Origin of the sequence: Pseudomonas sp. Q1, assembly GCF_009935975.1 — a bacterium.
GTDB classification, from domain to species: Bacteria; Pseudomonadota; Gammaproteobacteria; order Pseudomonadales; family Pseudomonadaceae; genus Aquipseudomonas; species Aquipseudomonas palleroniana.
In genome coordinates, this window is sequence record NZ_QODI01000002.1 from 392,725 (window position 1) to 450,395 (window position 57,671).

Below are 57,671 nucleotides of genomic sequence, written 5' to 3' on the forward strand. Positions count from 1 at the left end.
CGCGGGTCAGGGCGCAGGCTGCTCGCTACAGCGATACCACGGCCCTCTTCCAGGCGCTGGGAGGCGGCTGGTGGAACCGCACCGATGTCGACCCCGCCACCCGAGGCCAGCCGGACCGCTTCGGCCTGCCGTCATGGCGGGAGCTGATGCCGGCCGACAATGCGCACGCGACGCCCGCCACAGCGGCGGGCTGGACTGAACCGAATCATTGAACCCGTGAGACTCTCCATGGCCGACGTCCAGACTGCCTCTCCCCCGCCCTCCGAGCCCGGCGTACCGCGCAAGCGTCGACTGTGGCGGCCGATGTTGATCATGATCGCGGTGGTATTGCTGATTGTCGCGATCATCGCCGGGGTGAAATTCGTGCAGATTTCCGCGCTGATCGCCCAGTCAAAACTGCCGCTACCCGCCGCCGTGGTGACCGCGATGCCCGTGCCGTATGCCGACTGGCAACCCAGCGTGTCCGCCGTGGGTTCGATGAAGGCGGTGCGCGGCGTGGACGTGACCACCGAAGTCGGCGGCATCGTGCGCACCCTCGGTTTCACGCCCGGACAGCAGGTGGCGGCCCAGACGCTGCTGGTGCAGTTGAATGCCGACGCCGACGTCGCGCAGCTTCACTCCCTGGAGGCGACTGCCGACCTGGCGGGCATCGTGCTCAAGCGTAACAAGGCTCAATTGGCGGTCAATGCGGTGTCCCAGGCCCAGGTCGACACCGACACGGCAGACTTGAAGGCCAAACTTGCCGCCGCCGAACAACAACGCGCGCTGGTGGCGAAAAAGACCATTCGCGCACCGTTTGCCGGGCGTATCGGGATCACCGGCGTCAACCCCGGCCAATACCTCAACCCAGGCGACAAAATTGCCACGCTGCAGACCTTCGACCCCATCTATATCGACTTCAATGTCCCACAGAACCAGCTCGGGTCCCTTGCCATCGGCCAACAGGTCCTGGTGACCGCCGACGGCCTTTCCGAACAAACCTTCACGGGGCGGATCAGCACGGTCGACACCCAATTCGATCCGACCACGCGCAACGTCACCGTCGAAGCCACCGTCGAGAACCCCAGGCAAAGCCTGGTGCCCGGTATGTTTGCCCGCGCCGTGGTCAATTCCGGCGCTTCCCAACGCTACCTCACCGTTCCACAGACCTCGGTGACCTACAACCCCTACGGCACCACCGTGTTCATCGCCACCTCGGGTAAAAACGACAAGGGTGAGGAAGTGCTCAGCGCGCAACAAACCTTTATCAAGACCGGCCCGACCCGGGGCGACCAGGTGGCGATTGTGTCCGGAGTGAAAGAAGGCGATCTGTTGATCACCAGCGGCCAGATGAAACTCAAGAATGGCTCGCCGGTGAAGGTCGACAACCGCGCCGCGCCGTTGAACGACCCGGCTCCGACTCCCCAAGAACATTAAAGGTGTCCCATGAAACTGACCGATACCTTTATCCACCGACCGGTCTGGGCCGTAGTGGTCTCGCTGTTCATCCTGATCCTGGGGCTGCGCTCGATCTTCGAACTGCCGGTGAACCAATGGCCGCGCACCGAAAACACGGTGGTCACCATCACCACCGCCTACTACGGTGCGGACGCCTCCACCGTCGCAGGCTTTATCACCCAGCCCCTGGAAGCGGCTATTGCTCAAGCCCAAGGCATTGACTATCTGTCCTCAACCAGCATCACCGGCGTCTCGACCATCACCGCCACCCTGCGGCTGAACTACGACGCGAGCAAGGCCCTCACCGAGATCAATACCCAAGTCAATTCGGTGAAGAACCAACTGCCCGCCCAGGCCCAGGAACCGGTACTGACGGTGGCCGTCGGGCAGACCACCGACGCCATGTACCTGGGGTTCTACAGTGACACGCTGCCCACCAACAACATCACGGACTACCTGGTGCGGGTGGTCAAACCCAAGCTCGACTCGATCCAGGGCGTGCAAACCGCAGAGATTCTCGGCGGCCGCCAGTTCGCCCTGCGCGCCTGGCTCGACCCGGACAAACTGGCGGCACACAACGTCACCGCGCAGGACGTCTCCACCGCCCTGGCCAACAACAACTACTTGTCCGCCGTGGGCTCGACCCGTGGGCAGTCGGTGACGATCGACCTGACGGCCGGCACTGATTTGCACACGGTGGATGAGTTCAAGCGCCTGGTCATCAAGCACAAAGGCGATGCGCTGGTGTACCTGGAGGATGTGGCGACCGTCACCCTTGGCGCCGAAAGCTATGACAGCAGCGTGGCGTTCTCCGGCAAGCGCTCGGTGTTCATCGGCATCAAGGCGGCTCCCACGGCGAACATCCTGACGGTCGCCAGCAGCGTGCGCGAGGCGTTCCCCGAGCTGCAATCGCAATTGCCCAGCGGGGTGCGCGGCGAGATCGTGTATGACTCGACCGAGTTCATCAACACGTCGATTTACGAGGTGGTCAAGACCCTGGTCGAAGCCATGATCATCGTCTCGGTGGTCATCTACCTGTTCCTCGGCTCGTTCCGTGCGGTAATTGTGCCGCTGGTGGCGATTCCGCTGTCACTGGTGGGAACGTTCTTTGTCATGTACCTGTTGGGGTACTCCATCAACCTGCTGACGCTGCTCGCCCTGGTACTGGCGATAGGGCTGGTGGTGGACGACGCGATTATTGTGGTGGAAAACGTCGACCGGCATATCAAGGAGGAAGGTAAAGGCGTACTGGACGCCGCGCTGATCGCGGCGCGCGAACTGGGCGGCCCGATCATTGCGATGACCGTGGTGCTGGTGGCCGCCTACGTGCCGATCGGGCTGCGCAGCGGCCTCACGGGTGCCCTGTTCAAGGAGTTCTGTTTCTCGCTGGCAGGCGCCGTGACCGTGTCGGCCGTGGTGGCGTTGACACTCTCACCGATGATGACGTCGCGGCTGTTCAAGCCTGGGCAGGAAGAAGGCCGTTTCGCCCGGCGGCTCGACCAGTATTTCGACTGGTTGCGCAAACGCTATCACCGCGTGCTGGCCGGCGGACTGGACGTCTGGCCGGTGCTGGTGACCTTTGGTTTCGCCCTGTTCCTGCTGGTCGCGGCCAGCGGCATGACGGCCAAGAGCGAACTGTCGCCCACCGAAGACCAGGGGTTGGTGTTCATGCAGATCAAGGGCCCGCCGACGGCGTCACCGCAGCAGATGGAGCGCATTGCCGACCAGGCGTTCCAGATCGCCAACAAAGAACCCGAATACGCGCAGATGTTCCAACTGACCGGCCTGCCGGCACTCAACCAGGGCCTGGGCGGCGTGCTGCTCAAATCCTGGGGCGACCGCACCCGCTCCCAGGCCCAACTGATTCTGGACCTCCAGCAAAAATGGAATCAGGTGCCGGGGGCCAGCATCGCGGCCTTCCCGCTGCCCTCGCTGCCGGGGGCCCAAGGGTTGCCGGTGCAATTTGTGATCACCACCACCGACTCGGTGGAGAACCTCAACGAAGTCGCGCAGGCGGTCATGGCCGAGGCCCTGAAACAACAGCTGTTCTGGTTCGCCGATATGGATTTGAAGCTGGACAAACCCCAGGCACGCTTGGTGGTCGACCGGGAAAAAATTGCCGCATTGGGCATGACCCAGGCCGATGTGGGCGCCGCGTTGTCAGCCGCTCTGGGTGGCAATTACGTGAACTATTTCTCCACCGCCGGGCGCTCGTACAAAGTCATTCCCCAGGTGTTGCAGGTCAACCGCCTCAACCCCGAGCAGATCCTCGATTACTACATCCGCACACCTGCCGGCAACATGATACCGGCGCGTACGGTGGCGCATATCGAGACCTCGACCCAGCCGGAATCGATCAACCACTTCCAGCAACTCAACTCGGCGACGCTGGGCGGCGTCAGCGGTGTGGCCCAGGGCGAGTTGCTGGCGAAGCTGAACACGATCCTCAACCACGTTGCCCCTTCGGGCTATACCTCGGACTTCGCCGGCGAGTCGCGGCAGTTCATGCAGGAGTCTGGTGGGTTCGTCGGCCTGCTGCTGTTCTCGATCCTGATCGTCTACCTGGCGCTGGCCTTCCAGTTCGAGAGCTTTCGCGACCCCGTGGCGATCCTGTTCTCCGTGCCGCCCGCGTTGTTCGGCGCGTTGGCGTTTATCACCATGGGCTACGCGTCGATCAATGTGTACACCCAGGTGGGCCTGGTGACGCTGCTGGGGTTGATCACCAAGCACGGGATTCTGATCGTGCAGTTTGCCAACCAATTGCAACGCGCCGGCCACAGCAAGCGTGAGGCGATTGAAGAAGCGGCCGCCGTGCGCCTGCGCCCTATCCTGATGACCACGGCGGCGATGGTGCTGGGCGTGGTGCCGCTGGTGTGGGCGTCCGGGGCCGGTGCGGCTGGGCGCCATGACATGGGCTTGGTGATCTTCGCCGGCTTGTCGATCGGGACGCTGTTGACGCTGTTCATGGTACCGGCGATGTACCTGTTCATGGGAGCCACGCACGCTCACGAAACCGGGCAATCGCGGCTCGATTCAGAGCCGGCGCGAGCGCCCTGATCCGCCCCAAATAGGTGCACCATGTGCAGGGCGCCTACCCCATGCTCAAACGTCATAATCCCCGGCTCGCCTGCGTGGTAACCTCGCGCCACCATGAATAGACAGTGATCGTCACTGAAGACGACAGAGCCAGGAAAGAACATGCCAAAAATCTCTCACTCAGCGTTGCGCCGCAACTTCCGTGAATTGCTTGCCAAGAAAATGTGCGTTGAAACCGCCTCGGTGTTCGACCCCATGTCCGCGCGTATCGCGGCCGACCTGGGGTTCGAGGTCGGTATCCTGGGTGGCTCGGTCGCTTCGTTGCAGGTACTTGCAGCTCCCGATTTTGCGCTGATCACCCTGAGTGAGTTCGTTGAACAGGCCACCCGCATCGGGCGCGTGGCCCAGTTGCCCTTTATCGCCGACGCCGACCACGGTTATGGCAACGCCCTGAACGTGATGCGCACCGTCGAGGAGCTTGAGCGTGCCGGCGTGGCGGCGCTGACGATTGAGGACACCTTGCTGCCGGCGCAGTTCGGGCGTAAATCCACCGACCTGATTTCCATCGAAGAAGGCATCGGCAAGGTCAAGGCGGCGCTGGAGGCGCGTGTCGATCCAGAACTCTCGATCATCGCCCGCACCAACGCCGGTGTGTTGCCGACCGCCGACGTCATCGAGCGCACCAAGGCCTATGAAAAAGCCGGCGCCGATGGCATCTGCATGGTCGGCGTCAAAGACTTCGAGCACCTTGAGCAGATCGCGGCGAACCTCACGGTGCCGTTGATGCTGGTGACCTACGGCAATCCCCTGCTCCATGACAGCGAGCGCCTGGCCAGCCTGGGCGTACGCATCGTGGTGGCCGGGCATGGCGCCTACTTTGCCTCGATCAAGGCCACCTATGACAGCCTGCGCGCCCAGCGCAAGCTGACCCACAGCACCTCGAACCTGAGTGCCACCGAGTTGACGCATACCTACACGTTGCCGGAGAGCTACGTGGCCTGGGCTGAAGAATTCATGGATGTGAAAGAGTAATAGGCACCCGGTAGTTGGCACTGGAATATCCAGCCACTACTTCCAGTCGATATAAAAAAGCCGCCGCAGAACCTGCGGCGGCAAACCAAAGGGTAGTGTCGAAGCAGAGCGGCTAAGACCCTGACCACGCTACACCCCCAACCGATTAAATAATGTGAAGTTTAATTAATCGAGTTTAATCCCGTCCCCCGCTGCGCACCGCGAAAAATCCGTTAATAATCAGGACTCGACAAACACGTCGAGCACAATAAAAACGGCACTGCGCTCACCTGGAATCCCTGCCCATTAAACCTATGCGTCTTTCAATAAAGTGCGGTGTAACTGTGCGCGCTCATTATTTCGGGGAAATAAGAACATGATCAGAAAGTGCAGCCTGTTGACGCTGGCGATAGGCGTCGGCATCAGCCAACTCAGCTTTGCCGATTCGGTGACCGACCAGGCAGAGTCCAAGGGCTTTATAGAAGGCAGCAGCCTTACGGGGCTGCTGCGCAACTATTACTTTGACCGCGACCGCCAGAGCGGCAAGGCTGACAACCGCGACTGGACCCAAGGCGCGATGCTCAACTACGCCTCAGGCTTTACCCAGGGCACTATCGGTTTTGGCGTGGATGCCTATGCCTACGGCGCGATGAAGCTCGACGCCACGCACGCCGATGCGGGCACCGGCGAATTGCCGACCGACCGGCATGGCGACCCTGAAAATGGCTACGGTTCAGTGGGCGCAGACGTGAAGATCAAGGTCTCCAAGACCCAGTTGAAATTCGGTGACATGCAGCCCACCGCCCCGGTCTTCGCCACCGGCGGCACACGTATTTTGCCGCAGACCGCGACCGGGTTTGACCTGACCAGCAGCGAGATCGCCGGGCTGGACCTGGAGGCCGGGCACTTCACCAGCACCAACAGCGGCATGACCAGCAACCATGACCACGATATCTACGCCACTTACGCCAACGTGGCGGCCAACAGCGCAAGCTTCGTCGGTGGCAAGTACACCTTCACGCCGTCGTTGAGCGCCACGCTGTATGCCGGTGAACTGGAAGATATCTGGCGCCAGTACTACACCAACCTCAACTATGTGATCCCGTTGAGCCACGACCAGTCGCTGGCACTGGATGGCAACCTGTATCGCACCCTCGACACCGGCAGTGCCAAGGCCGGGGCGATCAACAACACGACGTACTCGGTCGCTGCGGCCTACTCGTTCCTGGCGGCGCATACCCTGACGTTGTCGTACCAGAAAGTACATGGCGACACGCCGTTCGACTACATCGGCACGGGCAACAACGGCGCGGGTGAAGGTGGCGATTCGGTGCTGCTGGCCAACTCGATCCAGTGGGGCGATTTCAACGGTCCGGGCGAGCAGTCCTGGGGCATCCGCTATGACCTGAACATGGCCAGTTTCGGCGTCCCCGGCCTGAGTTTCATGACCCGCTACGTCAACGGTTCGGACATCAATGGCACGCACACACCGGCCAACAGTGCCTATGCCGGCGACTACGGTGCCGAGGGAGACCACCACGAGACCGATGTGGAGGCCAAGTACGTGCTACAGAGCGGCCCGGCGAAAAACCTGTCGTTTCGCCTGCGTGACGCGATGGTGTCATCCAACGCCGATCAGGGCGATGGCAAGTTGAATGAACTGCGGGTGATCGTCGACTACCCGTTCACCCTGCTGTAACCAGGCCCTGCACCGGCCACCCCAGCGGGCGGCCGGTGCACGCACACTACCCTACCCAGCCGACGGCGGTTTTAGGGATCACCTCGGACTCGTCCAGTTTCGAGGCAAACATGCTCACCGCACGGACCGCGTCACCGGTACTGGTGCGTATCTGCAAAATCACCGAACCGGCCTGGTCGGCCAGGTTGACGCCACGCTGCGCGCCTTCCTGGGTCGCATTCATGCTGGACACCGCATCGCGGGTTTCCGAGAGGATCATGCCGATCATCTCGGCAATTTCCGCGGTGGAGCGGCTGGTGCGCCCGGCCAATTGCCTGACCTCGTCGGCCACCACGGCAAAGCCGCGCCCCTGATCGCCTGCGCGTGCCGCCTCGATGGCGGCGTTAAGCGCCAACAGGTTGGTCTGGTCGGCAATACCGCGGATGGTATTGACGATCGCGGTGATTTGCTCGGAACGATCGCCCAACTGCCCGACCAGCCGTGCCGAAGCGCCGATGTTATCGGCGATGCGGCGCATTTCAGCGGCAGTCTCTTGAATCACATCGGTGCCATGCTCGGCAAAACGCTCGGTCTCGGATGAAATATGGTAGGCCCGGGATGCCCCGCGAGAGTCTTCCTCGAACTTCTCCACGCGCTCGGTGATGTCACTGGCGAACTTGACGATTTTGATCAACTTGCCGTCGCCGTCGTACACCGGGTTGTAGCTGGCTTCCAACCACACCACACGCCCACCTCGACCGATGCGCTTGAACTGCCCGGTGAAGAATTCGCCGTTGTTAAGACGGCGCCAAAAGTCGCTGTATTCACCGCTGTTGACCAGTGCCGGTTCGCAGAACATACGGTGGTGCTTGCCTTTGAGTTCCGGCAGTGAGTAACCCATGACCTGTTGGAAGTTGTCATTGGCGTCGAGCACCACACCATTCAAATCAAACTCGATCACCGCCATTGCACGGTCCAGGGCCGCCGTTTTGCTGCGGGTGGCGGCTTCCTGCTCGACTTTTTGCGTCACGTTCAGCGCGTACTTGACCACTTTCAACACTTGCCCCTGTGCATCCGGCACCGGGTTGTAACTGGCCTCCAGCCACACGGTTTTACCGTGGGAATCCAAACGTTTGAAGGTGCCCGATACAAACTTGCCGGCCTTGAGCTCATTCCAGAACGCCGCGTAGGCGGGACTGCCGGTCAATTCAGACGGGCAAAAGTCACGGTGGGACTTGCCGACCAACTGATCGGCGGTGTACCCCATGGTCTTCTGGAAGTTCTCATTGCTGCGCAACACCTTTCCGGTCAGGTCGAATTCGACCACCGCCATTGAACGGTCGAGTGCGGCGAACAATCCCTTGTATTGCGTAATTTCGGCCGTCCTGGCCGCCAGTTCTGCTTTAAGCGCTTTATTGAACATGACGTACCCTCACTCGAGCGTTTTCACTGATGCTTGAGTCTAGTATCGGCAGAAAAATAGTGACTTGAGGCGCAAAAAATAATTATTAATTGACGCCAAGTAATTGATCATAAATGCCACAGAAGTGACCGGCGCGGTGCCAGTGTTTAGACTGGCTGCCCTTTACTCGACCCGAGCCCATCATGGCCAACCACGACCTGAGCTTTACCCCCGATCCCGACGCCGATTCGATCTCTTCCGACGTTATCGGCTTCAACGGCATCCTGGTTTCCACGCAAATTCCAACCCGCGCCGACGGCAGCCTGGAACTGGGTGATATCAGCCTGCAAAGCGAATGCACCCTGCAGGCGTTGAAAGTCGCCCTGGAAAAAGCCGGCAGCTCCATGGACCGCGTGATGCACCTGACCATTTATCTGACCGATATGGCCGACCGCGCCGCATTCAACGAGGTCTACAAACGCTTTTTCGCCAAGCCCTGGCCCGTGCGCGCAGCGGTTGGCGTTGCCGCCCTGGCCGTTGAAGGCATGCGCGTCGAAGTCACCGCGATGGCCGCCAAAGCCTGAACAGCCCCCTCCCACAAATTGTGTGCAGGCAAGCCAATCCTCATTCCACCTGTGCCGCATGGGTGACCTGCATTGTTAAGCGCTGGCGCCCTGCACACCGCATAACCCTGTGGGAGGGGGCTTGCTCCCGATAGCGGGGCATCAGTCACAAATAAGCTGACTGACAGGCCGCCATCGGGAGCAAGCCCCCTCCCACAAGGATTGAGCGGTTTGCACACCGGCCCTATGGTAGGTGCCCGCCCAGCGTTTCACGGCTACAATGCGCGCCTCAACCGTGACAAGCCTGACTAAAAAAACTATGTCCTTGCCCAAGCATCACCTGGAATTGCTCAGCCCTGCCCGCGATGTCGCCATTGCGCGCGAGGCGATCCTGCATGGCGCCGATGCCGTCTATATCGGCGGCCCAAGCTTCGGCGCACGCCATAACGCCTGCAATGAAGTGAGCGATATCGCTCAACTGGTCGAATTCGCCCGGCGTTATCACGCCCGTGTGTTCACCACCATCAACACCATCCTGCATGACAACGAGCTGGAACCGGCGCGCCGGCTGATCCATCAGCTGTACGACGCCGGCGTCGATGCCCTGATCGTGCAAGACCTGGGCGTGATGGAGCTGGATATTCCGCCCATCGAACTGCACGCCAGTACCCAGACCGACATCCGCACCCTGGCCCGCGCCAAGTTTCTCGACCAGGCCGGTTTCTCGCAGTTGGTATTGGCCCGTGAGCTGAACCTGCAAGAGATCCGTGCAATCGCCGACGAGACCGATGCCGCCATCGAATTCTTCATCCACGGCGCCCTGTGCGTGGCATTCTCCGGGCAGTGCAACATCTCCCACGCGCAGAATGGCCGCAGCGCCAACCGTGGCGACTGCTCCCAGGCGTGCCGCCTGCCCTACACCTTGAAAGACGATCAGGGCCGCGTCGTGGCCTTTGAAAAGCACCTGCTGTCGATGAAGGACAACAACCAGAGCGCCAACCTGCGCGCCCTGGTGGAAGCCGGCGTGCGTTCGTTCAAGATCGAAGGCCGCTACAAAGACATGGGTTATGTGAAAAACATCACCGCCTACTACCGCCAGCGCCTCGATGACATCCTGGAAGACCGCCCGGACCTGGCTCGCGCGTCCAGTGGCCGCACCGCGCATTTCTTCCTGCCCGACCCGGAAAAAACCTTCCACCGAGGCAGCACCGACTACTTCGTCAGCGATCGCAAGATCGACATCGGCGCCTTCGACACCCCGACCTTCACCGGCCTGCCGGTCGGCGTGGTGGAAAAAGCCGGTAAGCGCGACCTGCAAGTGGTGACCCATGAGCCGCTGTCCAATGGTGATGGCCTCAATGTGCTGATCAAACGCGAAGTCGTCGGTTTTCGCGCCAACATCGCCGAGCCTAAAGGCGAGTTCGAAGAAGACGGTGCCAAGCGCTACCGGTACCGCGTCGAGCCGAATGAAATGCCGGCCGGCCTGCACCAGTTGCGCCCCAACCACCCACTGAACCGCAACCTGGACCATAACTGGCAACAGGCGCTGCTCAAGACCTCGGCCGAGCGCCGTATCGGCCTGTCCTGGGTAGCGCGCCTGCGTGAAGACCAGCTGCAAGTCACCGCCACCAGCGAAGAAGGCCTGAGCGCCAGCGTCACCCTACCCGGCCCGTTTGGCGTGGCCAACAAGCCGGAACAGGCGCTGGAGACCTTGCGTGACCTGCTCGGCCAACTGGGCACCACCGAGTACCACGCCATCGACATCCAGCTGGATGCACCGCAAGCGTTCTTCATCCCCAACTCACAGCTCAAGGCTTTGCGCCGCGAAGTGATCGAAGCACTGACCGCCGCTCGCGTTGCCGCTCATCCACGTGGCGGGCGCAAGGCTGAAACCTCGCCGCCGCCGGTGTACCCGGAAGCGCACCTGTCGTTCCTGGCCAACGTCTACAACCAGAAGGCCCGGGATTTCTACCACCGTCACGGCGTAAAGCTGATCGACGCGGCCTTCGAAGCTCACGAAGAAACGGGCGAAGTGCCGGTGATGATCACCAAACACTGCCTGCGTTTCTCGTTCAACCTGTGCCCTAAACAGGCCAAGGGGGTGACGGGCGTGAAGACCAAGGTGGCGCCGATGCAATTGATCCATGGCGATGAAGTGCTGACGCTCAAGTTCGACTGCAAACCCTGCGAGATGCACGTGGTGGGCAAGATCAAGGGGCATATCCTCGGCCTGCCGCAGCCTGGCAGTGTGGTCGGTTACATCAGCCCGGATGACTTGCTCAAGACCATCCCGCGCGCACCGCACTGAGTCGACCCAGAGAGGTATAAACCAGGCGCTGGACGAAACCGACGCCTGGCGCCTCAGCGGCGCTCAACCGAAATAATTGGGAAACGTGTTAGGCCCCGCGTACAGGAAGTTCGCCGACGTCAGTTTGATGCCTTTGGGAAACTTCAGCTCGACGAACGGACTGCCCGCCGTGACAGGGCCCAAATTCGTCGGCACCTGATCGGTGCTGAATATCACCATATAGTCACCTCGTCCCTCGTAGCGCTTGTTACCCAAAAACAACAGGGTTTCGACGTTTTCACCATTAAATTGCTGGCCCGGTGGGTTAACGTAGACCCCGCCTTTGGAGCCAGCACGCGTGGCTTCACGCGAGGCATCATTAATACTCAACTGCCGCGTAATCGCTTCTGCGCCGTCCTTATTGGTGTAATGAATGTAAACCGGCTGCCCGTTGTACGTGCCCGAATCCACTACCGACTGCCAGTTTGGATGGTTCACCAATTTCTGACTTGCCGCCGTGTTGCCGGGCGCCTGGAGGCGACCTTTCGAACTCGCATCCGTTGCCTGCGTTTTCTTTGCGCCGGGGCGTTCGCCGCCTTGAACCCCTCGCCTGGCCCAGACGCCGGTTTCATCCGGCTTGGCAATAATGCCGCTGCTCACCAGCCGGGTCGGGTCTTGAGGGTCCGGTACCCGCAGCAGATAGTGCACGTTGTCCCCGGCGTCCGGCTTGGCGCCAGCGAAATACCTGGCGCCGTTGTACTCGATTTCACGCATGCCCGAGCCGGCCTTGGAGAGCGGCGTTGCGTTGAATTTGAACTGATTGACGCCCTTGGCCAGGTTCTGCGAGGTATTGGGCGCCCATTTCAATCCCTGTACACCGCCTTCCCATGCGACGCCTGGCGCACCCGGCCTGAAGGTGTAACTGGCAAAGTGGGTTGAGGGTTTCAGAAACTTCGGAATGACCGGTTTCACCAGTCGGATGCCACTCGTTACAACTTCGGTGACGACTTTTTCGACCGGCAGCAAAAAGGACAGAATATCTATCCATATCTGCGCGAGCCCTTCTATGGGGCGCCCGGCACTGATTGCTTCGATTCCGTGCCAGAGAGGCACAAAACCTTTCAGCACTTCGCGACGTTTTTCCCTCTCTTGCTTGAATGCCTGATAGTTTTTCCGGTCATCTTTCTCGGCGTCAGTAACGCGTTCCGGGTCCTCTTGTGCGCTGTGCAGCAAGTCCAGATCGCTCAGGTAAAACAACTTCTCGCCGACTAGCGTCGATAGCTGCTTGTTGCGCTCCAGGAACAGCGCCTGCGGGTTGGACTGAGTGGTCGCACCTGCAGCCGGTGCCGGCAATTCCCCCAGGGGCTCCAGCGCGTAAAGCTGCGCTGAAAAAGACGTGTTGTCCGGCTGCACACCGGGCTGCTTATCCACTTTGGCCTGGTACTGGCTGCCTTGAATATTCGGCTTTTGCCACGCCGTGAACGTCTCGGAGTAACCACCGTCGGGCAAGCGTTTTTTTCCGATCACGCTGCTGCCTTGGAAGACACTGATATAGTCATCCCGTTTAACCACCGTCCCCTGTTCAGGGTTGACCTCATACACGGTGGTCTTGCCCTGATGGACAGCCTTGAGCAAGAACGTGCGGCGCTCCAGCTTGCCGTCCGTTCCCGATGACTTCATTGCATACACACCGACGTCGCCCTGGGCGATAGCAATCTGGTCCGGCACGGGCAAGGTCGAGAACACCTCCTGGAGGATCGTGGCGTAGGCGGTTTTCTTGTTCGCCAGATCCGTTTTGAAGTCCTCACCGAACCGTTTGTCGTCGTAGAGCGCCACCGGGTAGGTTTTGTTGTCCGGGTCGGCATGGCCCTTGATCGGGGACACCTGCTGTGTGCCGATGAAATAGTCCTTGCGCATTGGCATGGGCGTGGAAAGACTGTTGACGGCGTCCGCTATTTCTTCGAGGTGTTTGTCCAGTGCGGCAACAGCTTTTTGAATATCCGCCTGTGAATATTCGGTTTTGCGCTCAAGGATGCCATTCGCCACCGCCCATTCCAGCGCAGGACCTACGCGGGCCGCAGCAATGAAAAGCGCCTGCTCGGGGGTCACCGCCGTGGCACTCATTTTCCCTGGCAAAGCGATCAGCTCTTGCTGGGTCATGCGCTTGGATGAGCCAGGCTCGATGCCTTCAGCCAGATTGACGCCATGCTGAAAACTCACCCAGCTGGCCGAGTTTTTGCTCAGGCCCGACGGCGCCGCCGCCAACTCACGCTTCACCGCCGCAGGGGCATCAAGCGCACGCTTGTGACGGACGTTGCCGGGTTCTGTTGCGGCTTGAACGTTTCCTGCCAGGTAGTCAGGGGTTGGAAAGGTAAAAAGAGTGGTTTTCATCGTTCGCCATTGGGGTGGGGAATTTGCTCCAGGCTGCGGTAGACCCGCAACCTGGCATCCATCCACCCTGTGTGGCACCTGCGTAGGAATCTGTTCCATCTAAGGCGCAGGGATCACGCCTTTTCAATTCGGCCAGGGGCTTTCAGGGGCCACCACCAACCCCGCTGCAACCCTGCCGCCGCCAGCAGAATCGCCGCCACGCCCAGCCATTGCAGCCATCCCAGGCGATGTCCGAACGCAATCGAATCCACGAAAATGGCTGCAATCGGGTAGATAAACGACAGCGCGCCGGTGATCGCCGTCGGCAGTTTCTGGATCGCGCCGTAGAGCAATACATACATCAAGCCGGTATGCACCACGCCAAGGGTGGCCAAGGCCGCCCATGCGTTGCCCGCCGCCGGCAAGCTGTTCCAGGGCACCAATGGCGCCAGCAACAAGGCACCGGTGATGACCTGGATCAAGGCCATCAAGTGCGGTGGCACGGCTTTCAGGCGTTTGATGATCAGCGCCGCCACCGCGTACAAAAACGCCGCGCCCAGGGCCAGGGCGATGCCCGTCAAGTAATCACCGCCGCCGCTCTGTTGCGCGCCATGGGCGGTGACAATCGCCAGCATGCCGAGGAACGCCACACTCAACCACGCCAGTTTCTGCACGGTGATCTTTTCCCCGAGAAACACCGCCGCCAACATCACCAGCATGAACGGCTGGACGTTGTACACCGCCGTACTGATGGCGATGGACGCGCGGGAATAGGACTCGAACAGCAGCAGCCAGTTGCCGACGATGGCCACCCCGCTGAGCATGGCCAGCCCCAGCGTGGCCCAGGTGAGCAAGTCCAGGCGCAAATAGCCCAGTAGTGCACACACCAGCAGCAGCGTCAGCCCCCCGATCACACAGCGCCAGAACACCACTTCGATGACCGACACGCCAGACACCAGCACAAACCAGCCAATGGTGCCGGAGATCAGCATGGCGGCGACCATTTCCCATGACCCGCGACGGATGGATGTATCCATGATTGAGGCTCCTCAAGTGAGGCTCAATTATGGCAATCTGCTTGGCAGTGGCTCCAGCGACTAAAGAAGGCAAAAGCCCAAAATCACCTTTTCTTATTAGGCGAACATCATGATTGACACCATCGACCAGCAACTGATCGCCGCCTTGATGGATGACTCGCGGCTGTCGCTCAAGGCTCTGGCGGGCATCACTGGGTTGTCCTCGCCTAGCGTGGGCGAGCGCCTGCGCCGCCTGGAGGAGCGCGGCGTGCTGACTCACTACACCGTCGACATCGACCCCCGGCATTTCGGCTACCTGCTGCAAGCCATCGTGCGCATCCGCCCGTTACCCGGCAAATTGCAGGAAGTGGAACGTCAGATCCAGGCGATCCCGGAGTTCACCGAATGCGACAAGGTCACCGGTGATGACTGCTTTATCGCACGCTTGCATGTGCGCACCATGGAGCAGCTCGACACCCTGCTCGACCGGCTCAACACCTACGCCGAAACCAATACCGCCATCGTCAAGAAAACCCCGGTCAAACGGCGCTTGCCGCCCTTGGCTGACTGACGGCGTGCAGCCCCTTGGCGGCGGCCAGCAAGCCTTGAAACTGGCGATAACGTGCGTTTAACCGCGGCTGCTGCGTGAGGTCCGGCCAGTACCGCGCCTTGACCGGCATGCCGGTTTGCAACAGCCTGTCGCCCTGCCCGATCGCCAGGAACCCCAGCTTCGCCGCACCGATACAGGCGCTTAACTCGCTGCCGCGCAGCGTGAAAACTTCCCGCTGCAGGATATTGGCCAGCAGCTGTGCCCAGTATTCACTGCGCGCCCCGCCACCGACCAAGGCAAAGCGCTCGACGTGGGCACCGGCCGATTGCACCGCGTGCCACGCATCCAACAAACCGAAACCCACGCCCTCCAGCACCGCATAACCGAGCATGGCCGCCGTGCAATCATGGCCCAGGCCCATAAAACCGCCGCGTAGCAGCGGGTCGTTGTGGGGGGTGCGCTCGCCGGCCAGATACGGCAGGAACAGCGGCATCTCCGGGGGCACGGGCTGCTCGATCGGCCATTGCGCCTGGATCTGATCCAGCAAGGCCTGTTCGTCCGGCATGCCGGTCAGCCGCGTGACCCAGCGCAGGCAACTCGCCCCGGCCAGCATGGCCCCCATGGTGTACCAGCGGTGCGGCAATGCATGGCAGAAACTGTGCACCGCACTGCCCGGGTTGCCGGCAGCGTGATCAGTGATGGCGACGATGGCCGCGCTGGTGCCCAGGGTGATGAAACCATCGCCGGCGTTGATGGCACCCATGCCCACTGCAGCCACCGGGTTGTCGCCACCGCCGCCGGCGATCACCACGCCAGGCGCCAGCCCCAGGTCGCCGGCCGTCAACACGGCACTGGCGGCACCGCCTTCGACCAGCCGGGGCAGTTGGCGCGGCACCAGGCCCGTGGCGCGCACCATCGGGGTAAACCACTCACGCTGCGCCACGTCCAGCCACAGCGTACCGGCGGCATCGGACATCTCGCTGATGCGCTCGCCACTCAAGCGCAACCGCAGGTAATCCTTGGGCGACAACACCCAATCAATCGCGGCGAAGACGTCAGGCTCATGCTGTTGCAGCCACAGCAGCTTGGGGGCGGTCAGCCCGGCCATGGGCAAGCTGCCGGTCACTTCGGCGAACTCGCTTCCCAGTTGTTCGGCCTCGGCCACCGCCCGCGAGTCATCCCACAGGATGGCCGGGTACAGCACGCGGTCGTCCTTGCCCAGCAACACCGCGCCGTGCATTTGCCCCGACAGGCCGATACAGGCGACACGGGCGTAGGCTTCATGGGCACGCAATTGCTCCAGCGCCTGCACGCAAGCCAGCCACCAATCCTGCGGCGCCTGTTCGGACCAGCCATTGTGGCGCCGCGACACGCTCAAGCGCACCCCGGCGTGGGCCAGCACGACGCCGTCGATGTCCATCAGGATCGCCTTGAGTTCCGAGGTGCCGAGGTCTATGCCGAGGGAAACAGGACTGCTCATACGGGGGTTATTCCAATCCAATACAGCCACATGAATGGCGAAGTCGCAGGGTGGGCGCCAGGCGCACGCTCTGGGTCGGCGCGTCGGGCCTGGCCATGCGTTGCAGCAGCAGATCGACCGCCCGTGCGCCCAGGGCCTGCACCGGCTGGGCAATCAAAGTCAGGCGCGGCACAAAAAAATCCGCCCAGTCAAAATCATCGAAACCCACCAGGGCCATCTGCCCCGGCACCGCTATGTGTGCGTCACGCAACGCGTGCATGGCACCCAGGGTCATCAGGTTATTGCCGGCCATGATCGCCGTAGGTGGCGCCGCCAGGCCGAGCAACTGCGCGGTGGCCTGGCGCGCCGGCTGCGTATTCGAGCCGCCATTGACCAGCAACTGCGGATCAAACGGCAACCCCGCCGCCTGCAACGCGGCGCGATAACCCGCCACCCGCTCATCCGTGGTACTGAAGCCCTCGCGTCCGGCAATGAAGCCGATGCGGCGGTGGCCATGGGCGATCAGGTGAGCAATAAGGGCCTGGGTCGGCTGGGCGTTGTCCACCCCGACCTGGTCAAACTGCTCGCTCATCATGCGGTCCACCAGCACTGTGGGGATCTGGTTGACCCGCAGGTAGTCCAGCGCCTTGGAGCCATTCGAGGGGGCCAGCACCATCCCGTCAACCCGCCGATGATGCAGCGCCGTGACCACGCGCAACTCTTGCTCGGGGTCATCGTGGGTATCGACGAACAGCATCATGTAACCGTGCTTGGCACACTCGGTTTCGATGGCGTGCACGGTTTCGCTGAAATAGTGGTTGGACAGCGCCGAGATCGCCACGCCAATCGTGCTGGTGCTGGAGCGGGCCAGCGAGCGCGCCAGGGTGTTGGGGATATACCCCAGCTCCTCAATGGCGCGCTGTACGGCCTGCACCGTCACCGGGCTGACCTTGCGCGTGCCGTTCAATACGTGGGAGACGGTGGAGGTCGACACCCCCGCCCGGCTTGCCACGTCATCCATGGTGACCACGGCGCTTGCCCCTTGCTCAGTGGATCAATGTTTGCTCGACCAGCCGCTGTACGTAGCGACGTTGTCACGGGTGATCAGTTTCGGCGTGAGCAGGGTCACCGCTTCGGCCGGGGCCTTGTCATTGAGAATGTCGTTGCCCACATTCACCGCCGTCTGGGCCATGGCCCATGGATCCTGGCTGGCGGATGCCTGGATCTGCGTGTCGGTCTTCAGCGCGTTCTCGATATCCGGCGCGCCGTCCACCGAGGTGATGATTATGCCGCTGCGTTTCAGTTGCTTGGCCGCCAGGTCGCTGCCGATGGCTTGCGGGTCGTTGATCGCGAACAGCCCATCGATTTTCGGGAAGCGCGTCAGGTAACCCTGCATTACGTTCAAGCCGCCTTCGCGCGAGCCTTTACCGTCCTGGTCGTCCGAGAGCACCTTGATCCCCGGCGCTGCGGCGAATGCCGCCTTGCAGCCTTTGACGCGATCGGTCACGGCGGTGACCTGCGGGCCGTTCTGGATGATCACGTTGCCCTTGCCCGAGAGTTTGTCCACCAGGAACTGGCAGGCCAGCTTGCCGGCTTCGACGTTGTCGGTCTGCACCGTGGCATTCACGCCTTTGGCGTCCACATCCACCGCCACCACCACAATCCCCGCATCCCGGGCTTTCTTGATCGCCGAGGCCATGGCCGACGGGTCGACGGCGTTGAGCAGGATCAAATCGACCTTGGACGAAATGAAGTTATCGATCTGGGAAAATTGCTTGCTCAGGTCATAGTCGGCCGACACCGAGGTGACTTTCACGTTGGGGTTGAGCTCCTTGGCCCGGGCCGTGGCACCGTCGGCCAGGGTCACGAAATACGGGTTGCCCAATGAGCCCATGCTGATGCCCAGGGCCTTGAGTTCACGAGCATCGACGGCCTGGGACACCAGGGTAGCCAAGGCAATGACGGGAAACAGTCGTTTGAAGTTCATGCCGGTCTCTCTTGTGATTGTTGTTTGAATGAACTCAGGTCCGCGCACCGGACTGGCGATAGCGATCCAGCGCGACCGCACCGATGATCACGATCCCCTTGATGATGTACTGCCAGATGTCCGACACCCCCAGCAGCACCAGGCCATTGGTGAGCACCGCGATAATCAGCGCGCCGATCAGGGTGCCGCCGATGGTGCCGACACCTCCGGTGAAACTGGTGCCGCCGAGGATCACTGCGGCGATTGCATCCAGTTCATAGGATTGGCCCAGTTGCAGGCCGTTGGCGGCGAACAGGCGTGAAGCGCTCATCACCGCACCCAGCCCGGCCAATGCGCCGGACATGGCATAGACAAAGAGCAGCACCTTCCACACCTTGATCCCCGACAGCCGCGCCGCCTCGGGGTTGCCGCCCACTGAATAGATCTGCACGCCCATCACCGTGCGGCGCAGGATGAACCACGACAACGCCACCACTGCCACGGCGATCACCACCAGCCACGGCACGCCGAGGATCGAGTCATTGCCGATAAATGCGAAGGGCAGGTCCGGGTTGAACACGGTCTTGTCGTCCGCCAGCAAACGCGCCAGGCCACGCATGGCGGTGAGCGCGCCCAGGGTGACGATAAACGGCGGCAGGCGCATGAAGGCGATCAACCCGCCATTGACCAGGCCCAGCAACAGCCCGAAGCCGATGCCCGCGGCGATCCCGAACATGCCGAACTGTGGCGACATCGACGCCTGCAGGGCGACCACGGCGGACGCCGCGAGAATCGCACCGACCGACAGGTCGATCCCCGCCGTGAGAATCACAAAGGTCATGCCCGCCGCCAGCACCACGTTGACCGAAGCCTGTTGGGTGATGATCGACAGGTTCTGCACGGTGAGGAAGTTTTCACTGGCCAGGGCAAAGCCCACCAGCAGCAGGACCAGCACCGGCAGCATGCCCACGGTGCGCATCAGTTCACGCACGCGTTCGGTTTTATTGGTTGTTGTCATCGTCAATTCAGCCATGGGCAGCCACCTGATCGCCACCAGTGGCGAGGTCAATAATACGTTCCTGGGAAATGGCATGGCCGGAAGCCCCACCGACTTCGGCGACCAACTCGCCTTCGCGCATGATCAGCACACGGTCGCAGGTGCCGATGATTTCCGGCAGCTCGCTGGAAATCACCACGATGCCCACCCCCGCCAGCGCCAGTTGATTGATGATGCGGTAGATCTCCGACTTGGAGCCGATGTCCACGCCCCGCGTCGGTTCATCGAGGACCAGCACGTGCGGCTTGACCTCCAGCAACCGCGCCAGGAGCACCTTCTGCTGGTTGCCGCCGGACAACGCGCCGACATTGACCTTGCCCGACGCCACACGAATCGACAGCGACTTGATCGCAGCGGCAGCGCGTTGTGCCGCATGGCCACGATCGAGCACGCCACCGGCATGGGCATCCGGGACACAGGCGCAGACATTGATGTTGTCGGCCACGCTCATGTCCAGGAACAGCCCCTGGGCCTTGCGGTCTTCGGTGAGGTACACCACGCCGGCACGAATCGCATCGGCCGGGGTACGCAGTTGGGTGACGGTCTTGCCGACCACTTCCAGGCTGCCGCTGGTGCGCGGGTCGGCGCCGAAAATCAGGCGCGCCAGCTCGGTACGCCCGGCCCCGACCAAGCCGGCAATGCCCAGCACTTCGCCAGCATGCAAATCAAAGCTGCAGCGGCGCACCCGCTTGCCATCCGCCATATCGCGCACGCGCATCACCACGTTGCCCGGGTTATAGGCCGCGTGTTCCTTCTTGTAGAACCCCGAGAGGTCGCGGCCCACCATCATTTTTACCAGCACCTCGGCGGACAGCGCTTCGCGGGTCAATTCGCCGATGTATTGGCCGTCGCGCAGTACCGAGACCCGGTCGGATAACTCATAGATCTCGGCCATGCGGTGACTGATATAGATGATCGCCAGGCCCTGGCTGCGCAGCTGTTTGATCAGGGCAAACAGGCGGTCGGTTTCGCGGGAAGACAACGGCGTGGTCGGTTCGTCCATCACCAGGATCCGCGCGTGGGCATGCAAGGCGCGGGCGATTTCCACTAGTTGGCGCTCGGCAATCGACAGGCTGCTCACGAGGGTATTGGGCTTGAACTCGGCGCCCAACCGTTGCAACACCTCGACGCAGCCGGCCTGCATGCCTTTGCGGTCGATGGTCCAGCCGCGCCGGCGTTCGCGCCCCAGATAGATGTTCTCGGCCACGCTCAGGTTCGGGCACAGGCTCAGTTCCTGATAGATCACGGCGATGCCGAGGGTCTTGGCGGTGGCGGGGTCGAAGGAGGCGACGGGCTGGCCGTCGATGCGGATTTCACCGCCGGGATCGGCCTGGTAAGCGCCGGAAAGAATCTTCATCAGGGTCGACTTGCCGGCGCCGTTCTCACCCATCAGGGCATGAATTTCACCGGGATAGACCTTCAGGCCGACATTCTTGAGCACCCGCAAACCATTGAAGGTTTTGCTGATGCCCTGCATCTCAAGCAAGGGATCAAGGCTCATGGCTGAGCTCCTGGATTTATTATTTTTGTTGTCGAATGCTGCCGACTCTAGATCAGATACATTTCCTTACGCAAGCGCTTGCGTGTGCCGTTTATCGTTTGGTTAAACGTTTCAGTCAAAGCAAAAACGCGGAATCTGCGGGTTACTAGCTATTTGACGCTGCGTGACGACCCAGGCTGCAGTCACCGCGCTCATCGGCCAACTTGGCCACAAAGCCTGCGATACGCTGGCACGCCTGGGCCAGGCGTACTTCGCCAAGGGTGAACGACAAGCGCACGAAACCCTGGGCGGGCTCACCAAAGGCCGCCGCATCGAGGACCGACACGCCGGCTTCGCGAAACAGTCGCCAGGCGAAGTCCAGGGAACTGAGGCCGGTCCCGCGTATGTCCACCAGCACAAACATACCGGCTTGGGGTGCCTGCACCTGGATGCCAGGGCAGAGACTCAGCGCGGTCACCACCAAATCACGTCGGCGCCGGTAGATCTCGCGCATGCCCTGGGTCACGTCATCATGGGCCAGCACCGCCGCCGTCGCGGCTTCCATCACAAACCCCGGCACACCGTAAAGCATGCTCAGCACCAGGGTTTGTGCGTGCACCACCATCTGCGGCGCGGCGATGATCCAGCCGATGCGCCAACCGGTCATGGCGTGGGACTTGGACAAACTGCCAATCACGATGCAGCGTTCGGCCATACCCGGTAACGCGGCCAGGCTGTGGTACTGGCCGTCGAACACCAGGCTTTCATACACCTCGTCGACCACCACCCACAGGTCATGGGCCACGGCCAGGTCGGCGATGGCTTGCAGCTCCCGAGGGTCAAGTACCACGCCGGTGGGGTTGTTCGGGTTGGAGAAGAAGATCGCTCGGGTACGCGGGGTGATCGCTGCGGCGAGTGCCTGCGCATCCAGGCGAAAGCCGGACTCCGGCAAGCACGGCACACGTACCAGGGTCGCGCCGCTGGCGTTGAGCGTGGCTTCGTAGGTGACATACATCGGGTCGAGCACCAGCACTTCATCCCCGGCCAGCAACAGGCACAGGGAACTGATGAACAACGCATTTTGTGCGCCGGGCACAATGATGACGTTTTCGGCACCTACGGCGCGCCCCAGGCTGTTGCTGTAGCGCGCCGCCACCGCGTCGCGCAGGGTCTGGCGGCCGGGGATCTCGGTGTAGTGGGTATCGCCCTCGCGCAGGGCGCCGACGGCGGCATCGGTAATGAAGGATGGCGTGGCGAAATCGGGGTCGCCGACGCTGAGGATAATGATGTCCTCGCCCTGGCTGGCGGCGTGAAACGCGGCGTGGTGTATGTCCCAGGCAGCGACGCCCTGCCCTGTAATTCGCTCAACGAAGGGGGAAAACCGCATGCCGGGGCCTCTTGATCAAAAAGAAAAAGCGCTGACCCGTCTGTGTGCAAACGGGTGGATGCGGTCAACATAGTTCAAACTCGATAGTCGTCCAGTCGCTAAAGTGCGGGCACCTCATTTATCCTGGATGCCTGGCCAGCGCTCAATCCTGCTGTTCGGCAGGGTCCAGCCCTGCCGCATCCTCCGGATCATTGAGCGGCACCACTGCATCATCCATCAACGAGCCGGGATCTTCGTTGCCGGGGTCATTGACTTCCTCCTCATCCTCCACTTTCGGTAACACGGCCATCGCTTCAACCCCCTTGGGTATCGATATCAGCATCGGTTTCAGGCTTGTGCTCACGCTCCGGCCTGAAGTCTGGACTGTAGTCGTTTTCCTTGGCGTTTGGGTCGCTGGCAGGTTTCGGGTCTTTTGGTGCATCGACGGCTCGACCAGGAGCGGGTTCACCGCCGTCGATGGCGGGGTCGTTGCGGTTGTCGACTTGCGGATCGTCGTGGCTGTGCATGGTTCACCTCTTCGCAGTGTCTGAAAATGCATCCTGCGTAAAGTTAAGGTCGCGGGCAGGTCGATGAAGTTCAAATTGCCTAGGACACGGGATTATCCACCTGGATGTAGAACGCATAGGCGCCCAGCACTACCCAGAACACCATGAACAACCAGGGCGCACGCATCGAAAACAACAGCGACTTGCGATAGCCCTTGTGCGATGACTCCGTTTCGCAGAACAGCGGTGAATCGTCATACGCCAGCCCCATCACCGGCTCGCTGCGCAGCAGTTCGCTCTGCTTGTAGTGCCAATGGTCGATGATTTCGTAGGCGGCGCGGATACCCGGCCAGGCGTTCAACGAGCTGAGGATGCCCAGGGCGGCGAGGAATACCGGCACCACCAGCGTGAAGAATTTGCCCCACTCGGGATTGAGATTGCCCATGCCCGAGACGAACGCAATCACCAGGAATGACTGCGCGGTGAGGTAAGCATCGGTGCGGTTGGCCAGGATGCTGGTTTCGTATTGGATCTCTCGGCGATAGAAATCCAGGCGGTCCTTGGGCGAGCCGAAGATCTTGGCGTTGTGTTCGCTGTGATCGGTCAGGGCCGCTTCGGGAGTATCCGGCGAGATGATTCTGGGCACGGCGGTGCTCCATTAAGGTGTCGAGTGTCGTTAGAAGAATCACGGCAAGGTGAAGTTCAAACATTGTCACGCACCCATTTGGCGCACCGCCTGCCCCTGTAGTGAGCGAGCTTGCTCGCGCTGGGCTGCGCAGCGGCCCCAATAAGAGCGGGAGCGCTGCGCACTCCAGCGCGAGCAAGCTCGCTCACTACAGGTCGTTTAGGCACAAGCTTTGCTTAACCCTTTCATCACCCACTACCGCGCTCACCTGCAGGAGCTTTCGTTACCCCCCGACCCAGAGCCGACCCCATAAGAAAGTAAGGACCCGGTCCGCTGGCACTGTGCGCCACGGCCTTATAAAAAATGCGTTTTTTGAAGCGGCAGTGCCATCAAGCTGCACTCGGCACTGACAAGGTACTGGAATGGCTCGATCTTTCTTTGATGAAATGAATGACGCAAACGGCGTGTGCCGTGCGCACTATCAGGACTTCTCACGCTGGCTGGCCAACACGCCGCCGGAACTGCTGGCCCAGAGGCGTCGCGAAGCTGACCTGTTGTTCCATCGCGCCGGGATCACCTTCACCCTCTATGGCGACGAGCAAGGTACCGAACGCCTGATCCCCTTCGACATCATCCCGCGCAGCATCCCCGCCAGTGAATGGAGCGTGATCGAACGCGGCTGCATTCAGCGGGTCAACGCCCTCAACCTGTTTCTTGCCGATATCTACCACGACCAGCGCATCATCAAGGCCGGCATCATCCCGGCGGACCAGGTGCTGGGCAACGAGGGGTATCAGAAGTCGATGGTCGGCCTGGACCTGCACCGCGGCCTCTACTCGCACATTTCGGGTGTGGACCTGGTCCGCGACGGTGATGGCACCTACTACGTGCTCGAAGACAACCTGCGTACGCCCAGCGGCGTGAGCTACATGCTCGAAGACCGCAAGATGATGATGCGCCTGTTCCCGGAAGTCTTCGCCAAGCAGCGCATTGCACCGGTGGACCACTACCCCAACCTGCTGCTCAAGACCCTGAAAAGCTCCAGCCGCCTGGACAACCCCAATGTGGTGGTACTGACGCCCGGGCGCTTTAACAGCGCATTCTTCGAACATGCGTTCCTTGCCCGGGAAATGGGCGTGGAACTGGTCGAAGGCGCCGACCTGTTCGTGCACGACCTCAAGGTGTTCATGCGCACCACCGACGGCCCCAAGGCCGTGGATGTGATTTACCGGCGTATCGACGATGCGTTCCTCGACCCACAGGCATTCAACCCGGAGTCCATGCTGGGCGTACCTGGCCTGGTCGCCGCGTACTGTGCGGGCAACGTGGTGCTGGCCAATGCGATTGGCACCGGAGTGGCCGATGACAAGTCGATCTACCCCTATGTGCCGGACATGATCCGCTTCTACCTGAGCGAAGAACCGATCCTGCAAAACGTGCCGACCTTCCAGTGCCGCAAGCCGGATGAACTGTCCCATGTGCTGGCTAACCTGGGCGAGTTGGTGGTCAAGGAAACCCAGGGCTCCGGCGGCTACGGCATGCTGGTGGGCCCGGCCTCGACGGCCGCCGAGATCGAAGATTTCCGCCAACGCATCAAGGCCCGCCCCCACGCCTACATCGCCCAGCCCACCTTGAGCCTGTCGACCTGCCCCACCTTTGTCGAAAACGGTATCGCGCCACGGCATATCGACCTGCGACCGTTTGTGTTGTCGGGCAAGGAAACCCGCCTGGTGCCCGGCGGCCTGACCCGCGTGGCGTTGAAGGAAGGTTCGCTGATCGTCAACTCGTCGCAAGGCGGCGGAACCAAAGACACCTGGGTGGTGGAGGACTGAGTATGTTGAGTAGAACCGCCGCAGATCTGTACTGGATGTCCCGCTACCTGGAACGTGCCGAGAACCTGGCGCGCATGCTGGAAGTCAGTTACTCGCTGTCGTTGATGCCCCAGGCCGGGCGCAGCGATGGCCTGGACGAACTGGCGATGTCGTTGCTCAGCAGCGGCACCCTGGACAGCTACCTCGAACGCCATAAGCACCTGGACGCCGAGCGCATGTTGCATTTCTTCGCCCTCGACGCGGAAAACCCCGCCAGTATCTACAACTGCCTGCGCGCCGCCCGGGGCAATGCCCATGCGGTACGCGGGCGCATCACCGCCGACATGTGGGAAAACCTCAACGCCACCTGGCTGGAAATGCGCAGCATCGCCGCCGGCGGCCTGGCACGCCACGGCATCAGCCACTTCTGCGACTGGGTCAAGCAGCGCTCGCACCTGTTCCGAGGCGCGACCTCGGGCACCATCATGCGCAATGATGCCTATCGGTTTATCCGCCTGGGCACCTTTGTCGAGCGCGCGGACAACACCTTGCGCCTGCTGGATGCGCGCTACGAGATGTTTGGCGAAGAGTCGGAAGAAGTCAGCGACCTGTCGGCACGCGGTTATTACCAGTGGAGCGCGCTGCTGCGCGCGTTGTCGTCGTTTGAGGCGTACACCGAGTTGTACCCGAATGCGCTGAACGCACGCTCGGTGTCGCAGTTGCTGCTATTGCGCAGCGATGTACCGCGTTCGTTGCATGCGTGCATCGAGGAACTGAGCCATATCCTGGCGGACCTGCCCGGCAGTTACGGGCGCTCGGCGCAGCGCCTGGCGGCGGAGTTCGAGGCGCGACTGCGCTATACCGGCATCGATGAAATCCTTGAAGACGGCTTGCATAGCCGGCTGACCGAGTTCATCGACACCGTGCGCGAGTTGGCGCGGGCGATTCATAGCTCTTACCTGGAAGTCGTCTGAGGCGCGGCCACGCGTGTGGTCCGCAGGTGGTTGGGTTGGGCATCACTCAATCAACCACCAACGCGGCAACAATTGGCGCACCCGCGCCTCGCCAAAGCGGTCATCGATCAACATCACCACACCTCGGTCCTGTTGGCTGCGGATCACCCTCCCCGCCGCCTGCACCACTTTCTGCAGGCCGGGGTACAAATAGGTGTAGTCGTAGCCCGAACCGAAGATCGCGCCCATGCGCGCTTTCATCTGTTCGTTGATCGGGTTCAGTTGCGGCAGCCCCAAGGTCGCGACAAATGCCCCGATCAAGCGCGCGCCGGGTAAATCAATGCCTTCGCCAAACGCACCGCCCAGCACGGCAAAGCCGACCCCCTGGCTGTGCTGGGTGAATTGGTCGAGAAACGCCTGCCGCTCAGCCTCGGCCATGCCGCGTGACTGCAACCACAACGCAACCTGCGGGTGCCGCTCGGCCATCAACTGCGCCACCTGTTGCAGGTAATCGAAGCTTGAGAAAAACGCCAGGTAGTTGCCCGGTTGCGCGGCGAACTGCTGGGCAATCAACTCGACGATCGGCTCCAGCGAGGCCTGGCGGTGCACGAACCGCGTGGAGATCTGATCAACAATACGTACACGCAGTTGCTCGGCCTTGAACGGTGACTCCACGTCGATCCAGGCGGTGTCCGCCGGCAAGCCAAGCAGGTCGGCGTAATAGTGACGCGGGCTCAGGGTCGCGGAAAACAGCACGCTGCTGCGGGCCGCCGTCAGCCGGGGCCGGATGAATTCGGCGGGCACCAGGTTGCGCAGGCACAGGGTTGAAGCGCTGCGTTTGCCGCCGAACGGGCGCTTGCTGATATCGAAGAGAAAATGTTCGTCGAACAACTCGGCCACCTTGGCAAATTGCAGCGCTTCGAAGTAGAAGGCTTGCAGGTCGCCGGACAGCGCCTCGGGGTGGTCGTTGAAGTACTCGCCCATGGCGCTGGTGGTCAGGCTCAGGGCCTGGAGCAGTTTGTCGGGCTTGCTCGCATACGCCTGGTACGGCGCGAGCTGGTCCTTGTGCAGCGCATTCCACTCACGGTTGAGGCGCTGCAAAGGCTTTTTCAAGGGGTCGGGGGCGACGTCGCGCAAGGTCTTGAGTGCATAGGAGTCGAGGCTGGCGCTGTACATCGCACGGGCGCGCTCCACCAGGTTATGGGCTTCGTCCACCAGCACGGCGGCGCGCCATTGGTTGAGCTGGGCCAGGCCGAACAGCATGGCGCCAAAGTCGAAATAGTAGTTGTAGTCGGCGACCACCACGTCGCTCCAGCGCGCCATTTCCTGGCTCAGGTAATACGGGCAGACCTCGTGGGCCAGCGCCACCTCGCGCAGGTTGCGCTGGTCCAGCAGGCGTACCTGGGACGCTGCCTTGCGTGCGGCCGGCAGGCGGTCGTAAAAACCTTTGGCCAATGGGCAGGCATCGCCATGACAGGCTTTGTCCGGGTGTTCGCAAGCCTTGTCCCGCGCGACCAGCTCGAGCACGCGCAGCGGCAGATCGGGGCTGCTGTCGTAGAGCACCTGGGCCGCGTCCAAAGCGAGTTTGCGCCCTGGGGTCTTGGCCGTGAGGAAGAACACCTTGTCCAATTGCTGGGGCGCCAGTGCCTTGAGCATCGGGAAAATCGTGCCGACGGTCTTGCCGATGCCGGTCGGCGCCTGGGCCATCAGGCAACGCCCGGTACTGACAGCCTTGTATACCGCCTCGGCCAACGGGCGCTGGCCGGGGCGAAAGGCCGCATGCGGGAACGCCAGGCGTTGCGCCGCGCTGTTACGCGCGTCGCGATGCTGCATCTCGCACTCGGCCCAACCAAGGAACAGCGCACATTGCTGGTTGAAGAACTGCTCCAGCTCCACTGCGGTGAAACGCTGGTTGAGCAGGGTTTCGCCTTCGCCGACGATGTCGAAGTACACCAGCGCCAGGTCGATCTCGCCAAGGCCGAGCTTGCGGCACATCAGCCAGCCGTAGACCTTGACCTGGGCCCAATGCAATTGCCGGTGGTTGGCGGGCTGCGCGCCGAGGTCGCCGCGATAGGTTTTGACTTCCTCGAGGCGATTGGCATCCGGGTCATAGCCGTCCGCCCTGCCCCGCACCTTCAGTTGTGCATATTCGCCTTCGAGGGCGACTTCGTTTTGATAATGCGCGCTGCGCCGCGAAGCCACCGTGCGATGCCCGACGATGCCTTCCTGGGCACTGGGTGACGGTGTGAAGCGCAGGTCCAGGTCACCGACCTTGGCCGTGAACTCACACAACGCGCGTACCGCGACGCTGTAGCTCAAGCCGGTTGCGCCCAACGCACGTAGCAGACGGTGACCGGCATCTGGTACTCGCCGCAGAACTCCAGCCAACGCAGCTGATTGTCTTGCAGGCGGTCGCCCGGCCCCTTGACCTCGATCATGCGGTAGGTTTTGCGGGCGGGCCAGAACTGGATCAGGTCCGGCATGCCGGTACGGTTGGCGCGGATGTCCAGCAGCAAGCGTTCAAACCAATAGCGCAAGTGCTCGGCGGGCAAACAGTCCAGGGCTTGCTCCAGCAGCGCTTCGCTGAGCAGGTTCCAGAACACGAAAGGCGATTGGATGCCCCATTTGTCTGCGTAGCGCTGGCGGATGCTGGTTTTGTAGCGCTCATCTTGCAACTGCTCGAAACAGGCCGCGAACAGCGGTGCCCGACGCTGATGAAAATCTTCGCTGTGCAAATCCGCCGGCCCTCGCTGGAACGGGTGGAAAAACGCCCCCGGCAACGGCGCAAAGATCGCGTCCCAGCACAGCAGGCCGAACAGCGAATTGATCAGCCCGTTCTCGACATAATGCACCGGCGCATCCGGCTCGCTGAGATGGGCCTGCACGCAATACTCCACCGACATCAGCGGTTCGGGCAGCGCCAAGTCCAGGTCCAGGCGGGTGATGGCCCGGGGCTTGATCCTGGGCAGCGCCGGCTCCCCCAGCTTGCGGCGCAGACGCGGCAGCACGCGCAGCAGATGTTGCTGTTCGGCGGCGCTTTCCGGCGCCTGTTGCGCCGCACACGCCAGGGCCATGGCCTGGGCATAGTCCTCTTGGCGCTCCAGCACCCGGATCAGGCGCGAACGCGCGCCGGGGTGCGCGCAATCGCGATAGATCCGTTGCGCCAGGTCCAGCTCGGCGCTGCGTTCGCAATACTGGCCGATCTGGAACAACAACTTGGCGCGACGCTTTTCCAGCCAGGGGTTGTCGGTGGCAAACGTGGCGATTTGCGCGAGTACCACGTCCAGCGCCTGCCCCGCTTCAAACGCTTGCTGGCACTGATGCAGGAACAGAAAACCGTGCACGTCATCACGGTGACGCAAGCCACGGGACTGCGCACAGAACTCGACCTTTTCGTAGGTGTAGATGCCCAGGTCCGCCAGCACGAACTCCGACCAATCCTGATGCAGGTTGCCGAAGAACATCAGCCGCAGGCGGTCGCACAGGTCCATCACCGTGAGGCTATAGAGGGTGTCTTCAAGGTCCGGGCACCATTGGGCAAAATGCCGGGGCTCGGTAAACCGCGCCGCCAACGCGTCCAGCCAATCGGTTTTCCTGGCCTTGGGTTGCTCGATCCAGGGCTTGAAGGCCGCGAGGATTTCGCCTTTCTGCAGGACGGCGAACAATGCTTCAAAGCCCAGCGGGCACTGGTCATCGACCCAACCCTGCTGCACCAGTGCCAGCGCTGCCGTGTGGGTGCAACCAATTTCCAGGTAATTGAGTTTGCTCGCCCGAAAATGCACGCCCTTGCGCATCACCATGCGCACCAGCAGCGCCTGGGACGCCTGCGGCAAGCTGTCGAACTGCTGAATAAAATGCACTTCGTGCGCATCGAGCAAATCGGCATAGCGCTGCCCCAGCCACAGCAGTACTTGACGGAAGTTATGCAGGTAATACAGGGGATCGTCGAGGGGGTTGGCCATGTCACGCGCTGATCGAATACTGGTTATGCATACAGAGTGCCGCCACCGAACGGCTGTTGCAATCGGTAATAGATAAATGGCGCACGCAACTTTTTGTATAAAAGTGATCAGATAGCTCAGTTGATGGCGTAACATTTAGGGCCCGCAGCCCCTGGCTACGGGATTTTTCAGGGTTAAGGGTAAGGGTTATGAACATGAAGAATTTGGGTCTGCCACTGGTTGCACTGTCTTTTGTGCTGTTGGCCGGTTGTGCGACACAAACCGTGGTCACATTGCAAAATGGCACACAGTATTTGACCAAGGACGTCCCCAACGCCAAGACAGCCGACGGCTTCTACGAGTTCACCGACATCGCCGGCAAGCATATACGCGTAAAAGCCGCGGATGTGGCGACCGTCATCAAAGAAAAATGACAGTAAAAAGCCCCGCAAATGCGGGGCTTTTTGTTAAGGGGCATCCCTCGGTCAATACCGGTAGTACGGGTGGTAATACGGGTGATAGTAGGGATGGTAATAGTACGAGTGGTAGTACGGGCGATAACAGCACGGGGCCGGATACGCCGGGTACACCGCACACCCGCCCAACCCCAGCAGGACCAGGGCGCACAGCAACAATCGTAAACGGGACATGTTGGATTCCTCCCACGTGATCACGCGAAACAGCTCGCTTGACCGTTAAACGCACGCACGCCGGCCGATCCGTCGCGATGGGAAGTTAAAGATTTATTTAGCGAAGGATTTTCCACGCCGCTGCGTTTAACCGATAAGCCGCCTTCATTCGAGGGCGGCAGCACGGAGAACCAAGGCCATGGCACGCATGTCCCGAGCGGTACGCGCGCTTTTACTCATTCCCTTGACCCTGGCGGCCCTGGCGAGTACGCCCGCCTTTGCCGACACCATCATCATCCGCCAGGCACCCCGGGTGATCGTGGTACAGCCCCCACCCCCACCGATCTATTACGCGCATTGGGGTTACGGGCCACGCCCCTATTACTCTCCACGCCCCTACTACGGTTATGGCTACCCCCACCGGCCGCATTGGGATCACGGCTGGCGGGAGCGCCATTGGCGTTGATCAGCCGATGCTGACGCCGTCAGCCCATAGCCCACCCTGCCCCACGCCGACCAGGGTCACCGAGTCGGCGCCAAAGGTGAGCACCGTGTCCGCACCGACCACCTTGGCGTGATCACGCAGGTCGGTGCTGCCTTCCACATCCTTGAACACCAGCTTGTCGGTGACCTGGTAGCCAATTACCCGATCGTTGCCGAAGTGGCCGCTGAACAGGAAGGTGTTATGCCCGCTGTTGTCGCGGATCGTGTCATTGCCCTTGCCGCCTTCGATAAAGTCCGCGCCCTTGCCACCCTGGATCAGGTCGTTGCCGTCGCTGCCGATGATGAAGGTATTGCCCTTGTGGGCCTCGGCATTGCGGTTCAGGTCCTGCACCCAGGTGTTGGCCCGCGCCGGGTCGGACAGGTTGGCGACGATCACCGTCGAGTCGCGGGTCATCTGGTCGTAGAACCCGGATTCGAGGATACGGGTCATGCCATCGCCATAGCCGAACGGCAAGTGGGAAAGCCAGGTCGGCAGGTTGACGATGGAGAACGGCAGCACATTCCACAAGGTGGAGGCGTAGTGATCGTTGAAGTTGACGATGTTGTCGGTGGTCGATTCATGCGGCTTGTCGTGCACGCCCAGGGACGACAGGTTGAAGGATGAGCCATCCAGTGCGCGGAAGACCGGGTCATTCTCATAGCCGACATTGAGCACCTTGTCGCCGGCGCTTTGGGTGGGCGACGCATAGGCCACGTAGTTGGCGTCCTGGTAAAAGCCCGCCCACTTGCTGTTGCTCAGGTCCGCCATGCTGTTGACCGCCAGCCCGCCCAGGCTGTGGCCGCTGACCAGCACGTCCTTGCCGCTCAGGCCATGGGCGCCGGCATAATCGGCCACGTTCTTGAGCAGGTTGCCGAACGCTTCGCCCGCATAGTTCTTGGCATAATCCTTAGGCCCCAGGGCGGCCAGCAGATCGCTGATCAGATCGCCGATGGAGTCACTGATCAGGTGTTCCCGTGGCCCCGAGGTGCCGCGAAAGCTGATACCGATTTCCTGCAATTTGCCGGCGTCATCGTATTTGCCCAGCACCTCGACCTGGGCGCTGGTATAGCCGGCCTTTTCCCCGAAGAACGTACCCCGCTGGTCGACCTTGCCCTCGTAGCCCAGGGTCGCGGCGCTGATGGGCGTCCAGCCGGCTTTTTGCACGGCTTCAAGGGCGGCTTTTTCCGAGTCGGGGTTCCAGGGGATGCCCGGAATCACGCCTTGTGAATCCGTACTGCCCAGCAACGCCGTGACCAGTGTGGCCGGCAGGCCGAGGCCAAAGCCGTTGTGCTGGTAGCCCACGGCAAAGCCGTTATCCAGGTTGTGATAGGAATACAGCGTGATCGCCATGGCGTCGGCAAACAACGCTTTGGAGCCCTCGGTGCCGAGGTTTTTATAGTCAAAGATACCCATGGTAGTGCCTCTCTGTTGTTGGATTTGTCGAGAAAGCGTTTGTCCTATGTCGAACGTATGTAGTGAGCGGGCTTGCCCCGCGCTGGGTGGCGCAGCCGCCCCAACCCAGACACCTCGGTCCTCCTGAAATACCGCAGCGCCCCTGTTGGGGCGGCTGCGCCGCCCAGCGCGGGACGAGCCCGCTCACTACACGGTCAGAAGGCCCAGTCGAGGCTCAAGCCGACGCCGTGGACGTTCTCCTTGCTGGCCAGCAGGCCGTTGTAGTCAAAGTTCACCCGTGCATCCTTGGTCAACGCCAGGCTGACCCGCGCGCCCACCAGCGCCGCATCGCGCACCAGCGGCGCGCTCTGCACCGCAAACGACGGGCCGCCCGAGGCAAAGGCCAGGGACTGCTCGGACCCCACGCGGCTCAGGTTGTGCTGCCAGCCCAGGGTGCCGGACACTTCCAGCGCCTGGTGATCGTTGAGGTTGATCGTCTTCAACGCACGTGCGCCCAAGGTGCTCAGCACGACGTCGCGGCTGTCGTCGCGGCCTTTGAGTGCGGCGGCATCGCCCTTCTCGGTAAAGCCATCGGTGTCCAGGTGCACGTAGGCCAGGTTGGCGAACGGCTCCAGGGCCAATGGTTGCAGGTTGACGCGGTAAGCCGCTTCACCGAACACCTGGGTGCTGCGGGCGTCGACCTTGGCTTTCTGCTTGCCGGATACGTCGCCGTATTGCAGATCACGCTTCACATCAGCGCGATGCCAGCTGTACGCCGCGCCGCCGCTCAGGCGCAAGGCGCCGATCTCATGCCCGGCATAAGCGCCCAAGTGGTAGCTGTCGACCGAGGCGCGACTGTGGGTGTCGTTGCCCATGTTCAGCGAGGTATCGCTGTAGCCGGCAACCAGACCGATGCGGGTCGCCTCGTCCAGTGCGCCATCCACCCCGGCAAGCATGCCGCCGATGGACGTGGTGTAACCCGCCGTCTCACTGCGGCTGTCGGTCTTGCCCCACGCCCCCAACGCCTTGACCCACACGTTGCCACGGCTGTCGAGGGTATCGCTGCGCGAGCCCATCTCACCGTTGCGCAGGCGCTCGCCCACGGCTTCGCGCACATAGCGGCTGTCATTGATTAGCGCGCTCTGCAGGGCCGGGTAGATCTCGCCGGTCAGTTGCTGGAAGGCACCTTGCGCCGAGGCGGCATTGGGTGCCAGCAACAGGCTTTCATACACCGCATTGCCCGCGCCCAATTGCTCGGCGGCGCCGGCCACCGCACGTTGGTTAGGCGTGGCGGCGACGCTGGCAAAGCTGTTGGTGCGCGCCACGTCCAACTGCACACCGGTGGCGCCGTAGTTCAAGGTGCCACCGATAAACAGGTAGTTGGGCAGTACCGCGCCAAAGGCACCGCTCACACCGCCGGCAGCCTGCAGGATGTTGTACTGCCGCCCGATCAGGCTGTCGGCCTGTGCCGCGCTCAACAAGGTCGGGCTGTTTTCCAGGGCCAGGGTCACGGTGCCGCCATTGAGCGTGGCCGTGCCACCGGCAACGATCCGATCGCTGCTGGTCGGCGACAACTCCACCGCGTAGGTCGAACCGGCGTCAAACGTGACATTGCCCGCCACATTAAGGGTGCCGATGGAATTGCCCGGCGCCACGCTGCCGCCGCTTTTCGCGGTCAGCGAGCCGATACGCCCGGAGCCGCCCACCACACCGCCCTGGCTGACGCTGACGTCGGAGGTCACCGAACCGTTGATCGCCAGCAACCCCTGGTTGACCAGGGTCGGGCCGCTGTAGGTATTGGCACCGGTCAGCACCAACGTACCGATGCCCTGCTTGGTCAGGCCACCGTGGCCCGAGATGTCATTGCTCCACACATCGCGCCCGCAATGCACGTCGGTGCACAGGCGCTGGGTGGGTTTACCCGCGTCCACCACGGCGCCCACGCCCGGCAGGTCGGCGACAAACTGCCCGCTGCCATAGGCGCCATCGATACGGAACTCGGCGGGAATGTCCTCGGCCGTGATGAACATACCCGGCCCGTTGACCGCCTTGCCCAGGTTGATCATGCCCCAGCCATACAACGAGTCGATACCCGGCGCCCCCAGGTCGGTGGCGGTGGTTTTGAGCACGGTGGAGACCTGTTCGCCGCTCATGTACGGGAAGCGTTCCATCAACACCGCTGCGGCGCCGGCCACATGCGGCGCGGCCATCGAGGTGCCGTTCTTGTTGGCCCAATCGGTGGTGAGGTTCTCCAGCGTGGTGCCATTGATGATCGAACTGAAGATCTTGGTGCCCGGCGCCGACACGCAGAAACTCGCCACATAACCACAGCGCGACGAGAACGTACTGATCACATACGGCGTGGCACTGGTGGTATCCGGATTTTGCTGCAAGGCCGCCACCGACAGCCAGTTCGGCGCGATTTCCGGCACAAAGTACGCCAGGCCCGACATCGCATCCGGGTTGTTGCGGTTGTAGTCGTTACCGGCGGCGAAAATGGTCAGCACGCCGCTGCGCGCGGCGTCGATCGCCCCTTGATAAGCCCCGCCGGCCAGCGTGCCGAGGATCGGCCGGATATTGTTGAACTGCGCCTGGGCTTCGTTGACCGTGAAATTCGGGAACGCCGGATCACGGCCACCCTTGGCATACTGCGCGCCGATGCCGATTCCCCAACTGTTGTTGATGATGCGTGCGCCGCTGGCCACCAGACCGTCCCAACCGGCCTTGTACACCGCACCGTCGTTGCCGAGGATGATGCCGTCTTCGGGGCCTGGGTCACCGTTTTCCGCGCTGAGGATCTGCGCGTTGAACGCTACGCCGTGCATCGGCCCGCCATCGCGGTTGCCGGCGGCAATACCGCCAACGTGGGTACCGTGGTTGCCCAACTTGCCATTGGAATCCTGGGACGGCGTACCGTCATAGCGGAACGCGTCGCCCGCCTTGACCGGAATGTAAGGGTCGGTGTACTGGCGGATGCCCTCGGTGACAATCGTCACTACTTTGCCGGGGCTGGCGAATTCCGGGTGCTGGGCATACACCGGCTGGTCGAAAATCCCCAGCTTGACGCCCTTGCCGGTGTAACCGGCGGCGTAAGCGGTGTCAGCCTGGATGGCGCCCAGGCCCCAGTCAGCCTTGAACTCAGTGCTGCGCCAACTGGCGGCGTCGCCCAACTTGCCGGTTTCCACATAGGGTGCGGCCTGGGCGGTTCCCAGGGTTGCCAGGCAGCACAGCAGCGCGCCGTATGGCACGCAGCTCAAAGCCTTGAGCGGGTAGCCCGGGCCGGTGTGAGTGGCGGTAATTCGTTTGTTCACGGTGACCTTCCTTAGTTTTCTTGGTTTTTCTTGTTGAACTCAGAACTGCCAGTTGAGGCTCAAACCCACACCCTGGGTTTTCTCACTGCCCCCCAATTGGCCGGTGTAGTCCAGGTTGACCCGCGTGGATGGGCTCAACGCCAGGCTGGCCTGCACGCCGACCAGCGCCGCATCGCGCAGCAGCGGCGAACTGCCCACGGCGAATGAGGGCCCGCCGGCAACAAACGCCAAATGCTCTTGCGATTGCACCGCGCTGAGGCTGTGTTGCCAGCCCAGCGAGCCCGACAGTTCAAGCTGCTGGCGATCATTCAGAGGCAGGGTTTTCAGCGCACGCACGCCCAGGGTGCTGAGCACCGCGTCACGCTGATCGCGGCTGCGCTCCAGCGCGGCGGCAGCGCCTTTTTCGTGGAAGGCATCGCTGTCCAGGTGCACGTAGGCCAGGTTGGCGAACGGCTCCAGGGCCAAGGGTTGCAGGTGAATGCGGTAGGCCGCCTCGGTGAACAATTGCGCCGTGCGCGCCTCAAGCTTGGCCTTTTGCTTGCCGCTGACCGCGCCGTACTGCAAGTCACGCTTTACATCGCCGCGATGCCAGCTGTAGGCACCACCGACGCTGACGCGCCAATCGCCCAGCTCGCGCCCGGCATATGCGCCGAAGTGGTAGCTGTCGATGGACGCCGATGCATGGGTGCCACTGCCCATGTTCAACGAACTGTCGCTGTAACCGGCGACCACGCCGACCCGGGTCTGCTCATCCAGCTCGCCGTCCACACCGGCCAGCAGGCCACCGATGGAGCGGGTCGAACCCGCCGTTTCACTGCGGCTGTCGGTCTTGCCCCAGGCGCCAAGCGCCTTCAGCCACAGGTTGCGTTCACCGCTCACCGGCACATGCCGCAGTCGCTCGCCCACGGCATCGCGCAATTGCAGGCTGTCGTTGAGCAGCATCGCGCCGATCGCCGGATAGATCTCGCCGGACAACTGCTGCAAGCCTTGCCGGGCGGTGGCCACCGAGTCCGACAGCAACACACTCTCGTACACCGGATTGCCCGCGCCCAACTGCTCGGCGGCGGCGGCCACGTTGCGCTGGTTGCGGGTAGCGGCCACGCTGGCGAAGGTAGCGTTGTTGCGCCCAACATTCAGTTGCACGCCGTTGGCCGCATAGTCGAGTGTGCCGCCCAGGAACAGGTAGTTGGGCAACACCTGGCCGAACTGGCCCTGGATGCCTCCCGCCGCCTGGAGGATGGAGTACTGCTGGCCGATCAGGCTGTGTACCTGGCTCTGGCTGAGCAACGTGGGGCTGTTTTCCAGCGCGAGGGTGACCGTGCCGCCACCCAACAGCGCTTTGCCTCCCGCCACGATGCGGTCGCTGCTGGTAGGGGTCAGTTCCACGGCGTACGTGGAGCCTGCCGCCAGGTTCACATCGCCGGCCACTTGCAAGGTGCCCACCGAGTTGCCCGGCGCCACGCTGCCGCCGTGATTGACCGACAGCGCGGCAATCCGCCCGGAGCCGCCGAGGGTGCCGCTGTCGTTGACCGTCACCGCCGATGCCAGCGAACCATTGACCGCCAGCAAGCCGCCGTTGACCGTGGTCGCACCGCGATAGGTGCTGTCGCCACTGAGGACCAGCCGCCCGCCGCCGGACTTGATCAGGCTGCCCTCGTACACCCGCTGGGCGGCGGCCTGGTCGCGTGCGGTGCCGATGGCGTAATCGGTCTTGTCCTGTTGGCTGGCATTCGCGGCCACGCCGTTTTGCCAGCCCTTGTCGAGCAAGGTTTGCTGCCAGGCGGCGTGCTCGGCGCGGTCTTCGGCCTGGCGCTGGATCAGCGCCTGGTCGGTGATGCCATTACTCCACACATCGCCTTGCCCGGCCGCGAGGTGCACGTTCATCGCGCCCAGCAGTTGCCCCGGCCCGTGCATCGCCCGGCCCAGGTCCGGCACCCCCCAACCGACCATAGTGTTGGGGGCTTGGGTGATCGAACCATCGAGCTGCGTCGCGGTGGTCAGCAACACCTGCAACGCCTGCTCATTGTTCATGTACGGGTAGCGCTCCATCACCAGCGCAAGCGCGCCGGTGGCGTGGGGCGCCGCCATCGAAGTGCCGGATTTCACGCCGTAGCCGCCGTCGGGGATGGTGCTGTTGATCAGCGCGCCCGGGGTGGAAATGCACCAATATTTGGCGATGCCACACTTGTTGTACTTCTGGTTGTTGGCTTTATCCAGGCCCGACACCGCGAGCCAATGCCCTTCCAGCTCCGGTTGGAAATACGGCAGTGCCGAGCGCACGCTGGCATTCGCATAACCACTGTTGCCGGCGCTGAACACATTGATCACGCCGGCCTTGGCCACGTCCGCCGCCGCATCCAGCCAGGTGCCCTGGTTGTAATGCTGGGCATAGGCGGCGTGCAGATCGCCGAGGGTCTGGTAGCTGACATCCTTGGGCTGGCTGCCCCAACTGTTGTTGATGGCGCGCACGCCGGAATCGACCAGCGCGCTGTACACCGTCTTGAAGTATTGGGGGTCCGGGGTCGGGCCGAACAGGAAACTGTCGTTGGCGTTGGTATTGCCCACGTAGATTTGTGCGTTGTAGGCCACGCCATGCATGCCCACGCCGTCACGGGACGCGCCCATGGTGCCGGTGACATGGGTGCCGTGGGAGTCGTTGTTGGGGTTGAGCGCGCCGGTAGTGCTGAACGGGCTGCCATTGACGTAGGTGCCGGTGGCCGTGACCGGGTGGAAGCGGTCCTTGGCCGCCTCCGGGTGGTTGGGGTCGAAGCCTGAGTCGAGGGCGCCGATTTTTACGCCGCTGCCGCTGATGCCTGCGGCGTAGGCCTCATCCGCCTTCATGCGTCCCAGGCCCCAGTCACTCTGGAACTCGGCGGTGCGCCAACTGGCGGGGTTACCCGCTTGACCGGTCTCGGTGTATGCCGCCTGCGCCGCAACGGACAACAGCAGCAAGGAACCGGCGGTAAAGGGTTTGAAGCGAGGTGAATCGGTGATCATCTAAACCATCCTTATTGTTTTTTTAGACGCTCATTTCACCGGGCCGAAAGCCTCATCGACTTTCGCCAGGTCGGTGTCACGCAAGTTGCCGGCGTAGTAATGCAATTTGGTCCAGGCCATCAGGTAGTCATAACGCGCCTGGGCCAGGTCGCGACGGGTGCTGTACAGCTGCTGTTCGGCGTTCAACGCGTCGAGGTTGACCCGCTCACCGCCGAGGATGCTTTGCCGGGTAGACACCACCAGCGCTTCAGCCGAAACCAGGGCTTTTTGATAGGCGCGCAACTTGCTCACCCCCGACAGGCAGGCGCTGAACTGGCGACGCAGTTCGATCAGGGTCTCGCGGGTCTTGCCTTCCAGCTCGTACTCGGCTTGCTCCATGGCACGGCTGGCCTGGCGGGTGGACGCGGAGACGGCGCCACCGGCATACAGCGGCAGGCTGAATTCGACACCGATGGTGTTGGTGTCATAGCGCTGGTTGTAGGTGTTGCCGCTGTCGGACTCCTGGCGACGCGAGCTGGCGTACGCGGTGATCTTCGGCAAATGCCCGGCGCGGTTGCGTTCCACCTCATAGTGCGCCACTTCGACCGCCTGGCGCTGGGACGCCAGCGTGGGGTTATTGCTGATCGCCAGCTCATGCCAGGTGTCGTAGTTGGCCGGGGTCAAGGTGAAGGCGGCGAAGCTCTGGTTCAGGGGCGCCAGGTCATGGATGTCGACGCTCTGCACGCCGATCAAGGCCCCCAGTTCGCGCAGCGACGCGTCTTGTTCGTCCAGCGCCTGGATTTCCTCGGCGGTCGCCAATTCATAACGCGACTCGGCTTCCAGGATGTCGGTGCGCGTGCCCTCGCCTTGCTGGAACAGATGCTGGTTCTGCTGGAACTGTTGCTCGTACGCTTTCTTCTTGGCGCGGGCAATGTCGATCTGGTCCTGGGCGAACAACGCCTGGGTGTAGTAACTCAGTACTCGCACCAGCAGCGCCTGGCTCTTGTCGCGAAAGCTCTCGTCGGCAAACAACGCCTGGGCCACGCCCTTGCGGTAGTTGGCATAGGCTTCGTAGTCGAACAACGGCTGTTGCAGGCTGAACGTGGAGCCGTAGCTGTTGTAGTTGCGGTCGTCGCGATAGGAGCCGCCGCGGCCATCCGGCAGGTGCGCCTCGGAGTTGTTACGGCCCTTGTTGTAGTTGTACGACAGCCTCGGCAGCAGCCCGGCACGACCGATGGTACGGTTCTCCAGGCCGGCATCGCGCTCCTTGATCGCCCCGAGGAATACCGGGTCGTTACGCAGGGCCTGTTCGTACACATCGAACGGGCCCATGGCCGCTTGCGCACTGCCACAGGCCAACAGCAAGGAGATGAACACTGACTTCATGCTCATTCCTCGGTCAACGCGGAGCCGGCGCGGTCGAGCAGCGGCTTGAACAGGTAATTGAGCAACGAACGCTCACCAGTGCGCACGAACATCTCGGCGGGCATGCCGGGCTTGATCATCAGGCCGTGGAGTTTTTCCAGTGCCGCGTCACTGACGCTGCTACGCAGCACGTAGTACGGCGCGCCGGTTTTTTCATCGAGCATCTGGTCGGCGGAGATCAGGCTGACCTCGCCCGGCACACGCGGGGTGCGGCTCTGGTTGAACGCCGTGAACAGGATGTCGACCGGCAGATGGGTGCCCACCTTGTCCACCAGATGCACCGGCAGATGCCCTTCCACCTCCAGGCGCGTGCCCTGGGGCACGATCTCCAGCAGGGTTTCACCGGCCCGCACCACGGCGCCTTCCGTGTGCACGCCAAGGTTGACCGCAATGCCTTCGGCCGGCGCGTTGATTTCGCTGTGCTGCAGGTCGAAACCCGCCGAGGTCAGCTGCTGCTCCAGGGTCAAGCTGCGCAGCTGGGCGTCGGCCAGTTGGCTGCGCACCTCCTTTTGGTATTCCTCACGGTGTTGCTGCAACTTGAGGCGCGACTCGAGGATGCCCTGCGCGACGCGACCGCTTTCCCCGGTGTTTTGCGCCAGGCTCTGCTGGACCTGGGACAGCTGACGCTGATAGTCCATCAGGCGGTTGCGGGGGATATAGCCATTGTCGGCCAGGGGCTGCAGGTTGCTCAGTTGCTCGCGCAGCGATTGCGCCTGGGCAGTGAGGTCGCTGCGGGCACGGCGCATGCCATCGAGCTGTGCGCTGGCGCCTTCGATGTTCGCGCTGATGCCCGCCTGCTCGCGGGCAAAGGCTTCGCGGCGGCTGCTGAAGAGTTGGCGCTGGCCTTCAAGCACCAACGCCAGCGCCGGGTCGGGGTTGGCACTCAACTCGGCCGGAAAGGTGATGCTGGATTGGTTGTCGCGCTCGCTCTGCCAGCGGGCGACGCTGGCCCAAGCCAGGCGGTATTGGGCCTGGAGCGACTGCACGTCGGCTTGATGCTGGGTCTGGTCGAGCAGAAACAGCGGCTGGCCTTGTTTGACCGCCTCGCCCTCCTTCACCAGAATCCGGCTGACCACGCCTGGGCTGAGGGTTTGCACAGCCTTGCGCTTGCCCGACACCACCACCGTGCCTTGCACCGGAATGCCTTGGTCCAGTGGGGCCAGGCTGGCCCAGAGGAAAAAACCGCCGGCGCCGACGACCGTCAGCAACCAGCCCATCTTGACGAAAAAACCGGCGTCTCGCTGCTTGAAAGGGGATTCGAAAGTGGTACTGCTCATGCGCCTGGGTTCCTTGCGGCTGGGTACTGACGGCTAAGGCTCACTCCGGCCTTTTCCCGTGGTGCTTCCGGCTGGCCCGACAAGGCGCGCAGCACTTCCTGGCTCGGCCCGAACGCCTGCAACCGCCCTTCGTTGAGCACCGCCAATTTGTCCGCCTGGGCCAGCGCCGAAGAGCGGTGCGTCACCAGCACCACGCTTGAGCCCTGGGCTTTCATCTGCACGATGGCGCTGGCCAACGCGGCTTCGCCTACGGTGTCGAGGTTGGAGTTGGGCTCATCCAGCACGATCAAGCGCGGCGCGCCGTACAGCGCCCGGGCCAGGGCCACGCGTTGTTTCTGGCCGCCTGACAGGCCGCCACCGTTGTCGCCCAGCACCGTGTCGTAGCCTTGCGGCAAGCGCAGGATCAGCTCATGCACACCGGCCTGTTGCGCCGCCTTCACCACCTGCTCCGGGTCGGCGTCGCGAAAGCGAGCGATGTTGTCGGCAATGCTGCCGCTGAACAATTCGATGTCCTGGGGCAGGTAGCCGATATGCGGGCCGAGGTCATCGCGATCCCAGCGGTGAATATCCGCGCCGTCCAGGCGCACCGTGCCCGCCAGGGTCGGCCAGACACCCACCAGCACGCGGGCCAGGGTGGATTTACCGGAGCCGGATGCGCCGAGCACGCCCAGCACTTCACCGGCCCCCAGGTTGAAGCTGACTTGATGCAGGGTGGCCAGGCGTCGCCCCGGCGGGCCCGCACTGACTTGCTCGAAACTCACCTGGCCCTTGGGTGCCGGCAAGGCCATCTGTTCGACTTGCGGTGGAAACTCACGCAACAGATTGTCGAGGCGTTGGTAAGCCAGCTTGGCCGAGCTCCACTGCTTCCACACCGCGATCAATTGGTCGATCGGGCTGAGTACGCGCCCCATCAGAATGGAGCCGGCGATCATCATCCCGGCGGTCATCTGGCCCTTGATCACCAGCCATGCACCCAGGCCCAGCACCAGCGATTGCAGGCACAGGCGCAAGGATTTGCTCAGGGAGGTGATCACCGAGCCGGTGTCGCTGGCCTTGTTCTGGTAACCGAGAAATTGCGCATGCACGGCGAACCAGCGCTTGCGCAGCGCGCCGAGCATGCCCATGGCCTGGATCGTCTCGGCGTTGTGCAAATGGCTGGTGGCCAACTGCGTCGACTGCTGGGAAAAGGCGCCCGCCTCGCCCAGCGGCTTTTTGGTCAGGTATTCGTTCAGGCAAGCCAGTGCGATCAAGATCACGGCGCCTGCCGTGGCCAGCACGCCGAGCCAGACGTTGAACAGGAAAATCACGAACAGGTAGATGGGAAACCACGGCGCATCGAAAAATGCGAATAGCGCAGGCCCGGTGATGAATTGGCGGATCACCGTCAAATCGCCCAGGGACTGCCCGGCATGCCCCTGGCCCCGTTGCAGGTTGCGTTCGAACGCGGCCTTGTACACGCGCAGGTTGAAACGCTGTTCCAACTGGCTGCCGATACGGATCACGATAAAACTGCGCACCACTTCCAGGGTGCCGATAAAGGCAAAGAAGCCCACGACCATCAGTGTCAACATCACCAGCGTGGTTTCATTCTGGGAGGACAGCACGCGGTCATACACTTGCAGCATGTAAATCGACGGCACCAGCATCAGCACGTTAATCAATGCGGTGAAACAGCCGATGCTGATCAAAATACTTTTGTATTCACCCAACGCCCTGAATAAGGGCACAACCGCATGGGACTTCGCCATATTTATTGATCTTCCCTGAAGCGAATACGCGCAATAGTTGCCCAAGCCCCTGACTAAGGGACGGCCAACTATAAAATCGAGTTATAGGCTTATAACGATTAACTAAGGCGTGCGTTGCAATACAACTTCCGAACCGGAGGCGGTGCGCCCTTTATATACGCCTTCTTTCTGGCGATTCAAATGGGTAATACCGCTGCCTTCGGCGTTCATCAACCAGATGCCGTCCGGGGTCGGTGACCAGGTCAAGGGTTTGTCTCCCAGCCATTGTTCGACACAGGCGACATCACCGGCCAGCGCATTGGCCTGTTCCAGCAGGTCCAGCGCGCAGACCTGATCCTGTTGCTTGAGCTGCCAATGCCCGGCCAATTGGGCGGTGGTGGGTAATACGAGACTGCTCGCCATTGCTTGGGCTCCTGCCAAAACGAACAACACCTGCGAAGCACAGGCGATCAAATGGGAAAAACGCGGCATCTTCTGCTCCATCATAGAGCGCGGCGCCGTGGCGCCGCGCGCTTTACATCAGGCTACGATGTCGCTGGTTGCCGCCTGGCCAACGGTGGTGACGAGGAAATCCGCCACGCCATGCCCAGAGAAGTCCACTGCCAACGTACCCAGGTTGGTACCCGAGGCGTAGGTCAGTACAGCATCGCCGGCATGCCCGGTGAATGCATTGACGAAGCTCAAGCCTGCACCTTTGGTGATACCGGTGAGGTCGATCTTGTCGGAACCGGAGGTGAAGTCAAAGATCTTGTCGGCCGCACCCGGCTTGGAGTCGGAACTGGCACCGTACACGAAGGTATCGTTGCCGGCGCCGCCCCACAGTTGGTCCGCACCGCCGCCGCCGTAGATGATGTCGTTGCCGGCACCGCCCTTGATGAGGTTGGCTGCGTTGTTACCAATGATCAGGTCGTTGCCCGAACCGCCGAAGGCGTTTTCGACCGTGACGCCCTTGGCGATGGACACGTTGCCCACCAGGCCGCCGACGTCGGAGAACGACGCTTCATTGAGGTTGATCTTCTGGTTCTGGGTAAAACCGGAGAAGTCCAGGGTGTCATTGCCGCCACCGTCCCATACCGAAAACACCAGCTTGTCGGCATTGGAAGTGGCGCTGTAGAAATCACGCCCGGTGTTGGAGTTGAAACCGTAGGTGGTGTCGCCGGCACGCGTGTTGTAGTTGGCGCCGTAGAGCTTCTGGATCGCCGCGATGTCGTCGATCAGCGGGCCCGAGGAGTAAGCCTCGACCCCGCCTTTACTGAAGTTCTGGTTGGTGTTGCTCTCGCTCCAGTAACTCATGACGCTGTAGCCACGCGTGTCCTGTCCATAGGTCGCGTCGTTATAGGTCGGGTTGCCATTCCCGGCGTTGTAGTCGCCAGGGTGAGCCAGGCCCAGGGTGTGGCCGATTTCGTGGGTCAGGGTCTGCCGGCCATAGTTGTTCAGGTCCGGGGTCTTGTTCGGCGTGTAGCTGTTGTTGGTCAGGTACCACGAAGTGCCGTCGTAGCCTGCGCCGGTGCCGGGCAGGTAGGCGAAAGCCGCTGCGCCGTCCTGGCCACCGCTGTAGTTGCCGAAGGTCATGTGTGCATCACCACCGGAAGCCTTTTCGGTAAAGGTCACGTTGGCGACATCCGACCAGGATTGCATGGCCAGTGCGGCCTGTGCTTTTTGCTGGGCGTTGAATTGGCTGAACCCGGAAATGCCATGTTTGTTCATGGTGGCCGAGGACGCCGAGGTGAGGAAGGTGTAGGTCAGATCGATCTTGCCGTTGCCATCAAAGTCCCGGTACGCGGCACCATCCCGCAGCAGCTGGGTCGCTGCCTGGTCCACGGTGTAGGACGGTTTGCCATTGACCGTGAGGTTGCCGCCACGGTCGTACAGATGGCTGAAACTATCGATCTGCGAATACGCTGTGCTGGTTTGCGCTGCAGAAACAATAGCTTTGTCTTTTACTTTTGACATAAACGTACTTCCTTGTTTGCAAGTGCATCAGTCTTTGTTCGATAGGAACCTCGCGGGCGAGATCGTCCTATCACTCGCCTCTTTTGAAGGCGTATCGAAACTGACACAACCTGAAATCTTTCGTCTACAAATATTTCCGCATTGAAACTGTGACGTAGATTCAACTTGAGGAAGTGCTCTCCAGCATTTATTGGGGGCCATTGCTTCTGCGCGGCCAATTGTCGCCCACTGTTATTTAAATATTAAATATCGGTAAAGCCGCTCAAGTTGAGCGGCACACTTGATAAATGGATCCAATATATTGTCACGGTGTCATCTACAACATTAAAGAGCCACTATCTGCACTATTAAAGTGCTTTGTCCCCTATTACCGGGCCACACTCCAACCCGACTTGTTCAACGCGCTGATCAGCCTCTCGCCGGCAAGTCCCGGCACGCTGATGCCGTCTTGCGTGGTCATGTCTTCACCGGCCAGCAAGGCATTGATGATCGCCTCCTCCACCGCCTCTGCCGCCGCGCTGAACAGCGGTGAAATATGGTCGTTGTTCACCATCTGCAGGGGCGTGCTCAGCGGTAGGTCCTTGCGCCCGTAATCGGCCGGTGGGATCGCTTGGTTGCCGGTGGCGAACGCCAGGAACAGATCGCCACTGGAGTCTTCAGTGCCGCCGCCGGTGCGGGCGATACCGACCGAGGCACGCTGTGCTAGGCGTCGGCATTGGTGCGGCAATAACGGCGCGTCGGTGGCGAGGATCACCACAATCGAGCCCATGCCGGGCGTACCGCGTTCGGCGAACGGCGAAGGGATCTCCATCAGATGACGCCCCACCGGGTAGCCATCCACACGCAGTTCCTGGCGTTTGCCATGGTTGGCCTGCACCAGCGCGCCGACCGTCCAGCCCCCCTGCTGCGCCGGCAAGCGCCGCGATGCCGTCCCGATGCCGCCCTTGAACTCGTGACAGATCATCCCGGTACCGCCGCCCACCGCGCCCTCCTGCACCGGGCCGGATTCAGCGTTATACAGCGCCTCGCGCACATGCTCAGGCTTGACGTGCTGGCCCCAGATATCATTCAGCAGGCCGTCGTAGGTTTCCATCACCACCGGCATGCACCAATACACGGCCGGGTCTGCCAGGCGCTCGCGCTCCAGGGCGATCAACGTGTCGCGCACCACGCCGATGCTGTGGGTGTTGGTGATGGCCAGCGGTGTGGTCAGCAGCCCCGCTTCGCTGATCCATTCAAGGCCAGTGGCGTCGCCATTGCCATTGAGCACGTGATAGCCGGCAAAGCAGGGTTGATGGCGCGCCTCCCCGGCCCGTGGCTGGATGACGCTGACGCCGGTGCGCACCTGTTTGCTGTCGATGCAGGTCTTGAGCGTGGCGTGGCCGACCCGCACGCCCGGTACATCGGTGATTGCATTCAATTCGCCGGGCGTGCCCAGCCCCAACGTGATGCCCAATTGACGTGCACGCATAACCACTCCTTACAATTTCTGAAACGCCGGACTCAACCGGCCACTGATGCAATACAAAATCACCGACGTGGCCAGCAAGCCGATGATGATCATGATGTCCCGGACCGACGCAGCCGCGATCAGGGTCGTCAGTAAATAACCCGCCCCCAGCACCGCCAGTAACGCCGGCAGCGGCCACAGCGGCATGCGGTACGGATGCTCGCGATCACGCAGCAGCACCCGGCTCATCAGCGCACTCAACGCCACCACCAGGTACACCAGCATGATCAGCAATACGCTGAATGAGGTCAGGTCCGCCAAATTGGAGCTGAAACTCAGCAACGCCGAGGGAACCGCCAGAAACAGCGTAGCCAACCAGGGTGAATCCCAACGCGGGTGGATACGCGTGAAGCAGCGATTGATGGTCGGCGTCCACAGCGCATCGCGGCCACTGCTGAACACCACGCGGCCGATCTGGATGACGATGGCGACGATGGCATTGAACACCGACAGGAAGATCCCCGCGCTGACCAGGCGTGACAGGGTCTCATTGCCGTGGCTGGTCAGCAGGTAGCCGATCGGGTCGGGGCTGCTGATCATCGCACTCAGGGATGGCGCGCCAATCAACAGCGCGGTAATGGGCACCAGCTCGATCACCACCACCAACCCCAGGGACCACAACACCGCCTTGTGTACCCCCTTGCCGCCACACTTCATGTCTTCGGCCAGCAGCACGGCCGGGCCATAGCCATTGAACGAAAACAGGCCGATACCGACCGCGCCGATCACCAGGCCCCAGGGCGCCAGATGCAACAGGCCGTTCTCGACAATCTGCGGTTGCAACAGCACGCTGGCCGGCTGCACCGGGTTACCGAAGCCGATACACACGATCACCAGCAGTGCCGCCACTTCCAGCAACAGGCAAGTGCCGGTGATCCAGGCATTGAGCTTGATATTGAGGATGCCCAGTGCGTAGCTGCACACTACGATGACCAGGGCCACGGTTTGCGAATCGAATTTCGTGCCCAAGGCGTTATTGAGATACGTCGCGGCCCCCGTTGCCAGCACCGGCGGGATAAACAGCAACATGACCAGCACGGTCAAAAACGTTGCATAACCAGCCATGCCGCCGAACACGCGCTTGGCGTAGACATATTCACCCCCTGCGCTGTTATGGGCACGCCCCAGTTCGGCGTAGCAGAAGGCGAACATCAGTGCGAGCAAAGCGGCCATCACAAAAGCCAGGAACACCCCACTGCCGGCCTGTTGGATGGCAAAGGGCGCGATGACGAACACGGAGCTGGCCGGAGTGACCGCCGAAACGGTGATGGCCACCACATCGAAGACGCTCAAGGTCGGCTTGAGCACGCCGTCTGGCGCGGGAGAAGCACTCATATCGTTATCCTCTGTCGTTGTTTTTGGTGTGAGGCAGAAACGAAAAACCGGATGGGTTGCGGGATATGTTTCCCGCTGAATGAGCACGAAGGTATCGGCTGCGACGGTGTCAGCCAATTCCCCTATTGGGGTACTCCCCTTGACGGCCCCCGGCAAAAACCCAACCCTTGACCGATCTATTCGAGGCCGGGAGCCGTTTAAATGAGCCTGTTCAGGGAAATCGGCATGCATGCAGGGCTGGGGCGCACCCTGTCACAGATCGGCACCGAGCGGTTCTGGAAACAACTGGTGCTGTTACTGCATCAGTGCCTGCCCTTCGATAACGCCCTGGCGATCTTCTACCCACTGGAAGGCCCACCCCAGGCGCTGGAGGAATACGACGCCCAGCCCAGCAGCAAACCGGCGTCGATGCTGGTTTACCTCAATGGCTTGTATTTGCTCGACCCGTTTTTCCAGGCGTGCCGCGAAGGCTACCCCAGCGGTGTGTACCGCCTCGAAGAGGTGGCGCCGGACCATTTTCGCCAGAGTGAATACTTCCTCAACTACTTCCACGACAACGTCCTGGAAGATGAGGTGCAGTTCATCCTGCAATTGCCGGGGGCAGGCACCTTGTCATTGTCGTTGGGCATGCAACGCCGGTTCAGTTTTGAAGAAAGCGGGCTGATGACCACGCTGGCCGCGTGGGTGCTGCCGTTGATGCAGCAGCATTGGCAACAAAGTACTCAGCGAGTGCCGGCGATGGACAGCCAGATCAGGGACGCCCTGAGCCATTTCGGCTGCGGCGTGCTGTCGGAGCGTGAGCTGGAGGTCGCGCGGCTGGTGCTGCGTGGGTTCTCGTCCAAGGCCATGGCCGAGCGCCTGAATATTTCGCCGGACACGGTGAAGGTGCATCGGCGACATCTGTACGCGAAGCTGGATATCTCGTCACAACCGGAGCTGTTTTCGTTGTTTATCCAGTCGTTGGGGCATGATCTGGAGAATCCCTGACTCAGTCGACCAAGATCGTTCCCGCGCCTGCACGGGAACGATCGAACCAAGCTTGAATAACCGATTGTCACCCGTTGATGCCCTGCATAATGAACACCACGCGGGTAGCATAATCTGCGGTCACAAACTGGATTTGCCCTAGCAATACTTCATCCTCGAACCTTTCGATAGTGACAGTACCTGATTCCGCATATTGCGCCTCGGATCCGAAAGGCAAGTACGCAGCCGTCACAGCTCTAGAGTCGATGTCATAGGTACCGCTTTGCACATTTTTATCTTGAAAGGTTACCTCTATGGCCGAGATATCGTCGGGAGCGCCATTGGACTCTTCACGCGAATATATTCTTAGTGTATTGGCACTTTCAACGCGATATACCTGGTTTGTCCTATAGGGTATCTTCCCGTCAGGAGTCTTGACGTGCCCGATCATCCAGCCAGAGGCTTGCGTTACTTTCCTGATTGTTTCCTTGAGGCTTGCCATGTGTCTCTCCTTACCCAGTGAAATCGTTCGCAAGGATGAGCTTAATGGGCTTTGAAAAATATTAAACCTGTCAAAATTGACAGGTTTAAAAAGACTTTCAACTATCGCGAACAGCTCTAACCGATCGATACAGGTCCCTCTTGTCTCCCCATGCTCAGCGTCCCGTCCGAACGGTGTTCCACACCCGCGTACGCACCCGGTCGATATTCAGCGGCATCGCCTCCAGGGCAAACAATTTGCCCATCATTTCCGGGCTCGGGTACACCTTGGTGTCGGCCTTGATCATCGGGTCCACCAGGCTGTCGGCTGCGCTGTTGCCATTGGCGTAGTGCACGTAGTTGGTGATGCTGGCCATCACGTCCGGGCGCAGCAGGTAGTTCATGAACGCATAGCCGGCTTTTTCATCGGGCGCGTCGGCGGGCATGGCGACCATGTCGAACCAGATCGCAGCGCCTTCCTTGGGGATGTTGTAGCCGATGTTCACGCCGTTTTTGGCTTCCCTGGCACGGCTTTCGGCTTGCAGGATGTCGCCGGAGAAACCGACGGCCACGCAGATGTCGCCATTGGCCAGGTCGGCGGTGTATTTCGAGGAGTGGAAGTACGCCACATACGGCCGCACTTTCATCAGCAGGTTTTGAGCTTTTTTGTAGTCTTCAGGCTGCTTGCTGTGGGGTGGCAACCCCAGGTAGTTCAGCGCGGCCGGCAACAGCTCCGGGCCGTTGTCGAGGATCGCCACCCCGCACTTTTGCAGCTTGGCCATGTTTTGCGGTTTGAAGATCAAGTCCCAGGAATCCACCGGCGCGTCGTCGCCGAGCACGGCCTTGACCTTGTCGATGTTGTAGCCGATGCCCGTACTGCCCCACAGGTAGGGAAAACCGTGGGCGTTGCCCGGGTCGTTGTTTTCCAGGGCCTTGAGCAATGCCGGGTTGAGGTTTTTCCAGTTGGGCAATTGGCGCCTGTCGAGCTTCTTCAGCGCTCCGCCCTCGATCTGCCGGGCCATGAAGTGGTTGGATGGGAACACCACGTCATAACCCGATTGCCCCGTCATCAACTTACCGTCGAGGGTCTCGTTGCTGTCGTACACGTCGTAGGTGAAACCGATGCCGGTTTCTTTCTGGAAGTTCTTGGTGGTGTCGGGCGCGATGTAGTCCGACCAGTTGTAGATTTTCACCGTCTCGGCGGCCTGGCTGATAGACGCCGCTAATATCAGGGGAAACAGGGCAATGGCTTTCATGGTTCGATTTCCTGGCGGTTTCAGGGCTGTTGTTATGGCAGGCGATCAAGGATCCAAAGCGTTCGTGCGAGTCAAACGATCAGTGCATGAAACCTTCCATGAAGCCGGCCACGGCGCTCGCCAACTTGCGCCGCCAGGGCGCGGTATGGGGGTCGGCCAACACCTGGTCTTCATGCACAAAACTGCGAATGATCGCGTTGTAGCCCAGCCAGCGGCAGGGCTCGGGCTCCCAGGGCTTGAGTGCGTCCAGGCCACGCTCGCGGATCACCCAGGGCTGGGTGGTCAATGGCGTATCCAGGCCCAGGATCAGGTCAGCCAAGGTGCGACCGCCCAGGTTGGTGGCGCCGACGCCCTCCCCGCCATAACCGCCAGAGAGCGCGATACCGGTCTTGTGGTCACACAACATATGTGGCCGGAAGTTGCGTGACATGCCGAGGTTGCCACCCCAGGAGTGGGTAATCCGTACCTTCTTCAGCTGTGGGAAGAGTTCACCAAACAGGTAACGACGCAGCTCGACCTCGCTGTCGGTCAGATCGAAGTTGTGTCGCAACTTCCCCGCGAACTGATAGCCGCCACGCGCCCCGAACACCAGGCGATTGTCCGCTGAGCGCTGGCCGTAGGTAACCTGACGGCTGCTTTCGCCGAACGCCTGGCCATGGCTCAAGCCGATTTCATCCCAGGTCGCGGCGGACAGCGGCTCGGTGGCGACCATCAGGCTTTGCACCGGCAACTGATAACGCCCCAGGGCCGGCAATGTGTTGGCGTAGCCTTCCACCGCCGGCACCACCCAGGCAGCGCGCACGCTGGCCTGGGCCGTGCGCAGGCGGCCGGACTGCCAATGGGTCACCGGGCTGTTTTCGTAGATCGTCACCCCCATGTTCTCCACCACCCGCGCCAGGCCGCGCACCAGCTTGGCGGGGTTGATCGTCGCGACATGCGGCGCATAGATGCCGCCATAGGGCTTGGCGATACGGATCTGTTCGGCCAACTGTTGCGGGCTCAACCAGCGGTAGTCGTGTTCAGTCAGCCCCTGGGCGTGGAGTTTGTCCAGGTAACGACGCAGGCTGCGCTCCTGTTCGGGGTAGCGTGCGGCGCAATACAGGGCCCCGCCTTTGCGGTAGTCGCAGTCGATTCCTTCACGGGCCAACACCTGGGCCACTTCATCCGGTATGCCGTGCAACAGATCGAATGAGGCCCGGCGTTGTTGCGGGTCGAGGCCCGCCAACAAGCGGTCTTCACCCAACAGGTTGCCCATCAGCCAGCCACCGTTGCGGCCCGACGCGCCAAAACCTGCGGTGTGTGCCTCGATAATCGCGATTTTCAGCTCGGGTGCCTGGCGCTTCAGGTAATACGCGGTCCACAGCCCGGTATAACCGGCACCGATAATGGCCACGTTGACATCCAGGTCATGGGCCAGCGCCGGCCGCGCCAGCAGCGGGTCGTCCAACTGGTCCATCCATAAACTGATCTTGCGCCATGCCGGCATGCCGGGCTCCCCTACCTCATTTCGATAGGGACGATCCTAGGGCGTGAGGTTATGGGCTGTCTTGCGCGCGTGCACGCAGAGAAATTTGTTTGACGTAAGCCTTGGGCGACTGCCCGGTGTGCTGGCGAAATGCGCTGTAAAACGCCGATAACGAGTTGAAACCCGCAGCGAACGCCAGCTCATCGACTTTTATCGGCGACGTGGCCTTGTCCAATTCGGCCAACAAGTGCTGGAGCCGTGCCTGGTTGACGTAGCGGTAGAAGCTCTGCCCGAGCACCTGGTTCAGCAGGTAGGACATCTGATTGCGGCTGTAGCCACACGCCTTGGCCACCCGTTGCAAATCCAGCTCCGGGTCCAGATAGGGTTGCTGCTGTTGGAAATACTGCTGCAGGTCGTTGGCCATATGCCCCAGCTGGTGCGGCGACAGGCCCAGGCGACTGACGGTCGGGCGTATGGCCTGGGCCGGTTGTTCATGCACCAGGGACGCGTATTCATTGACCCGCCAGATCAGCCCGTCACGCACGGTGATCGCTTCGCTGGTGCGGAACGACACCAACCCCTGGCCGCCACGCAAGGTGATGCAGTACTGGATGAAGGCTGTGTCACCGTCGGCGCGAATGCGGTCAGCATGGGCGATGGCCTCATCGGGCCCACGCGGCATGCTGGCTTGCAGGTACTCACGCAGTTCGGCGTAGCCCACCACGCGGTTCTGGAAGAAGTCGTGGTACTGGATGTCCGGATGGTAGTAGGCCATGACCCCATCCAGGTCGCGATGGCGCCAACACAGGTGGTGACGCAACACCAGTTCAGCCGTGGCCCGGGTGGTTTGGCAATCATCGGCCGAGGCGCTGTCGGGCATATAAGGCTCTGTGGCGGGTAAATGGTGAGACTGCCGAATTATCACGACCGCTTCAAGGGTCGATCAGCGCTGATCACCAATGGCTTTTTGCCTGATTTGAACCAGGACATGACCTACATCAAAGAGTCAGTAAACAACTGCCGAACGGGACAAAAAAAGTCACATGATGGTTACGAACGAATGCTATTTTTGAAATTCTTCAAACCATGACCATTGACGGTCCTGGTCCTGCCGCGAGCTAAAGGAAGCGCTCAATGAACAAGGTGGGCAATATGCACGGCAACCTGAACAAAGTGACGTTCCCCAACGCCTGCCAGCTGATGCGCTGGCATTTTCATCCGATGGGTTTCGAAGGCAGCATGGATGCGCCTGGCAGCATGATCGTGCGCCTGTTCGACCGGGCCAGCGGCGAGACCCTGATCGCCATCGCCGGCATCCCCTGCGCCACGGTGATGAATGCCTCCGATGTAGAGCGCATCATCGAGGCGGTGGAGGATGAGTTGGAGTCCTTTGTACCACCGCTGTCTTTGCGGGCTTGATGCCTTGCCCGGGCCGTCGTGAGCAGCCCTGCCGGAGTCATCCACGCCGGTCGTCGAAGAACGCTTTCTTGCCATCCACCCGCTCCGAGGCCCTGGGCACATTCACGCCCTGGCCCTCCGGTTTCTCGACATACCAATAGCAGTGGCTCACCGCACGGGTAATACCGACGTAAGCCAGGCGCAGCACTTCGTCTTTTTGCGCCCTGTCATAGGGCTCGCTGTCGCCGTCCTTGCCCAGCCCGGCCATGCGGTAGACCTGGTTCTTGTAGGGCGAGCTGGTGACATGCTGGCAATCGCCCAGCAGGAAAACAGTATCCGCCTGCAGGCCCTTGGCGCTGTGATAAGTCAGCTGTTTCAACCTGCGAGCCGCTGGCGGCAAGCTAGAATCCAGATTAACTACAGACTGAATATGCTCTTGAATCAATAACTTATCGCTACTTTTTCGATACAACATCAAGATCGAATCACCTTTTTGATAATGCTCGAGCAGCGTGCGGCCCAGCGCGGCGTCATCGCGCTCAAGCACCGCAACCGGGACCAAGGGCTTGGGGGCGCCGCTGGCCTTGGCTTTTTTGCCGGGAATCGCCGGGGCGCTGCGCACGACATGCTCGGCGGCGTCGATGATGTGCTGGTGGCTGCGGTAGTTCTCGCCGAGCATCACACGGGTGGTCGCGGGTGACGGGAATTCCTGGTTGAACGCAATGAAATACTGGGGCGAACTGCCGCGCCAACCATAAATCGACTGCCAGTCGTCCCCTACGCAGAGTAAAGAAGAACGCTGCGCCCCACGCCCGACGTGCATCGCCGGGCCACGGCTGCGGATTTCACGCAGGCTGGCGCGAAGCCACGACACGATCTGCGGCGACACGTCCTGGAACTCATCGATCATCAGGTGCGACATCGGGCGCAGCAGCGGGTCGCTGAGCAACTTGAGGTTTTCCGGGGTGTTTTCACCGAACAGCGAGAACATGCGGTTGTAGGTCATGATCGGCGGCGACTGAGAGAGCAGATGGTCTTCCAGGGCTTTCCAGAAAATGCTCAGGGCCTCGAAGAAGAACCGGTCGGGGTCGTCCTTGGCGAAGCTCATCCGGCCCACCGCAGTGGGTACGTCCAGGCCAAGGTTTTCGATAAAGCCGGCAGCCGTGACAAAACTGTCCAGCAGAGGCGCCGATGCCAGCTCGCCTTTTACCTTGTAGTCAAACCCGGGGCCCGCCGTGGCATCCCCCGCCAGGCTGCCCAAAAGCCGTTTCGATGCCTCATAGTTATCAAGCCAAATCAAAGGCTTGCGGCAGAAAGCTTGAAACAGGGTGCGCTTTACCGCCCACTCTGCACGCACCGACAGTTTGGCATTGGGGCGTGTGATCTGGGCGTTCTCCCGGGCATCGAAGCCCAACACCACCCAAGCGTCCAGCTCAGCGATGTAGCCATGGCAATGAAACTGCGCACCGTTGATCTCGAAGGTCTGGCGGCTGGGCTCAATGCCTTTTATCGGCCAGGCGCCGGCACGAAACCACAGGTCTTCGATCACATCGCAGAGTTCTTCATCACGCTTGGCCGCCAATTCGGTCACCGCCATGCGCTTTTGCACATCCGGGTGGTCGCGCTCCAGTTCCTTGAGCTGCAGGCCCTGGCGCGCCAGCGGCACGATCAGTTCACGGAAGCGTTCATGGCGACCATGCAAGTGGTGGTAGCAGGCATTCAGCTGTTGGCGCTGCGCGTCGCTGATACGCAGGTCGAACGGGTTGCTGTCGGCGTCTTCAACCCCACTGCCGAGGTTCTCGAAGGCTTGCAGCCGTTCAAAGCCCGGCAGACTGCGCACCATGGGCAAAATGCGCGAGTGAAAGGTACGCACCACAGCCTGGGCCTCTTTGAGGCCAAGGGGTTGGCCCCACAGGCTGAGAATCTGCATGAGCTTGTTGATGAAGTCTTTGCGTGATTCGCGGGTGAAGGTCACCACCGTCATCGAGCTTAGCTCGAAGCCCAGATAATGGGTCAACAGCAGGATACGCAGCACCAGCGAGGTGGATTTACCCGCGCCCGCCCCGGCAATCACCGAGGTCGAGGGCGTGTCGCTGAAGATCATCTTCCACTGCGCCGCACTGGGCTGGGCATGCTCGGGGAGCAATCGGGCCACGTCGGCCTTCATGCGTTTTTTCACCTCGGCGGTCAGCGGCAGGCGCCAATCATCGAACAGGCTGTCGTCGATCCCCGGCGCGCGATGCTCGTCCGGTCGAAAGTCACGAATCAACAGGACTTGCCGGCCTTCCTCGATACCATCGGCCTTACCCTCGCGGTAGCCGTACTCCACGCCGGCCTCGTGCCCGCTGCGAAAACCATCCGCCTGGCCATGCAGCCAGGAAAACCGGTGCTGGGCCCGTAAACGGGTCAGGCCATGCCCGAACAGACGCGCCGCCAGACGCTTGAGTAGCGGCATTTCGGCCAGTGGGCGCAGTTCGGGCGGTAGATCAGGCTTTTGTTGCGGCACGCGGACTCCTGCGATGGACTGGCTTCGACAAGTGCGCCATGGTCGCCGGAAACGGCGTTCAGTTCCAGCCAATTGCTTTATCGTCATGCAGTTAGGCGATGAAGTGAAAGTCAAAACACGCGTAACCCATCTAATCTACTGATAGGAATAAGGCACTTTTTACGCTTTTTATCGATCATCCGCTGCCGGAAAATGGGCTCATTCACAGGAGACGATCATGCTTGAACTTCGACCCTTCAATACGTTGGGCGGCGCCCATCACGGCTGGCTGGACGCTCATCACCACTTTTCATTCGCCGAATACCACGACCCCAAGCGCATGCACTGGGGCAACCTGCGGGTGTGGAACGACGACATCATTGCGCCGGGCACCGGTTTTCCGCAGCACCCGCACCGCGATATGGAAATCATCACCTATGTGCGTGAGGGCGCGATCAGCCACGCCGATAACCTGGGCAACAAGGGTCGCACCGAGGCTGGCGACGTTCAGGTGATGAGCGCCGGCACCGGGATCGCCCACAGCGAATACAACCTGGAAGCCACACCGACGAAGATTTTCCAGATCTGGATTATCCCGAACGAATCGGGGTTGCCGCCGTCCTGGGGCGCCAAACCGTTTCCCAAAGGTGACCGCGAGGGTTTTGTGACCCTGGCCAGCGGCAAGGCCGGAGACAGCGAGAGCCTGCGCATTCGGGCGGACGCGCGCCTGGTGGCAGCGAACCTGAAAGCCGGGGAAAGTGCCGAATACCGGCTGGACAGCGGGCGGCGTGCGTATCTGGTGCCGGCGACCGGCGTGATTGAAGTCAACGGCTTGCGTGCACAAGCTCGCGACGGTGTTGCGGTGCAGGATGAGCAGGTATTGCGCGTAACGGCGATTGAGGACAGCGAGATTGTGCTGGTCGATCTGGCCTGACGGCCGGCGGCATGGATGACCTGTGGCGAGGGAGCTTGCTCCCGCTGGACTGCGTAGCAGGCCCAGTCTTTTCAAATCAAAAGCGTGGGCCGCTTTGCGGCCCAGCGGGAGCAAGCTCCCTCGCCACGGTGAC

At 61.6% G+C, this 57,671-nt stretch carries 44 protein-coding genes and 2 pseudogenes (1 of these 46 running past the window's edge); 15 read left to right on the top strand and 31 right to left on the bottom strand.

Annotated elements, in window-relative coordinates:
- The 5 genes from DK870_RS04770 to DK870_RS04790 form a co-directional block, all read left to right on the top strand.
- Window positions 1–212, top strand: partial view of an efflux transporter outer membrane subunit gene (locus tag DK870_RS04770; RefSeq protein WP_161548113.1) — the end only. Its footprint begins 1,384 nt before the window's first position; the window shows 212 of its 1,596 coding nt (coding positions 1,385–1,596); its start codon lies off the left edge, out of view; its stop codon occupies window positions 210–212.
- Between the two features lie 16 nt (window positions 213–228).
- Complete coding sequence (locus DK870_RS04775) at window positions 229–1,416, top strand: efflux RND transporter periplasmic adaptor subunit (RefSeq protein ID WP_161548114.1); 1,188 nt, start codon at window positions 229–231, stop codon at window positions 1,414–1,416.
- 9 nt (window positions 1,417–1,425) lie between these two features.
- The gene (locus DK870_RS04780; RefSeq protein WP_161548115.1) at window positions 1,426–4,494 is read left to right on the top strand and encodes an efflux RND transporter permease subunit; all 3,069 of its coding nucleotides are present in this window, start codon (window positions 1,426–1,428) and stop codon (window positions 4,492–4,494) included.
- 141 nt (window positions 4,495–4,635) lie between these two features.
- Entirely contained in the window at window positions 4,636–5,505 is an 870-nt protein-coding gene (locus DK870_RS04785) for an oxaloacetate decarboxylase (RefSeq protein WP_060753074.1), read from the top strand.
- A 355-nt stretch (window positions 5,506–5,860) separates the two neighbouring features.
- Window positions 5,861–7,183, top strand: coding sequence for an OprD family porin (locus DK870_RS04790; RefSeq protein ID WP_060753075.1), 1,323 nt, complete (start codon window positions 5,861–5,863; stop codon window positions 7,181–7,183).
- A gap of 46 nt (window positions 7,184–7,229) precedes the next feature.
- Here the strand turns inward: DK870_RS04790 and DK870_RS29945 are convergent, their stop codons facing one another.
- Together DK870_RS29945 and DK870_RS29950 are read right to left on the bottom strand one after the other, a co-directional pair.
- The gene (locus DK870_RS29945) at window positions 7,230–7,814 is read right to left on the bottom strand and encodes a methyl-accepting chemotaxis protein (protein WP_372241661.1); all 585 of its coding nucleotides are present in this window, start codon (window positions 7,812–7,814) and stop codon (window positions 7,230–7,232) included.
- A gap of 3 nt (window positions 7,815–7,817) precedes the next feature.
- Window positions 7,818–8,585 (bottom strand): annotated as a pseudogene (locus tag DK870_RS29950) (PAS domain-containing protein); the annotation flags it as partial.
- 182 nt (window positions 8,586–8,767) lie between these two features.
- On the opposite strand from DK870_RS29950, the gene DK870_RS04800 reads away from it, so the two are divergent.
- Both DK870_RS04800 and DK870_RS04805 read left to right on the top strand, forming a co-directional pair.
- Window positions 8,768–9,148, top strand: coding sequence for a RidA family protein (locus tag DK870_RS04800; RefSeq protein WP_060753077.1), 381 nt, complete (start codon window positions 8,768–8,770; stop codon window positions 9,146–9,148).
- A gap of 298 nt (window positions 9,149–9,446) precedes the next feature.
- Complete coding sequence (locus DK870_RS04805; protein WP_161548117.1) at window positions 9,447–11,435, top strand: U32 family peptidase; 1,989 nt, start codon at window positions 9,447–9,449, stop codon at window positions 11,433–11,435.
- 63 nt (window positions 11,436–11,498) lie between these two features.
- Here DK870_RS04805 and DK870_RS29595 read toward each other — a convergent pair whose 3' ends face one another.
- Both DK870_RS29595 and DK870_RS04815 read right to left on the bottom strand, forming a co-directional pair.
- Window positions 11,499–13,805, bottom strand: coding sequence for a hypothetical protein (locus DK870_RS29595; RefSeq protein WP_256679807.1), 2,307 nt, complete (start codon window positions 13,803–13,805; stop codon window positions 11,499–11,501).
- Window positions 13,806–13,918: 113 nt separating this feature from the next.
- A complete protein-coding gene (locus DK870_RS04815; protein ID WP_161548118.1) occupies window positions 13,919–14,821 on the bottom strand; it encodes a DMT family transporter in 903 nt (300 codons plus the stop codon).
- A gap of 109 nt (window positions 14,822–14,930) precedes the next feature.
- Here DK870_RS04815 and DK870_RS04820 point away from each other — a divergent pair, with 109 nt between their 5' ends.
- A complete protein-coding gene (locus DK870_RS04820; RefSeq protein WP_060753081.1) occupies window positions 14,931–15,371 on the top strand; it encodes an Lrp/AsnC family transcriptional regulator in 441 nt (146 codons plus the stop codon).
- Here the strand turns inward: DK870_RS04820 and xylB are convergent.
- The 9 genes and pseudogenes from xylB to DK870_RS04860 form a co-directional block, all read right to left on the bottom strand.
- A complete protein-coding gene (xylB, locus tag DK870_RS04825; protein ID WP_161548119.1) occupies window positions 15,340–16,830 on the bottom strand; it encodes a xylulokinase in 1,491 nt (496 codons plus the stop codon). The two genes, DK870_RS04820 and xylB, sit on opposite strands and share 32 nt — an antisense overlap.
- Before the next feature lie 7 nt (window positions 16,831–16,837).
- On the bottom strand, window positions 16,838–17,839 hold the full coding sequence (locus tag DK870_RS04830; protein ID WP_161548120.1) for a LacI family DNA-binding transcriptional regulator: 1,002 nt from the start codon (window positions 17,837–17,839) through the stop codon (window positions 16,838–16,840).
- A 24-nt stretch (window positions 17,840–17,863) separates the two neighbouring features.
- A complete protein-coding gene (locus DK870_RS04835; protein ID WP_161548121.1) occupies window positions 17,864–18,796 on the bottom strand; it encodes an ABC transporter substrate-binding protein in 933 nt (310 codons plus the stop codon).
- Window positions 18,797–18,830: 34 nt separating this feature from the next.
- A complete protein-coding gene (locus DK870_RS04840; protein ID WP_161548122.1) occupies window positions 18,831–19,808 on the bottom strand; it encodes a ribose ABC transporter permease in 978 nt (325 codons plus the stop codon).
- The gene (locus DK870_RS04845; RefSeq protein ID WP_161548123.1) at window positions 19,801–21,333 is read right to left on the bottom strand and encodes a sugar ABC transporter ATP-binding protein; all 1,533 of its coding nucleotides are present in this window, start codon (window positions 21,331–21,333) and stop codon (window positions 19,801–19,803) included. The genes DK870_RS04840 and DK870_RS04845 overlap by 8 nt, the downstream gene beginning before the upstream one ends.
- A gap of 189 nt (window positions 21,334–21,522) precedes the next feature.
- Window positions 21,523–22,699: pseudogene (locus DK870_RS04850) on the bottom strand (pyridoxal phosphate-dependent aminotransferase); the annotation flags it as partial.
- Between the two features lie 142 nt (window positions 22,700–22,841).
- Window positions 22,842–22,988, bottom strand: a complete 147-nt coding sequence (locus DK870_RS29320) for a hypothetical protein (RefSeq protein ID WP_178126857.1) — start codon at window positions 22,986–22,988, stop codon at window positions 22,842–22,844.
- 4 nt (window positions 22,989–22,992) lie between these two features.
- Window positions 22,993–23,205, bottom strand: coding sequence for a hypothetical protein (locus DK870_RS04855; RefSeq protein WP_161548125.1), 213 nt, complete (start codon window positions 23,203–23,205; stop codon window positions 22,993–22,995).
- Between the two features lie 79 nt (window positions 23,206–23,284).
- Window positions 23,285–23,830, bottom strand: a complete 546-nt coding sequence (locus tag DK870_RS04860) for a hypothetical protein (protein ID WP_090371129.1) — start codon at window positions 23,828–23,830, stop codon at window positions 23,285–23,287.
- Between the two features lie 401 nt (window positions 23,831–24,231).
- Here DK870_RS04860 and DK870_RS04865 point away from each other — a divergent pair, with 401 nt between their 5' ends.
- Together DK870_RS04865 and DK870_RS04870 are read left to right on the top strand one after the other, a co-directional pair.
- Complete coding sequence (locus DK870_RS04865; protein WP_090371131.1) at window positions 24,232–25,641, top strand: circularly permuted type 2 ATP-grasp protein; 1,410 nt, start codon at window positions 24,232–24,234, stop codon at window positions 25,639–25,641.
- 2 nt (window positions 25,642–25,643) lie between these two features.
- Window positions 25,644–26,594: an alpha-E domain-containing protein gene (locus tag DK870_RS04870; RefSeq protein WP_060753090.1), complete on the top strand. Its 951-nt coding sequence runs from the start codon at window positions 25,644–25,646 to the stop codon at window positions 26,592–26,594.
- 42 nt (window positions 26,595–26,636) lie between these two features.
- Here DK870_RS04870 and DK870_RS04875 read toward each other — a convergent pair whose 3' ends face one another.
- A complete protein-coding gene (locus DK870_RS04875) occupies window positions 26,637–28,892 on the bottom strand; it encodes an ATP-dependent DNA helicase (protein ID WP_161548172.1) in 2,256 nt (751 codons plus the stop codon).
- Entirely contained in the window at window positions 28,889–30,535 is a 1,647-nt protein-coding gene (locus DK870_RS04880; protein ID WP_161548126.1) for a VRR-NUC domain-containing protein, read from the bottom strand. The genes DK870_RS04875 and DK870_RS04880 overlap by 4 nt, the downstream gene beginning before the upstream one ends.
- A 188-nt stretch (window positions 30,536–30,723) precedes the next feature.
- Between DK870_RS04880 and DK870_RS04885 the strand changes: the two genes are divergently transcribed.
- Window positions 30,724–30,948 (top strand): YgdI/YgdR family lipoprotein, encoded by a 225-nt coding sequence (locus DK870_RS04885; protein WP_060753092.1) that lies wholly within the window; start codon window positions 30,724–30,726, stop codon window positions 30,946–30,948.
- Between the two features lie 51 nt (window positions 30,949–30,999).
- Here the strand turns inward: DK870_RS04885 and DK870_RS29325 are convergent, their stop codons facing one another.
- Window positions 31,000–31,164: a hypothetical protein gene (locus DK870_RS29325; RefSeq protein WP_162843532.1), complete on the bottom strand. Its 165-nt coding sequence runs from the start codon at window positions 31,162–31,164 to the stop codon at window positions 31,000–31,002.
- Between the two features lie 178 nt (window positions 31,165–31,342).
- On the opposite strand from DK870_RS29325, the gene DK870_RS04890 reads away from it, so the two are divergent.
- Entirely contained in the window at window positions 31,343–31,609 is a 267-nt protein-coding gene (locus DK870_RS04890; RefSeq protein WP_161548127.1) for a hypothetical protein, read from the top strand.
- On the opposite strand, the gene DK870_RS04895 is transcribed toward DK870_RS04890, so the two are convergent.
- The 10 genes from DK870_RS04895 to DK870_RS04940 form a co-directional block, all read right to left on the bottom strand.
- The gene (locus DK870_RS04895) at window positions 31,610–33,040 is read right to left on the bottom strand and encodes a lipase (RefSeq protein WP_161548128.1); all 1,431 of its coding nucleotides are present in this window, start codon (window positions 33,038–33,040) and stop codon (window positions 31,610–31,612) included.
- Window positions 33,041–33,234: 194 nt separating this feature from the next.
- Complete coding sequence (locus tag DK870_RS04900) at window positions 33,235–36,318, bottom strand: autotransporter serine protease (protein ID WP_161548173.1); 3,084 nt, start codon at window positions 36,316–36,318, stop codon at window positions 33,235–33,237.
- Between the two features lie 51 nt (window positions 36,319–36,369).
- Window positions 36,370–39,327 (bottom strand): autotransporter serine protease, encoded by a 2,958-nt coding sequence (locus tag DK870_RS04905; protein ID WP_161548129.1) that lies wholly within the window; start codon window positions 39,325–39,327, stop codon window positions 36,370–36,372.
- Window positions 39,328–39,357: 30 nt separating this feature from the next.
- The gene (locus DK870_RS04910) at window positions 39,358–40,692 is read right to left on the bottom strand and encodes a TolC family outer membrane protein (RefSeq protein ID WP_161548130.1); all 1,335 of its coding nucleotides are present in this window, start codon (window positions 40,690–40,692) and stop codon (window positions 39,358–39,360) included.
- A 2-nt stretch (window positions 40,693–40,694) separates the two neighbouring features.
- On the bottom strand, window positions 40,695–42,008 hold the full coding sequence (locus tag DK870_RS04915) for an HlyD family type I secretion periplasmic adaptor subunit (protein WP_161548131.1): 1,314 nt from the start codon (window positions 42,006–42,008) through the stop codon (window positions 40,695–40,697).
- Window positions 42,005–43,756 (bottom strand): type I secretion system permease/ATPase, encoded by a 1,752-nt coding sequence (locus tag DK870_RS04920; protein WP_161548132.1) that lies wholly within the window; start codon window positions 43,754–43,756, stop codon window positions 42,005–42,007. The genes DK870_RS04915 and DK870_RS04920 overlap by 4 nt, the downstream gene beginning before the upstream one ends.
- A 102-nt stretch (window positions 43,757–43,858) precedes the next feature.
- Complete coding sequence (locus tag DK870_RS04925; RefSeq protein ID WP_161548133.1) at window positions 43,859–44,227, bottom strand: protease inhibitor Inh/omp19 family protein; 369 nt, start codon at window positions 44,225–44,227, stop codon at window positions 43,859–43,861.
- 48 nt (window positions 44,228–44,275) lie between these two features.
- Entirely contained in the window at window positions 44,276–45,709 is a 1,434-nt protein-coding gene (locus DK870_RS04930; protein WP_060753099.1) for a serralysin family metalloprotease, read from the bottom strand.
- Window positions 45,710–46,076: 367 nt separating this feature from the next.
- On the bottom strand, window positions 46,077–47,180 hold the full coding sequence (locus tag DK870_RS04935; RefSeq protein ID WP_161548134.1) for a P1 family peptidase: 1,104 nt from the start codon (window positions 47,178–47,180) through the stop codon (window positions 46,077–46,079).
- Window positions 47,181–47,189: 9 nt separating this feature from the next.
- Window positions 47,190–48,554, bottom strand: coding sequence for an APC family permease (locus tag DK870_RS04940; protein ID WP_161548135.1), 1,365 nt, complete (start codon window positions 48,552–48,554; stop codon window positions 47,190–47,192).
- 201 nt (window positions 48,555–48,755) lie between these two features.
- On the opposite strand from DK870_RS04940, the gene DK870_RS04945 reads away from it, so the two are divergent.
- Entirely contained in the window at window positions 48,756–49,541 is a 786-nt protein-coding gene (locus DK870_RS04945) for a helix-turn-helix transcriptional regulator (RefSeq protein ID WP_104993750.1), read from the top strand.
- A 67-nt stretch (window positions 49,542–49,608) separates the two neighbouring features.
- Here DK870_RS04945 and DK870_RS04950 read toward each other — a convergent pair whose 3' ends face one another.
- From DK870_RS04950 to DK870_RS04965, 4 genes are all read right to left on the bottom strand, one after another.
- On the bottom strand, window positions 49,609–50,022 hold the full coding sequence (locus DK870_RS04950) for a hypothetical protein (RefSeq protein WP_161548136.1): 414 nt from the start codon (window positions 50,020–50,022) through the stop codon (window positions 49,609–49,611).
- A gap of 154 nt (window positions 50,023–50,176) precedes the next feature.
- A complete protein-coding gene (locus DK870_RS04955; RefSeq protein WP_161548137.1) occupies window positions 50,177–51,256 on the bottom strand; it encodes a polyamine ABC transporter substrate-binding protein in 1,080 nt (359 codons plus the stop codon).
- 79 nt (window positions 51,257–51,335) lie between these two features.
- On the bottom strand, window positions 51,336–52,742 hold the full coding sequence (locus tag DK870_RS04960) for an FAD-binding oxidoreductase (RefSeq protein ID WP_161548138.1): 1,407 nt from the start codon (window positions 52,740–52,742) through the stop codon (window positions 51,336–51,338).
- 49 nt (window positions 52,743–52,791) lie between these two features.
- Window positions 52,792–53,601, bottom strand: a complete 810-nt coding sequence (locus DK870_RS04965; RefSeq protein WP_060752897.1) for an AraC family transcriptional regulator — start codon at window positions 53,599–53,601, stop codon at window positions 52,792–52,794.
- 254 nt (window positions 53,602–53,855) lie between these two features.
- On the opposite strand from DK870_RS04965, the gene DK870_RS04970 reads away from it, so the two are divergent.
- On the top strand, window positions 53,856–54,140 hold the full coding sequence (locus tag DK870_RS04970; protein WP_060752896.1) for a DUF1652 domain-containing protein: 285 nt from the start codon (window positions 53,856–53,858) through the stop codon (window positions 54,138–54,140).
- A 37-nt stretch (window positions 54,141–54,177) separates the two neighbouring features.
- Here the strand turns inward: DK870_RS04970 and DK870_RS04975 are convergent, their stop codons facing one another.
- Window positions 54,178–56,625 (bottom strand): UvrD-helicase domain-containing protein, encoded by a 2,448-nt coding sequence (locus tag DK870_RS04975; RefSeq protein ID WP_161548139.1) that lies wholly within the window; start codon window positions 56,623–56,625, stop codon window positions 54,178–54,180.
- Window positions 56,626–56,842: 217 nt separating this feature from the next.
- On the opposite strand from DK870_RS04975, the gene DK870_RS04980 reads away from it, so the two are divergent.
- Window positions 56,843–57,538, top strand: a complete 696-nt coding sequence (locus DK870_RS04980; RefSeq protein WP_060752894.1) for a pirin family protein — start codon at window positions 56,843–56,845, stop codon at window positions 57,536–57,538.
- The last annotated feature ends 133 nt before the right edge of the window (window positions 57,539–57,671 follow it).

Excerpts from the sequence above, each read along its gene's own strand:
- DK870_RS04870 (WP_060753090.1), top strand. The coding sequence starts at position 25,644 with ATGTTGAGTAGAACCGCCGCAGATCTGTACTGGATGTCCCGCTACCTG.
- DK870_RS04790 (WP_060753075.1), top strand. The coding sequence starts at position 5,861 with ATGATCAGAAAGTGCAGCCTGTTGACGCTGGCGATAGGCGTCGGCATC.
- DK870_RS04940 (WP_161548135.1), bottom strand. The coding sequence starts at position 48,554 with ATGAGTGCTTCTCCCGCGCCAGACGGCGTGCTCAAGCCGACCTTGAGC.
- DK870_RS04800 (WP_060753077.1), top strand. The coding sequence starts at position 8,768 with ATGGCCAACCACGACCTGAGCTTTACCCCCGATCCCGACGCCGATTCG.
- DK870_RS04920 (WP_161548132.1), bottom strand. The coding sequence starts at position 43,756 with ATGGCGAAGTCCCATGCGGTTGTGCCCTTATTCAGGGCGTTGGGTGAA.
- DK870_RS04855 (WP_161548125.1), bottom strand. The coding sequence starts at position 23,205 with ATGCACAGCCACGACGATCCGCAAGTCGACAACCGCAACGACCCCGCC.
- DK870_RS04835 (WP_161548121.1), bottom strand. The coding sequence starts at position 18,796 with ATGAACTTCAAACGACTGTTTCCCGTCATTGCCTTGGCTACCCTGGTG.
- DK870_RS04845 (WP_161548123.1), bottom strand. The coding sequence starts at position 21,333 with ATGAGCCTTGATCCCTTGCTTGAGATGCAGGGCATCAGCAAAACCTTC.
- DK870_RS04775 (WP_161548114.1), top strand. The coding sequence starts at position 229 with ATGGCCGACGTCCAGACTGCCTCTCCCCCGCCCTCCGAGCCCGGCGTA.
- DK870_RS04895 (WP_161548128.1), bottom strand. The coding sequence starts at position 33,040 with ATGGGTATCTTTGACTATAAAAACCTCGGCACCGAGGGCTCCAAAGCG.
- DK870_RS04925 (WP_161548133.1), bottom strand. The coding sequence starts at position 44,227 with ATGCCGCGTTTTTCCCATTTGATCGCCTGTGCTTCGCAGGTGTTGTTC.
- DK870_RS04885 (WP_060753092.1), top strand. The coding sequence starts at position 30,724 with ATGAACATGAAGAATTTGGGTCTGCCACTGGTTGCACTGTCTTTTGTG.
- DK870_RS04960 (WP_161548138.1), bottom strand. The coding sequence starts at position 52,742 with ATGCCGGCATGGCGCAAGATCAGTTTATGGATGGACCAGTTGGACGAC.
- DK870_RS04915 (WP_161548131.1), bottom strand. The coding sequence starts at position 42,008 with ATGAGCAGTACCACTTTCGAATCCCCTTTCAAGCAGCGAGACGCCGGT.
- DK870_RS04980 (WP_060752894.1), top strand. The coding sequence starts at position 56,843 with ATGCTTGAACTTCGACCCTTCAATACGTTGGGCGGCGCCCATCACGGC.
- DK870_RS04780 (WP_161548115.1), top strand. The coding sequence starts at position 1,426 with ATGAAACTGACCGATACCTTTATCCACCGACCGGTCTGGGCCGTAGTG.
- DK870_RS04930 (WP_060753099.1), bottom strand. The coding sequence starts at position 45,709 with ATGTCAAAAGTAAAAGACAAAGCTATTGTTTCTGCAGCGCAAACCAGC.
- DK870_RS29320 (WP_178126857.1), bottom strand. The coding sequence starts at position 22,988 with ATGGCCGTGTTACCGAAAGTGGAGGATGAGGAGGAAGTCAATGACCCC.
- DK870_RS04840 (WP_161548122.1), bottom strand. The coding sequence starts at position 19,808 with ATGGCTGAATTGACGATGACAACAACCAATAAAACCGAACGCGTGCGT.
- DK870_RS04955 (WP_161548137.1), bottom strand. The coding sequence starts at position 51,256 with ATGAAAGCCATTGCCCTGTTTCCCCTGATATTAGCGGCGTCTATCAGC.
- DK870_RS04785 (WP_060753074.1), top strand. The coding sequence starts at position 4,636 with ATGCCAAAAATCTCTCACTCAGCGTTGCGCCGCAACTTCCGTGAATTG.
- DK870_RS04820 (WP_060753081.1), top strand. The coding sequence starts at position 14,931 with ATGATTGACACCATCGACCAGCAACTGATCGCCGCCTTGATGGATGAC.
- DK870_RS04880 (WP_161548126.1), bottom strand. The coding sequence starts at position 30,535 with ATGGCCAACCCCCTCGACGATCCCCTGTATTACCTGCATAACTTCCGT.
- DK870_RS04905 (WP_161548129.1), bottom strand. The coding sequence starts at position 39,327 with ATGATCACCGATTCACCTCGCTTCAAACCCTTTACCGCCGGTTCCTTG.
- DK870_RS04805 (WP_161548117.1), top strand. The coding sequence starts at position 9,447 with ATGTCCTTGCCCAAGCATCACCTGGAATTGCTCAGCCCTGCCCGCGAT.
- DK870_RS04815 (WP_161548118.1), bottom strand. The coding sequence starts at position 14,821 with ATGGATACATCCATCCGTCGCGGGTCATGGGAAATGGTCGCCGCCATG.
- DK870_RS04945 (WP_104993750.1), top strand. The coding sequence starts at position 48,756 with ATGAGCCTGTTCAGGGAAATCGGCATGCATGCAGGGCTGGGGCGCACC.
- DK870_RS29325 (WP_162843532.1), bottom strand. The coding sequence starts at position 31,164 with ATGTCCCGTTTACGATTGTTGCTGTGCGCCCTGGTCCTGCTGGGGTTG.
- DK870_RS04890 (WP_161548127.1), top strand. The coding sequence starts at position 31,343 with ATGGCACGCATGTCCCGAGCGGTACGCGCGCTTTTACTCATTCCCTTG.
- DK870_RS29595 (WP_256679807.1), bottom strand. The coding sequence starts at position 13,805 with ATGAAAACCACTCTTTTTACCTTTCCAACCCCTGACTACCTGGCAGGA.
- xylB (WP_161548119.1), bottom strand. The coding sequence starts at position 16,830 with ATGAGCAGTCCTGTTTCCCTCGGCATAGACCTCGGCACCTCGGAACTC.
- DK870_RS04965 (WP_060752897.1), bottom strand. The coding sequence starts at position 53,601 with ATGCCCGACAGCGCCTCGGCCGATGATTGCCAAACCACCCGGGCCACG.
- DK870_RS04910 (WP_161548130.1), bottom strand. The coding sequence starts at position 40,692 with ATGAAGTCAGTGTTCATCTCCTTGCTGTTGGCCTGTGGCAGTGCGCAA.
- DK870_RS04970 (WP_060752896.1), top strand. The coding sequence starts at position 53,856 with ATGAACAAGGTGGGCAATATGCACGGCAACCTGAACAAAGTGACGTTC.
- DK870_RS04950 (WP_161548136.1), bottom strand. The coding sequence starts at position 50,022 with ATGGCAAGCCTCAAGGAAACAATCAGGAAAGTAACGCAAGCCTCTGGC.
- DK870_RS04865 (WP_090371131.1), top strand. The coding sequence starts at position 24,232 with ATGGCTCGATCTTTCTTTGATGAAATGAATGACGCAAACGGCGTGTGC.
- DK870_RS04935 (WP_161548134.1), bottom strand. The coding sequence starts at position 47,180 with ATGCGTGCACGTCAATTGGGCATCACGTTGGGGCTGGGCACGCCCGGC.